Here is a 47263-nt window from a genome sequence, read left to right on the forward strand (position 1 = left end):
GAGGGGAGTAGTTAGATCCGCGTCATCGACAGCGCCTTCTCGCCGTACCGCGGCCCGGCCGTCCCACCCTTCGGCGCCGCCGCATCCAGCTTCCCCAGATCGTCCGCGGTCAGCGCAACGTCCGCCGCCTTCATGCTGTCCTCCAGCGTAACCCGGCGCTTCGACCCCGGGATCGGCACGATATCGTCGCCCTGCGCCAGCAGCCACGCGAGCGCGACCTGCGCCGGGCTCGCGCCGTGCGTATCCGCGATCGCCTTCACCACCGCGACCATTTCCATGTTCTTGGCGAAGTTCTCGTCGGAATAGCGCGGGTCGTTGCGCCGATAGTCGCCCTCGGGCAAATCCGACCGAGCGGTGATCTGCCCCGTCAGGAACCCGCGCCCCAGCGGCGAATAGGGCACGAACCCGATCCCCAGCTCGCGGCACAGCGGCAGGATCTCGTCCTCGACCCCGCGCTCCCACAGCGAATATTCGCTTTGCAGCGCCGCGATCGGATGCGTCGCCGCGGCACGCCGGATCGTATCGAGCCCAGCCTCCGAAAGCCCCAGGTGCCGCACCTTGCCCTCGCGGACGAGCTCGGCCATCGCGCCCACCGTATCCTCGATCGGCACGCCCGGATCGACGCGGTGCTGGTACAGCAGGTCGATCGTCTCGACCCCCAGCCGCTTCAGCGACCCCTCGCACGCGCGCCGCACGTTGGCGGGCGTGCTGTCGACCCCGGTCATGCCCTTGTCGTCATAGCGGAAGCCGAACTTGGTCGCGATCACGACGCCGTCGCGCTTGCCGCGGATCGCCGTGCCGAGCAGTTCCTCGTTGATCAGCGGGCCGTAGATTTCGGCGGTATCGAACAGCGTCACGCCGAGCTCGATCGCGCGGTGGATCGTCGCGATGCTCTCTTGCGGCTCTGCCTCGCCGTACATGCCCTTGCCGATACCGGCCATCGGCATGCAGCCGAGGCCCAGCGCGGAAACCTCGAAATCAGGGCCGAGCGTGCGATACTTCATGGGGACTCTCCTTGGCGTCACTGCGCGCTGAAACGGAGATGGTGACGGCGGTATCCATCGTCACGTTGCCGACGGTGCGAAATAGGTCGGGAACCGTCTCGACCGCGATGAACAGCCCCAAAGCCTCGATCGGCACCCCCATCGCGATCGCCACCGGCGCGACCGAGGCGATGAAGCTGACCGTCCCCGGCAACGACACCGATCCCATCGTCGTGATCGCCGCGGTGGCGATTCCCGCCGCGAGCTGCCCCGGCCCGATCGGCACCCCGACGAGATGCGCGACGTACAGCGCGACCGCGAGGTTCATCGCCGGGCTGGTCGCACGGAACACCGCGACCGCGAGCGGCAGCACGATCCCCGCGGTCGCGGGCGAGGCACCCAGCTCGACCGAACCCTTCAGCATCGCCGGCAGCGAGGCGAGCGACGACTGCGTGCTGATCGCCACAGCCTGCGCCGGCGCGACCGCGCGCGCAAACCGCCCGAACCGCACACGCCCGCCGATCATCCCGACCGGATACGCCGCGATCAGCACGACCACGCCGATCGCCGAGACGCAGACGATATAATGCACCAGCGCGCCGAACGCGGCCGTCCCGGTCCGCGCGCCGACTCCGTAGGCCAGCGCGAAGATCCCGATCGGCGCGAGCTTCAGCACCCAGCCGATCACGATCAGCAGCGCATCGACCACCGCCTGGAAGAACCCCGTCAGGATGCTGCGCTGCGCGTCGGGCAGCTGCGTGACCGCGAACGCGAACGCCAGCGCGAACACCGTCAGCGGCAGGAACGCATCGCCCGCCGCCGCCGCCACGACGTTGGTCGGCACGATCGTATCGAAGAACGCGCCGATCCCCGGCACCGTCCCGATCGGTGCGCTCGTCGTCAGCGCGGTGCGCAGCGCAGTCGCGAGGCCGGCGGGCAGCGGCCACGCCTCGAGCAGCAACGGCGTGACGAGCGCGGACATGATCGTCACCGCCCAGAGGATCGCGACCATCATCGCCAGCGCGCGCACCGTGATCCGCCCGGCGCGCGCGGCTTCCGCGGTCGCACCGATCCCGGTGACCAGCAGCGAGACGATCAGCGGCACGATGACCATCTGCAACCCGTGCAACCACGCCGACCCGATCGGCTGCGTCACCGCGGTCACCGCGATCGCCTGCGTCGGCGCCAGCGCGGCGGCGAGGATGCCGATCGCGATACCACCGACAAGGGCGATCAGAATCCGTGTTGCCTGCGACATGCTCGCCCTTCGTGTTGCATCGCGCTATCAGCGATGGCGAACCCGATACCGGACGGAAAGTGCAAGCGATGGCAAGGAAATATTTCGGCACCGATGGCATTCGTGGCGCCACCAACGTCTCGCCGATGACGGCGCAGATGGCGATGAAGGTCGGGATGGCAGCGGGCGCCTATTTCCAGCGCGGCAACCACCGGCACCGCGTCGTGATCGGCAAGGACACGCGCCTGTCGGGCTATATGCTCGAATCCGCACTCGTCGCGGGCTTTACCAGCGTCGGCATGGACGTGGTCATGGTCGGGCCGATGCCGACGCCTGCGGTGGCGATGCTCACCCAGTCGATGCGCGCGGATATCGGCGTGATGATCTCCGCCAGCCACAATCCCTATGCGGACAACGGCATCAAGCTGTTCGGCCCCGACGGCTACAAGCTGTCCGACGAGGCCGAGGCCGCGATCGAGGCGCTGATCGATGGCGACGTGCCGCTCGTGACCTCCGACCAGATCGGCCGCGCCCGTCGGATCGAGGACGCACAGGGCCGCTACATCCATTTCGCCAAGTCGACCTTCCCCGAGAATCTCCGCCTCGACGGCATGCGGATCGTGATCGATTGCGCGAACGGCGCCGCGTACAAGGTCGCGCCGTCCGCCTTGTGGGAACTCGGCGCAGACGTCGTCGCGATCGGCGTGTCGCCCAACGGCACCAACATCAACGACGGCGTCGGCTCGACCGCACCGCAAACGCTCGCCGAGACGGTGGTCGCGAGCGGCGCGGACATCGGCATCGCGCTCGACGGCGACGCGGACCGGCTGATCGTGGTCGACGAAACCGGCACGATCGTCGACGGCGACCAGCTGATGGCGACGATCGCGGCCAGCTGGGCGCGGCAGGGGCGGCTTGCCGGCGGCGGGCTGGTCGCGACGGTCATGTCGAACCTCGGGCTCGAACGGCATCTGGCGGCACAGGGCCTGGGGCTGGTGCGCACCAAGGTCGGCGACCGCCACGTGCTCGAGAAGATGCGGTCGAGCGGCTATAATGTCGGCGGCGAGCAGTCGGGCCACATCATCCTGTCGGATTATGCGACGACCGGCGACGGCCTCGTCGCCGCGCTCCAGATCCTCGCCGAGGTCAAGCGCTCGGGCGCGCCGGCCGGCGAAGTGCTGCACCGGTTCGAGCCCTTGCCGCAGTTGCTCAAGAACGTCCGGTTCGGCGGCGGCAAGCCGCTCGACGACGAGTCGGTGAAGGCGGTGATCGTGCAGGCCGAGGCCGAACTCGCGGGTAAGGGCCGGCTCGTCATCCGTCCGTCGGGTACCGAACCCGTGATCCGCGTCATGGCCGAGGGCGACGATCCCGGCCAGGTCGAGCGAGTCGTCGACCGGATCTGCGACGCCGTGCGCAAGGCAGCCGCCTGATGCTCGAGATGCGCCCCGTCTGCGAACGCTGCGCCGCGGACCTCCCCGCGGACGCCCCCGGCGCGTTCATCTGCTCGTTCGAATGCACCTTCTGCGCGGAATGCGCCGACGCGCTCGACGAGCGTTGCCCCAACTGCGGCGGCGAACTGCTCGACCGCCCGACGCGGCTCGGCGAAGCGCCCCCGCAGAAGCCCGCCGCGGGCAGGCGGCACTAGGGTCCTCCCGCAACCAGACTCTTCTACCACCCCGGCGAAGGCCGGGGCCCAATTGGAAAGGTCCAGGTAACGGACCGCTACCCTCCGTTAGCAGCGTTTCCCGGTTGGGCCCCGGCCTCCGCCGGGGTGGTGGGGCAGGGCATAGCCCTGTCCTACATCGCCACGATTATGCCATAGCCCAGCAGATGACCTCCACCCTCGCCAAACCCCGTGCAGCGGCCCCAAACCGCCTCACGAGCAAACCGCGCGAGCGTTTATACTTCCTATACTTCACTTTTCCCGCAGCCCGCCGATGACCACCAGAATCCTCATCATAGCCGGCTCCGATTCAGGCGGCGGCGCGGGCATCCAGGCCGACATCAAGACCGTCACGATGCTCGGCGGCCACCCGATGACGGCCATCACCGCGATCACCGCGCAGAACACGCTGGGCGTACAGGCGGTCCACCCGGTGCCCACCGACATCGTCCTCGCGCAGATCGACTCGGTGGCCAGCGACATCGGCATCGACGCGGTAAAGATCGGCATGATCGGCTCGGCAGAAACCGCCAATGCCGTGGCCAACCGCCTAACCCCTCTGTTCTCCCGCGAAGGCGGGGGCCCAGTCTGGACTCCCGCCTTCGCGGGAGAACAAGGAGGGGAAGACCGTCGTCTCGCCAAGCGCATCCCCATCATCTTCGACCCGGTCATGATCGCCACCAGCGGCTCCGTGCTAGCCGACCCGGCGACCATCGCCGCGTTCGCCCGCCTCATGCGGATCGCCACGCTCGTCACCCCCAACCTCCCCGAACTCACCGCACTCGGCGGCGAGGCCGCCGTGCGCGCGCTCGGCCCGGCCGTGCTGATCAAGGGCGGCCACGCAGAGGGCGAGCAGATCACCGACCGCCTCGTCACCGACGCCGGCGAAACGCGCTGGACCAACCCCCGCATCGAAACCCGCCACGCGCACGGCACCGGCTGCACGCTCGCCAGCGGCATCGCCACCGGGCTCGGCCAGGGCATGCCGCTCGACGCAGCCATCGCGCGCGCGATCGCGTTCGTCCGCGCCGCGCTTGCCCACGCGCCGGGGCTGGGTGCAGGGCACGGTCCGATGGGGCACGCACTCGGCGGCAGCCCATTCGACCAGTTGAAAGACCGCAAATGCCCGGCATGAAACACGAAAAACTCTGCGTCGGCCCCGTCGCCGGTGTCGACGAAGCCGGCCGCGGTCCGCTCGCCGGCCCGGTCGTCGCCGCCGCAGTGATCCTGCCCGCCAAAGGCGTCCCCCGCGGCATCGACGATTCGAAGAAGCTCTCCGCCTCCGAACGCGAACGGCTCTGCGCGCGGCTGAAGGGCTGCGCGATCGTCGGCATCGGCATCGTCGAGCCCGACGAGATCGACACGCTCAACATCTACTGGGCGACGATGAAGGCGATGACGCTCGCAGTCGACGCGCTCGCTACCGAGCTCGGCCATGCGCCCGGCCACGTCCTCGTCGACGGCAACCGCCTGCCGCGCTGGACCTACCCCGCCACCCCGCTGGTCGGCGGCGATGCGAAATCGCTGTCGATCGCCGCCGCCTCGATCGTCGCCAAGCACACGCGCGACCTGATCATGATCGCCGCCGCCGACGTCCACCCCGAATATAACTGGCATTCGAACAAGGGTTACGGCTGCGCACATCACATGAAGGCGCTCCGCGACCACGGCCCCACGCCGATTCACCGCCGCAGTTTCGCCCCCGTCGCCGCGGCCTATCTGGCGCGCGAGGGACTTTTCGCAAAGGAAGCGACGAACTGAGTCTTTCGCGCCACACCCCAAGGGCTTGAGCCGCACGTCTCCCACGACTCAATATCTGGACGACGGCGACTCGATTGGTCGCATCGACGGAATCGCGCCGAAACGTCGTTAACGATTGTTTGCTTGACGGAGTCGGACAATTTCGCCGCTATGGGGGTGATAAGGGGCGGAAAACATGGGTTTGATCGACACGATCGCGCGGCCGCGCGCGAAGAAGGCAGCGGAACCGGCGGTTCAGCCAGTCCTCCCGCTCGACCAAATCCTGCGCGGCGACTGTATCGAGCGTATGCAGGCATTGCCCTCGAACTCGATCGACATGATCTTCGCGGACCCCCCCTATAATCTCCAGCTGGGCGGCGAACTCTATCGCCCCGACGGCAGCCATGTCGACGCGGTCACCGACGACTGGGACAAGTTCGACACCTTCGCCGCCTATGACCGCTTCACCCGCGCCTGGCTCAAGGAAGCGCGCCGCATCCTCAAGGACGACGGCTCGCTATGGGTGATCGGCAGCTACCACAACATCTTCCGCGTCGGCGCGGCGGTGCAGGATCTCGGCTACTGGATCCTCAACGACATCGTCTGGCGCAAGACCAACCCGATGCCCAATTTCCGCGGCACGCGCTTCACCAATGCGCATGAGACTTTGATCTGGGCGTCGAAGGGCGAGAAGGCGAAGTATCACTTCAACTACCGCGCGATGAAGACGCTCAACGACGAGCTCCAGATGCGCAGCGACTGGGAATTCCCGACCTGTGGCGGGACCGAGCGGCTGAAGAAGAACGGCACCAAGGTCCATCCGACGCAGAAGCCCGAGGCGCTACTGTACCGCATCCTGCTGGCCTGCACCGAGCCCGGCGACGTGGTGCTCGATCCGTTCTTCGGCACCGGAACGACCGGCGCGGTCGCCAAGCGCCTCGGCCGCAGCTGGATCGGCATCGACCGCGAGGGCGACTATATCGAGGCGGCGCACGAGCGGATCGAGGCCGCGTTGCCGCTCGACGAATCTGCGATCCGCACGATGATGAGCCCGCGCACGCAGCCCAAGGTCGCGTTCGGCGTGCTGGTCGAGAATGCGTATCTGACGCCCGGCACGGTGCTGACCGATTCGAAGCGGCGGTGGCGCGCGACGATCCGCGCGGACGGCTCGCTGCTCAGCGATTGCGGCACGATCGGCTCGATCCACAAGCTCGGCTCGACCTTGCAGAACGCGCCCGCTTGCAACGGCTGGAGCTTCTGGCATTACGAGAGCGACAAGGGGCTGAAGCCGATCGACGATCTCCGCCAGACCTACCTGCTGGCGACGACCGTCTGATCTCCACCTTGCGTTCAATAGCGGACGGTCCTGCTTGAACCTGTTCTCCCGCGGAGGCGGGAGCCCAGTCTGGGGCCCCGCCTTCGCGGGGCAACAAATCGCGCTTGGCCAACGGTGGGAACGGTCATATCCGACACGCCCCGCTGACGGAATAGATCGATGACCCTCCACCTCCGCCCCGTCCAGTTTGTCGACACCCCGATCGGCCATCCCGACGGCAGCGTCGCACGCCTCGCGGGCGGTATGCAGTGGTTCGCCGCCTATGAGGTGATCGAAGGCCGCGCCCGACGCACGATCCCGGTCGCAGACGTCCCGACACTCGGCGATCGCGCCGCTCGCCTCCACGCCGCCATCATTGCCCCCCGCGCCGCCCTCCAGCTCGGCGACCGCACGCTCCGCTTCGACCAGCCCGTCGTCGCCGGCATTCTCAACGTTACCCCGGACAGCTTCTCCGACGGCGGCAAGCATGTCGACGACCCCGCCGCGGCGGCCGCCGCCGGGATCGACATGGCGGCGGCGGGCGCGACGCTGATCGACGTGGGCGGCGAATCGACGCGCCCCGGCGCGGCGGCGGTCTGGGAAGGCGACGAGATCAAACGCCTCGTCCCCGTCGTCGAACGCCTCGCCCGCGCCGGTGCGATCGTCTCGGTCGACACGCGCAAGGCCGCGGTGATGGAGGCCACGCTCGCCGCGGGCGCGCATATCGTCAACGACGTCGCCGCGCTGCTGTGGGACGAGCGCGCGCTCGGTGTGGTCGCGAAGAGCGGCTGCCCGGTCGTGCTGATGCACTCGCCCGATCCAAAAAAGGGCGGTCATGGCGATGGCGGCTATGCCAACGTCCTGACCGACGTCTTCGATTGGCTCGAGGCGCGCATCGCCGCAGTCGTCGCGGGCGGCGTTGATCGCTCGCGGATCATCGTCGATCCCGGCATCGGCTTCGGCAAGACGCTCGCGGAGAATCTCGCGCTGCTCAACGGGCTGGCGATCTTCCACGGGCTGGGCTGCCCGATCATGCTCGGTGCCAGCCGCAAGCGGCTGATCGGCGCGCTCTCGAACGAGGCGCCGGTCGACCGGCGCCTCGGCGGCTCGCTCGCGCTGGCGGTGAAGGGGGCGGAAGCGGGCGTTCAGATCCTGCGCGTCCATGACGTCGCCGAGACGGTGCAGGCGGTCAGGATCTGGCGCGGGCTGCGCGATCAGTCGCTTGTCGGGGGCTGATTGTCGCCGCATTGCAGCGAAACGCGACTTCGCGCATTAAACGCCGCGTGAACAAGGAGCCGCCCGCTTGATCGTTACCGCAACACCCCGCATGAGCCAGATTCTGAGCGAGGTCTGGCGCCCGCTGCTCGGCCTGTTTGTCTGGGACGTGATCGTCACGGTCACCTATTATGTGCTGCCATTCCACGCGCCCGCGCTGCCGCTGACCCTGTTCGGCACCGCACTCGCGCTGTTCCTCGGCTTCCGCGATAACTCTGCCTATCAACGCTGGTGGGAAAGCCGTGGCCTGTGGGGTCTGATGATCAACGCCTCGCGCAACCTCGCGCGTATGGCGCGCAACATGCTGCCCGAGCCCGAAGGGCACGACATGAAGCGGACGATCGTGCTTCGCCAGATCGCCTATGTGAACGCGCTGCGCTGTCAGTTGCGCAAGCAGCCCCCAGCGCCCGAAGTCTTGCGCTTCCTGTCGAAGGAGGAGGCGTCGTTCGCGCTCGAGCGTACCAATATCGCCAATGGCCTGCTCGACGGTACCGGCCGACGGATCGACATTGCACGGCGCAACGGCTGGATCGACACGATCCAGCAGACGCAGTTCGAGGCGATTCTGGTCGACATCGCCAACGCGCAGGGCGGCATGGAGCGGATCAAGAACACGCCGCTCCCCAACCAGTACCGCTTCTTCCCGAGCCTGTTTACCCGACTGTTCTGCGTCCTGCTGCCGATCGGCCTGGTCGAGACGCTGGGTTACGCGACGCCGGTCGGCTCGACGATCGCCGGACTGATGTTCTTGGCGGTGCTGCAGATCGGCGACGACCTGGTCGACCCGTTCGCGGACACGATCCACGACGTGCCGCTCAACGCGATGTGCCGGACGATCGAGATCGACCTGCTCCAGGCGATCGGCGACCCAGCACCCGAGCCGCTGACGCCCGAAAAGGGCGTGCTCTGGTAGGCTGGCCGTCAGACGGCGCGGTTGTGCGAGCATGCTGAACCGTCACGATGCAGTGGGTGGTGAAGAGTCGCTGTTTGCCGAGCGAGTGACGGGTTTCCTTGGCTGACAACAACCGCCCATTGTCGAACGTTACCCACCCCTGGCAGTGCCAAATAACCTTTGTTCGGTCATACCTTGGCTGTGTTCTTGATGGGAAAGCGCGTCAAAAGCGCATCGCATGAATCAATCAGCGCTGGCAGATAGGTTTGATCGGCATCGAGAGTAAAAGAATGCTGCTGAGTCATGTGATCCGGCGTAATGTCTACTGTCGCCTCAACCTGACCTTTGCTCTAGATCCTTAGAACGACTTTGAGGTCGGGCTCGAGCGGCTGTAGAGCCGCTTCTCCTTTGAGCGTCTTGACCATGATAGCGAGTTGATCCCGAAACCTACCAATATCGGCGGTCATCAGGATCGGCCCATTGCACTCGACACGGGCTCCGTTTGTTTCCATGCGGGCCCGAATTAAGAGCCAGTTGGCGTCCCAATAGTCGTCTGCGTCAGGGAACTGGTGCCCATCGATCCAGAGAGACAGGCCAAGGAAGCGGAGGTCCGGATCGTCTGTCATTGCGCCAACATGCCAGTGCTCTGGTCCGCCTTCCTTCCGCCAAGACCACCAGTAGCACGGTCGTTTTCCATCGGGCTCCGACATTCCCTCAAGCCGCGTTGTCGATCCCCAGGTCGCTGAGCTTGCGGTACAGCGTCGAGCGGCCGATACCGAGGCGGCGGGCGACCTCGGTCATGCGCCCGCGATAGTGGCCGATCGCGAGACGGATGACGTCGGCCTCGATCTCTTCGAGCGCGCGGAGGTTGCCGTCGGGGCGGAACAGCGTGACGCCGCCGCCGCCCGCTGCGACCGCCGCAGGGCCGCGCTGGCGATTGCCGAGCGCGGCGATCTGCGGGAAATCCTCCTCGGTCAGCGCGGCGCCTTCGCACAGCACGGCCGCGCGGAAGAGGGCGTTCTGGAGCTGGCGGACGTTGCCGGGCCAATCATACTGGACCAACAGCGCCAGCGCGGCGTCGGTGATCCCGAGCGGTCGCAACCCCGGTTGCTCGGCGATCCGCGCGAGCAGATGGCGGGCGAGCGCGGGGATGTCGCCGGTACGTTCGCGGAGCGGCGGGATCGTCACTTGGACCGCGTTCAGCCGGTAATACAGGTCTTCACGAAACCGCCCCGCCTCGACCTCGTCGAGCAGCCGTTGGTTGGTCGCGGCGATCACCCGGACGTCGACGTCGCGCGCATGCCGCGCGCCGATCGGCAGGACCTCGCCGGTGTGGAGCAGATGGAGCAGCTTGGCCTGCGCCTCCAACGGCATCTCGCCGATCTCGTCGAGGAACAGCGTGCCGCCATCGGCATCGTGGAAACGACCGATCTTGCGCTCGAACGCCCCGGTGAACGCGCCCTTTTCATGCCCGAACAGCTCCGATTCGATCAGATTGGCGGGCATCGCCGCGCAATTGACGGTAATCATCGGCTTCTTGGCGCGCGGCGATGCGGCGTGGATCGCCTCGGCGACGACCGCCTTGCCGACTCCGCTTTCGCCCTCGACCAGCACCGCAACGCGGGCGCGGGCCGCCTTTGCCGCGATTGCGAGTGCGGCGCGGAAATCGGGAGAGGAGCCGACGATCTCGTCGAACGCGAGCAGCGCGGGAATTTTCTCGGTGAGCGGGCGTAGCTCGCCCGCAGCAGTGCCCGCGACTGCGGCTTCCAGCGCGGCGAGGACGCGGTCGGGCGCGAGGGGTTTGACGAGGAAATCGGTCGCGCCGGCACGCATCGCGGATACCGCGTGCGCGACCGAGCCATTGGCGGTGAGCATCAGGATCGGCAGCGCGGGGCGACGCTCGCGCAGTTCGGCGATCAGCGCGGTCGCGTCGCCGTCGGGGGCGGAATGATCGAGCAGGATCGCATCGAGCTGCATCCCGTCCTGCGTGCCGAGCGTGGCGATCGCCATCTCGCCATCGGTCGCGAACACCGCACGCCAGCCGCCACGCGCGGCGAGTGCCGCCACCAGCCGTCGCTGTGCGGGTTCGTCGTCGATCAGCATTAGAAGGCGCTGCCCGTTGCGCATCGTGGCGAATCCTGTCCCGTTCCGGTACGTGCAATAGCCCAGCCGAGTAAAGGGCGCCTTAAATGTCGTGCTTGGCGATCTCGGATGTGCGGGTTAAGGTCGCCGTCATAGAGGATGACGCCCCGAGATCGGGGCCAGAGGACAGGGGCAGGAACCATGGCCGGCAACGGAGACATGAAGGCGCATGTGGCGACCTATTCGAGCGTGACCGGCATGATGAAATGGGGCGCGGTCGGGTGCGCGCTGGTCGTCGCGCTCGTCATCTGGCTGATCGCATAAACCGATGAAGATCGCCGTCCTGAAAGAGCAAGCGGACGGCGAGCGGCGGGTGGCCGCGACGCCGGAAACGGTCAGGAAATTCATCGCGCTCGGCGCGACGCTGGCGGTCGAGACGGGCGCCGGCGAGACCGCGTCGATCGCGGACGCCGCCTATGCCGACGCAGGCGCGTCGGTCGGGGATCGCGCGGCGACGCTGGCGGGGGCCGACATCGTGCTTGGCGTGCAGGGCCCCGACCCGGCGACGCTCGGCGGCGTCGCGCCCGGCGCGTGGATCGTCGCCAGCCTCAACCCGTTCGCCGAGCGCGCCCGCGTCGAGGCCTATGCCGCGGCCGGGTACGAGGCGCTGGCGATGGAATTCATGCCGCGGATCACGCGTGCGCAGTCGATGGACATCCTGTCGTCGCAGTCGAACCTGTCGGGTTACAAGGCGGTGCTCGACGCGGCCGCCGAATATGGCCGCGCCTTCCCGATGATGATGACCGCGGCGGGCACGATCAGTGCGGCCAAAGCGTTCGTGTTGGGCGTCGGCGTCGCCGGGCTCCAGGCGATCGCGACCGCGCGGCGGCTGGGCGCGCAAGTGTCGGCGACCGACGTCCGCGCCGCGACCCGCGAGCAGATCCAGTCGCTCGGCGCCAAGCCGATCTTCGTCGAGAATGTCGCAGGCATCGAAGGCGAGGGGACGGGCGGCTATGCCGGCGAGATGTCGCCCGAATATCAGGCGGCGCAGGCCGAGCTCGTGTCCGGGCACATCGCCAAGCAGGACATCGTCATCACGACCGCGCTGATCCCCGGGCGCCCGGCGCCGCGGCTGATCTCGGCGGCGCAGGTGGCCAGCATGAAGCCGGGCTCGGTGATCGTCGATCTCGCGGTCGAGCAGGGCGGCAATGTCGAGGGTTCGGTCGCGGGCGAGGTGGTCGTCGTGAACGGCGTGACGATCGTCGGCCACCGCAACGTGCCGTCGCGGCTGGCGGCGGACGCGAGCGCGCTGTTCAGCCGCAACCTGTTCAATTTCCTGAGCGCGTTCTGGGACAAGGACGCGGGGCGACCGGTGCTCGACGCCGAGATCGGCGACGCGATCCGCCTGACCCGAGGCGGCAAAATTGTGAACGCGCGGCTCACGTCGTGATATTCCTCCCCGGCACGGGGAGGGGGACCGGCGCAGCCGGTGGAGGGGGCGTCCCGCCTATGCTGCGTCCTGAAGTATCGCTGGCACGCCGACTGCGCCGCAAGATGAGCCTTCCCGAGGTGCTGCTTTGGGAGCATCTGCGAGGACAGAAGACCGGCTTCAAATTCCGGCACCAGCATCCCATCGGTCCCTACGTCTGCGACTTCTACTGCGCCGCTGCCAAGCTGGCGGTCGAGGTCGATGGCGAATTCCACGGCCGCGGCGATCGCCTCCAGCGCGACACCGATCGCGACCGATTTTTAGAGCAGAATGGCCACCGGGTGCTGCGTGTGGCCGCCGGCGACGTGCTGGGGGATATCGAGGCCGTGGTGACGATGATCGTGTCGTCTGCGGCCCGCCCCCTCCACCAGCCTGCGGCCGGTCCCCCTCCCCGTGCCGGGGAGGAATGATGTACGGCAGTGTTGCGTCTATGGCTCTTGTGGAGCGGACGATGAAACCCCGAGATTATGATGTCGTGATCCGAGAGCTTCGGGCCGTCGATGGCGACACGCGCCGCAGCGTGAGAGAATTGGGAACCGAATAATGGACTTTATCGCGATCCTGTCGATCTTCGTGCTGGCGTGTTTCGTCGGGTATTTCGTCGTCTGGGCGGTCACGCCCGCGTTGCACACGCCGCTGATGGCGGTGACCAATGCGATCTCCAGCGTCATCATCGTTGGCGCGCTGATTGCCGCCGCGGCGGCTGGGATCGGTGCCGGTTCGGGCGTCGCCAAGGCGCTCGGGCTGGTCGCGGTGGTGCTGGCGAGCGTCAACATCTTCGGTGGCTTTGCGGTCACCGCGCGGATGCTGGCGATGTACAAGAAGAAGGAACGGCCGGTCGCGCCCGCTTCGAGCAAGTGAGCGGCACGCCAGGCGAGGGGACGCGATATGCATGAACTGACGGTCAGCCCCTGGGCTTCGCTCGCCTATCTGGTCGCGGGGGTGTGTTTCATCCTCGCGCTGCGCGGGCTGTCGAGCCCGGCGTCGAGCCAGCGCGGCAACCGCTTCGGTATCATCGGCATGACGATCGCGGTCGTGACGACGCTGGTGACGCATGTCCCGTTGCGCTCGGTGGCGGTACCGCTGGGGAACCCGCACGATTTGATGATCGACTGGGTCACGGTCGGTGAGATCCTCGCCGCCATCGGCGTCGGCGCGGCGATCGGCCTCGTCACCGCACGCCGGATCGCGATGACCGCGATGCCGCAGCTCGTCGCCGCATTCCATTCGCTCGTTGGGCTCGCCGCGGTGCTGGTCGGCGTCGCGGCCTATCTCAACCCGCAGGCGTTCGGGATTTCCGACCTCGTCGTGCCGATGATCGGCCAGCCCTTCGCGGTGATCCACCCGGTCAGCCGGATCGAGCTGGGGCTGGGCGTCGCGATCGGTGCGATCACGTTTTCGGGCTCGGTGATCGCGTTCCTGAAACTCAACGGGAACATGGGCGGCAAGCCGATCATGCTGCCGGGGCGCCACGTCATCAATCTCGCGCTGCTCGCCGGTATCCTCGGGCTGATCGCGTATTTCGTCACCGACCAGTCGGCGTGGATCTTCTGGACGATCACGCTGCTGAGCTTCGTCATCGGTTTCCTGCTGATCGTCCCGATCGGCGGCGCGGACATGCCGGTGGTCGTCAGCATGCTGAATTCCTATTCGGGCTGGGCGGCCGCCGCGATGGGCTTCACGCTCCACAACAGCGCGATGATCATCACCGGTGCGCTGGTCGGCAGCTCGGGCGCGATCCTGAGCTACATCATGTGCCGCGCGATGAACCGCAGCTTCATCAGCGTGATCGCCGGCGGGTTCGGCGCGGTTGCGGATACCAGCGGCGGCGGCACGGCGATCGATCGCCCGTGGAAGCGCGGATCGGCGGAGGACGCCGCGTTCCTCATGAGCCAAGCCGAGCAGGTCATCATCGTCCCCGGCTACGGCATGGCGGTCGCGCAGGCGCAGCACGTCCTGCGCGAGATGGGCGACAAGCTGAAGGCCGAGGGCGTCCGTGTGAAATACGCGATCCACCCGGTCGCGGGGCGCATGCCGGGGCATATGAACGTGCTGCTGGCGGAGGCGAACGTGCCGTATGACGACGTGTTCGAGCTCGAGGACATCAACAGCGAGTTCGCGCAGACCGACGTCGCGTTCGTGATCGGCGCCAACGACGTGACCAACCCCGCCGCCAAGACCGACAAGGCCTCGCCGATCTACGGCATGCCCGTGCTCGATGTGGAAAAGGCCAAGACTGTGCTGTTCATCAAGCGATCAATGGGTGGCGTCGGCTATGCAGGGGTAGATAACGACCTGTTCTACCGCGACAATACGATGATGCTGCTCGCCGATGCCAAGAAGATGGTCGAGGATATCGTCAAGGCGCTCGACTAGGCGATCGGCCTCGTCTCGCGAAGGTTCCCCAACTTCAACGAAACTCGATCCAGTTCGGGTGTAATTCTCGCGATCGCCGAGGCTAGTCTTCGCAACCCAGCGGAGATAGCCATGACCCCACTCGACGACGCCCCTTCCGATACGCGGTACGACACCGGGATCGATGCGATCCTGATCACGGCAGAGGGCGCACCCGACCGTTTCGCCGCCGCGCTGGCGGCGGTCGACGGGCGGATCGTCGCCCGGATCGGGTGGCAGGCGCCGTTCGCCCTTCACGCCACGCCGCAGGTGGTGGTGGTCGAGGCGGCGGGGGTGGACGCCGCCTTCCTTGCCGACCATCTGCCGCGGATCGTCGCGCGCGCGGCCGTTCTGGAGGCCGCGCTGGTGGTCGCGTTGGATGCCGACCAGATCGATGCGGTCTCGGCGGCGACCCTGGGCGGCGGCACGACGCTGCTGGTCGATCCCGGCGTCGCGGACTGCGTGGCGGCCATCGTGGTCGCCGTCGAGCGCACGCGCAGTCCTGCGGGCGTGTTCGATACCGGGCGCGAGACCGATGGCATGCGACTGGAGCGGCTGAACACCGAGGTCGCGCGGATCGCCGAGGCGCTCGCGCGGCTGACCCGTGCGGAGCTTGCGGGGGATGCACCCGCCGCGCCGATCGTCGGCGACCGGACGACCCGCTACGGCGCGCCGCCGTCGCTCGCCACGCCGAGTGCTGCAGACGTCCGGCGGGCGATCCGCGCGCGGCGGTTGCGCGACCAGTTTTTCGGCACCGCGCTGTTCGAGGATCCGGGCTGGGACATGCTGCTCGACCTCTACGCCGCCGAACTCGAACAGGCGCGGGTCTCGGTGTCGAGCCTGTGCATCGCCGCCGCGGTCGCGCCGACGACGGCGCTGCGCTGGATCGCGCGGATGACCGACACGGGGCTGTTCGAACGCCGCCCCGACATGCGCGACCGGCGGCGTGCGTTCATGGCGCTTTCCGAGCGCGCAAGCGAGGCGATGCGGGGGTATATCCTGGCCACGACAGGGGCGAATCTGCGGATTCCATGACGGTGCCCGCCCTTTTAGCTTGCCCCGGCCGCCGGGCTTTGGCATCGCACGTCGACCCGAGAGGGGGCGATTAGCTCAGTTGGTAGAGCGTCTCGTTTACACCGAGAATGTCGGCGGTTCGAGCCCGTCATCGCCCACCATCCCTGCATTCGATCGTCACAGGTCGCGGACGAGCCGGATCGCGACCGCGATCCAGGCGGGGTCCTCGATCGTCTGCGGCTGCGTGCCCGCGCCCGGCGGCAACAGGGTGACGCCGTCGCCGCATCCGATCAGCCGTCCGAAGACGAACCGGCCTACGGGGTGCGGGACGAGCACGTCGCGGTTGAACGCGGTCGCAAACTCCTCTGGCGCGACCATCGCACACCAGATCACGTCGCCCGCGCGATAGTCGCCGATGCCACACGATACCGTCAGAGCGATCTGGCCCGATGCGACCTGCGGGGGCGCGACCGTCGCGGTGCGCCGGGGGGCGTGTGCGCCGCGCGCATCGAGGATCGCGGTGACGGGCAGGTCAGCGCGGTCGGGCAGCGTGACGAGATCGGCGGCGTCGACGCCCAGCGCGGCGGCGATGCGGTTGAGCCAGCCGACCGAGACGGTGCGCGTGCCCGTTTCGAGCCGGCCGATCGTCTGCGCCGTCGTCGGCGGGACACAGCGCCGCGCGACATCCTCGAGCGTCAGGCCCTTGGCACGGCGAACTTCGCGGATGGCGGTGATCATCGACAGGCTCCAAACCAGATGGGTTATTCTTCTGTCCTACAACCGTGCCGATATGGCAATCGCTATGAGTAAGGGAGACGGTGGATGCGCGAATTGGTAGAACGGTCGATCGATTCGGAGGGCGTGCCGTTGCCGTCGGGGGCTCGGCGCGGGCGGACGGTGACGGTAAATCTGGCCGAATCGCCGCTCGGGTGGCTGCGCGCGCGCGGGCTGGTCGACGCGCGACAGTTCGCGGCTGGGGAGCGTCTGCGCGCGGATTACGAGCGCGCGTCGATCGCGCCGAGCGTGACGATGCGCTGGGCGGAGCGGGTCGATGGCGCCCGGTATGACGGCGGCCATAACGGGCTCGATCCGACATCGGCGCAGATCGCGGCAAAGGCGCGGTTCGACGCGGCGCTGGCGGCGGCGGGGCCGGGGCTCGCGGATATCCTGTGGCGCGTGGTCTGCGCGGGCGAGGGTCTGCCCGTCGCGGAGAAGGCGTTGCAATGGCCGGCGCGGGCGGGGCGGCTGGTGCTGACGCTCGCGCTCGATCGGGTGGCGACGCAGTATGCGATCGGTTAGGCGCTCGCTTTGACGCGGTCGCGTGACTAGATGGCAGGCATGCGCTTCGATCTCGTCAAATGTCATGGTTCCGGTAATGATTTCCCGCTGATCGACGCGCGCGCGTCGACGCTCGGCGATGCGGCGTGGGCGGCGGTCGCGCGTGCGCTCGCGGATCGCGACGGCCCGGTTGGCGGCGACGGGCTGTTGCTGCTCACCGATGGCGATGCGGATCACGCGTTCGGGATGCGGATGTTCAATTCCGACGGCAGCGAATCCGAGACGTGCCTGAACGGGCTACGGTGCGTGGCGCGCGCGGGGTTCGCCGCGACGGGCACAAAGACCGCGACCGCGCTGCTCAAGACGAGCGATGCGGTAGTGGTGCGCGATGCCGATATCGCGGCCGGCGTCTATACCGTCCGCGAGATTGCGGGGCCGGCCTCGCTCGACGTCGCCGCATGGCCGATGGCGGTGGGGGTGGACCGGGTCGTCGACGCGCCGATCGCCGGCTTGCCGACGCCGCGCGCGTTCACTGCAGTGGCGATGCCGAATCCACATCTCGTGACGTTCGTCGACGCGATCGACGAGGCCGAACTCGTCTGCGTCGGCGGAGCGTGCGAGGCCGCGCCCGACTGGCTGCCCAATCGCGCGAATGTCAGCTTCGTCGAGCTGCGGGGGCGCGACCTTTTCGTGCGCACCTTCGAGCGCGGGGTTGGGCTCACCGACAGTTGCGGCAGCGCGATGGCGGCGTCGACCTATGCCGCGTGCCTGACCGGGCGGATTGCGTACGACACGCAGACGACCGTGTTCAACAAGGGCGGGCTCGTCCGCGCGCAGGCGAATGCGGCGGCGATGGTGACGCTGTCGGGCAATGCGACGTTCGAGTGGAGCGGCTCGGTCGAGGTCGATCTGGAGACCGCGATCGCGACCGACCTAGCGGTCATGCGGCGGTACGAGGACGAGAGCGCCGCTTGGTCCAAACTCGTTGCAACTATCTGATGGCGCCTGCATCCTTCCATCAGACGGCGCGTATCTCCGGCAGTGGCGCCGCACACAGGCTCCGCGCAGGAGAGATGCCATGAATCATGTTTTCCGTACGGCAATCGTCGCCGTTGCCGTCGTCGCCAGCGGTAGCACGCTCGTTGCTGCCAAGACCAACCCGATGGTCGGTGGTGCCGCGATGTACCCGACCAAGAATATCGTCGAGAACGCGGTCAATTCGAAGGATCACACGACGCTCGTCGCCGCGGTGAAGGCTGCAGGCCTCGTCGAGACGCTGTCGGGTCCGGGTCCGTTCACGGTGTTCGCGCCGACCAACGCCGCGTTCAAGAAACTGCCCGCCGGCACCGTCGACACGCTGCTCAAGCCCGAGAACAAGGCGCAACTCGCTGGGGTCCTGACCTATCACGTCGTCCCCGGCACGATCACCGCGGCCGACATCGCCGCCAAGGCGAAGGCGAACGGCGGCACCGCGACCTACACCACCGTGCAGGGCGAGCCGCTGATGTTCAAGAAGGTCGGCATGGGATGGGGCATCATGGACGGCAAGGGCCACCAGGGTAAGATCACGATCGCCAACGTAATGCAGTCGAACGGCGTTATTCACGTCATCGACACGGTGATGCTGCCGTAATCGACTATAATAAAAGAGAGCTGCCTCCTCTCCCCCGAAAGGCAGTGTCGTTGGGCTCGTCGCCGAAAGGCGGCGGGTCCGATTGCGTTTTACGCGCCGTGTCGTCCCGGCCCTATCGTCTCAACCTCTGTCATCCTGACGAAAGTCAGGATGACAGAGGAGGGCGACTCAGCTGATCAGCAGCCCCGCGAGCGCGGCGGACATCAGGTTGGCGAGGCTGCCCGCGGCCAGCGCGCGCAGGCCGAGCTTGGCGATCATCGGCCGCTGGTTGGGGGCGAGGCTGCCCGTCACCGCCATCTGGATCGCGATCGACGAGAAGTTGGCAAAGCCGCAGAGCGAGAAGGTGATCACCGCGATCGTGCGTGCGCTCAGCCCCTGCTGCGTGCCGAGCGAGATGTAGGCGACGAATTCGTTCAGCACGATCTTCTGCCCGAACAGCCCGCCCGCGATGCCCGCCTCGTTCCAGGGCACGTTGAGCAGGAACATGATCGGCGCGAAGAGATAGCCGAGCAGGCCCTGGAAGCTGAGCCCGGGCAGGTCGATCATGTTGCCGAGCCCGCCGAGCAGGCCGTTGGCGAGCGCCACCAGAGCGACGAACGCCAGCACCATCGCGCCGACCGCGACCGCGAGGCGGACGCCGGTCTGCGCACCCTGCGCCGCGGCCATGATCAGGTTGGCGGGCTTTTCCTCGTCGTGCGTGGCCTGCGGCATGGGTTCGCCCGCAGACGTTTCGCCGGGCAGGTCGCCGAGCGCGAGTTCGCCCTCGGGCGGCGTCACGCGGTCGGGCATGATGATCTTGGCCATCAGGATGCCGCCGGGCGCCGCCATGAAGCTGGCGGCGAGCAGATAATCGATGCGGATCCCCATCGACGCATAGGCGGCGAGGATGGTGCCCGCGACGCCGGCCATCCCGCTGGTCATCACCGTGAACAGCTGCGCCGGCGTGAGGCCTGCGAGATAGGGGCGGATGACGAGCGGCGATTCGCTCTGGCCGACGAAGATGTTCGCCGCGGCGCACAGCGATTCGACCTTCGAGACGCCGATGACCTTCTCGATCCCGCCGCCGACCCAGCGCACGACGAACTGCATGATGCCGAGATAATAGAGGATCGAGACGAGGCTGGCGAAGAAGATGATGACCGGCAGCGCAGCGATCGCGAAGCTCTGGCCGCCGATTTCGGGGGTCGCCATCTTGCCGAACAGGAACTCGGTGCCCTTTTGCGAATAGCCGAGCAGGTTGGCGACGCCGCCCGACATCTCGCCGAGCACGACCTTGCCGAAGCTGGAATAGAGCACGAGGACGGCGATGCCCGCCTGCAGCGCGAAGGCGGCGCCGACGATGCGCAGGCGGATCGCCCGGCGATCGCTCGACAACAGTACGGCGATGCCGAGGATGACGGCGATACCGCCCAGGCCGATGACTAGTCTTTCCATGGACGCCCTGCGTTCTCGTACGATGACACACGCGGCCCCCCGGCTGCGCAAGCGGCCGACATGACACGGGCGGGCGCTAGTCGCCAGTCATTTGAGGACAGGCCGGTTTTCGCCCCCGCTTGTCATTTGACGGCGCGCGCGTTTTCGCTAGCGTCCGCGGCGATGAATACAGACCTTCCCGCGTTCCCGCGTTCGCTCTTCATATTCTCCGTGCTGTATGGCGGCATGGTGTGCATCGCCGGCGTGCTGGGGGTCAAACAGGTCGCGCTCGGCCCGCTCGCGGTCGAGGCGGGGATCTTCGCATTCCTGCTGCTGGTCGTGCTCAGCAGCGCGATCGCCGAGCTGCACGGGCAGAAGACCGCGACGCTGCTGGTCCGCCTCGGGTTCATACCCTTGCTGGTGTCCGCCGCGCTGATCCAGCTGGTGCTCGCGCTGCCGCACGATCCCGGCATGTACCCGCCCGCGGTCGACGCGTTTCCGATCGTCGTCGGGCAGGGCGCGCGGATGATGATGGCGGGGCTGATCTCCTACGGCATCTCGCAGACGCTCAACGTGCTGATCTTCGCCAAGCTTGCGGGGCAGGTCGGCGGCGGCGAGGGCAAGCTGGTGTGGCTGCGCGGGATGATCGCCAGCATCGTCTCGCAGGTGATCGACACGGTGTTGTTCATCACCATCTCGTTCCTCGGCGCGCGGCCGATCGTCGAGCTGATGGCGGGGCAGATGCTGACCAAGGTCGTGCTGTCGATCGTGCTGGTGCCGTTCATGATCACGTTCTTCGTGAAGCTCGGGCGGTGGCTGGACCGGGGCTAATCGTTTCACCAAGCCCGGCATCCTGACTTCCGTGCCTGCGTCATCCTGACGAAAGTCAGGATCCAGAGCCACGAGGGACGCCGCCCGTTACCCTGGATCCTGACTTTCGTCAGGATGACGGAATTGGTGATATGCGGTCCGGCTTTCGCTAATCCCCCGCACTGGCTAAGGGACGCGGATGACCGATCACACGCCCGATCCCGCCCTGCTCGCCAAGGCCGAAACGCTCACCGAGGCGCTGCCCTATCTGCAGCGCTATGCGGGCAAGACGTTCGTCGTGAAATATGGCGGCCATGCGATGGGCGACCCCGAGCTGCAGCGCGATTTCGCCGAGGACATGGTGCTGCTGAAGGCGGTCGGCATCAACCCGGTCGTGGTGCATGGCGGCGGGCCGCAGATCGGCGCGATGCTCAAGCGGCTCGGCGTCGAATCGCGTTTCGTCGACGGCCTGCGCGTGACCGATGCGGAGACCGCGCAGATCGCCGAAATGGTCCTCGCGGGTTCGATCAACAAGGAAATCGTCGGCTGGATCGGCCAGGCGGGGGGCCGCGCGGTCGGCATCTCGGGCAAGGACGCCGGCCTCGTCCTCGCGCAGAAGGTCGGCCATGGTCGCGAGCCCGACAAGCTCCAGGGGATCGAACGCCATGTCGACCTGGGCTTCGTCGGCGAGCCGATCGCGGTCGACCGGACGATCCTCGATACGCTGATCGCCGCCGACATCATCCCGGTGATCGCCCCGATCGGCATCGGCGCCGATGGTCACACCTACAACATCAATGCGGATACGATGGCGGGCGCGATCGCGGCGGCAATGGGCGCCGCGCGCTTCTTCCTGCTGACCGATATCGTCGGCGTGCTCGACAAGGAGGGCGAATTGCTGACCGACCTCGATCCGGCGCGGATCGCCGAACTGCGCGCCGACGGCACGGTGACGGGCGGGATGATCCCCAAGCTGGAAACCTGCGTCGCCGCAGTCCAGTCGGGCGTCGACGCCGCGGTGATCATCGACGGCCGCGTGCCGCATGCGATGCTGCTCGAGATCTTCACCAAGCAGGGCGCGGGCACGCTGGTGAGCGCGACGGGCGCGGCGCGGTAGGGGACGAGCCGCCTTTCACCCCCGTCATCCTGACGAAAGTCAGGATCCAGAGCCACAAAAGGTAGCCTTCGTGGCTCTGGATCCTGGGTCGAGCCCAGGATGACGGGGCTTGGGGCGGCAGGTGCGGCTGAAATCGTTACGCGCAGTCCAGCGACATCACAGCCCTTCTCGTTCTCCCTCCGCCCCCTTATATCAGCAATACACCAGCGGAGACCCACGCCTTGATCGCCCTTCTTCAGATCGTCCAATTGCTGCTCAATCTCGTCTGGTGGGTCATCGTGATCCAGGCGGTGCTGTCATGGCTGATCGCGTTCAACGTCATCAACACGCAGAGCGATTTCGTCCGCACGGTGTGGAACGCGCTGCAGAAGATCACCGAGCCGCTTTATCGCCCGATCCGTCGGATCCTGCCCGATTTCGGCGCGCTCGATCTGTCGCCGCTGGTCGTGCTGCTGATCCTCTACATCTTGACCAACATCGTCATCCCGAACATCGCGCAGAACTATCTCGTCGCGGCTTATTGAACGGACCGGCTGCCTGGCGCGCGGTCGGTGACGGCTTGGCGATTGCCGTCCGGGTAACCCCGCGCGGTGGCCGCGATATGCTCGCCGCCGGCACCCCCGAGCATCTTGCCGCGCGCCTGGCGGCGGCGCCCGTCGATGGTGCCGCGAACGCCGGACTGGTTGCGCTCGTTGCCAAGAGCTTCGGTGTGCCCAAGCGCGCGGTGACGATCGTCTCGGGCGAAACCGCGCGGCTGAAGCGCCTTCATATCGCCGGCGATGTCGCTACGCTGGCGGAAATCGCGTCCGCGCTCTATGGGCCGCGGGCATGAGCGCGACCATCATCGACGGCAAGGCCTTCGCCGCCGGCCTCCGGGCCCGTATCGCAGAGGGCGTCACCGCCTTTCGGACACAGGCGGGCCGCGCGCCCGGCCTTGCCGTGGTGCTGGTCGGCGAGGATCCCGCCTCCAGCGTCTATGTCCGCTCGAAGGGCAAGGCGACGCGCGAGGCGGGGATGGAGAGCATCGAGCACCGGCTCCCCGCCGACGTATCGGCCGACGACCTGCTCGCGCTGGTCGCGACGCTCAACGCCGATCCGGCGATCGACGGCATCCTGGTCCAGCTGCCCTTGCCCAAGCATATCGACGAGCAGGCGGTGATAGCGGCGATCGATCCCGACAAGGACGTCGATGGCTTCCACCCGATCAACGCGGGCCGGCTCGCGACCGGGCTGCCGGGGTTCGTGCCGTGCACGCCGTTCGGCTGCGTGCTGCTGCTCAAGAGCGTGTTGCCGAACCTGAGTGGGCTTGAAGCGGTCGTCGTCGGGCGCTCGAACATCGTCGGCAAGCCGATGGCGCAGCTGCTGCTCCGCGAAAGCTGCACCGTCACCGTCGTCCATAGCCGGACGAAGGACGTGCCCGCGCATATCCGCCGCGCCGACATCGTCGTAGCCGCGGTCGGGATCCCGCAGATGATCAAGGGCGACTGGCTCAAGCCCGGCGGGACCGTGATCGACGTCGGCATCAACCGGACCGAGACGGGGCTGGTCGGCGACGTCGACTTTGCGAGCGCGGTCGCGGTCGCGGGCGCGATCACGCCGGTGCCGGGCGGCGTCGGGCCGATGACGATCGCGTGCCTGCTGCGCAACACCTTGGTCTCGGCGGGGCGCCGCGAAGGCGTCGCGATCGAGGGGTCGAGCCTGTGATCGAACTCTATATTTCGTCGCTGATCACGTTCTTCGTGGTCATCGATCCGCCCGGCTGCGCGCCGATCTATGCCGGGCTGTCGGCGAGCGCGTCGGCGGCGCAGAAGCGGGCGATGGCGATCCGCGCGGTCGGCGTGTCGGCGGCGATCCTGTTCGTGTTCGCGCTGTTCGGCGAGGCGTTGCTCAAAGGGCTGGGCATCAGCCTGGCGAGCTTCCGTATCGCCGGCGGCATCATGCTGTTCCTGATCGCGCTCGAGATGGTGTTCGAAAAGCGTACCGAGCGCCGCGAGGATCGCGCCGCCAAGGTGGCGAGCGATCCCGAGGCGGACGACGTGTCGATCTTCCCGATGGCGATGCCGATGATCGCCGGGCCCGGCTCGATCGCGTCGGTGATGCTGTTGATGAGCCGCAACAGCGGGCTCGAGCGCTCGGCGATCGTGCTCGCCGCGATGGTGACGATCCTGCTGCTGACGCTGGTCGCGCTGCTGGCCGCCGGGCCGATCATGCGGATCCTGGGTGCCAAGATCGAGGCGGTGATCACCCGCCTGCTCGGCGTGCTGCTGGCGGCGCTGGCGGTGCAGTTCGTGCTGGATGGCCTGTCGGTGGTGCTGCACTAGGCCGTCATCCTGACTTTCGTCGGGATGACGGCGGTGGGCATCAGTCCACCTTGAACAGCCGCAGCGGGGAATTGCGCGGCAGCGGGAGCGGCGTCAGCCACGCCGGCACCTCGTTCTTGGCGAGCTCCGCGTAGAACCCCTTCGGGCTGCGCGCCTTGTAGTTGGTCGATTCCGCCGCGTTGGGGCAGAGCAGCATCATCGTCGCGCCGTGGCGCTTGACGATCGCATGTGCCTGGTCCGCGGTTCCCCCGAACGCATGCTGGACGTCGAGGATCGCGTCGCCGTTGCGGTGATACGGCCCTGCGATCGCATCGTGATGCGTGATCGTGATCAGTCGCGGGCCCATGTCGACGAAGGTGAAGATCGTCTGCGCGGGGTATTTGTTGAGCGCGAGCAGCACCGTCGTCCGCAGGCAGTTGCCCGTCGCCATGTTGACGCGCTTTTCATAGGGCTTTGGCCGGTCGATCGGGAAATACTGGATCACCATCCCGGCGAACAGCCCGGAAACGATCAGGAACGCGCCGACCGTGCCAAGCACGCGCACCGCCAGCGATCGGTTGCCGAGCAGCCTCGGCAGGATCAGCCAGCCGAGCGCGGTCGCCCCCGGGATCGCCAGCAGCTGCGCGGCGGGGCCGGCGCGGACCTGCCACAGCAGCATCGCGCAGGCGAACGCGGTGAACAGCGCGACCGCCGCCCAGCCGACCGCGCGCGGATCGCGCCGCGCGCGCCAGGCGGCGACGATCGCGCCGATCAGGCCGATGATCGGCAGCGTCGCCAGCGCGAAGCCGACGCGGAAGCTGTGCTTGTAGATCGGCTTGGCCTCGCGGACATTGTTCAGCCAGTTGCGCTGCAGCTCGGGCGAAATGCCCTCCGGCCGGCCCAGGCACTGCGGGAAGACGAGCGCGAACCCGGCGACGATCGCCGCGCCCGCCACCACCGCCAGCGCCAGCCGCGCGCCGCGCGACGCGGGGCCGAACCGCGCGAGCAGGAACAGCAGCATCCCCGCCGCGATCATCACGCTGAGCCACACCGGGGTCAGCGCGTCGCAGCGCATCGCGCGGTTGGCGTTCGACGCGAACAACGCGAAGCCGAGCGTGCTGCCGCCGCCTAGCGTCAGCGCATAGATCGACAGCCGCTCCGCCTCCGACCGGTCCCATACCCAGCGCAGCGCGATGATCGCGCCCGCCATCGCCGCATAGGGCAATAGCTCGAGCCCGATCGACAGCGATACCGCGCTGGCGATGCCGACCATCGCGCCACCGCGGCGGCCGTTGGTGTCGCACAGGCCCGCGACCGTGAGGCTCAGCATCGCCAGCTGCCAGCCGTGATGATCGATCCGCTCGGGCATGAACATCAGCATCGTGCCGGTCGCGCCGACCATGAACACGATAGCGAGCGGCCACGCATAGGGGCTGATCAGCCGGCGCACGGTCGCGCCGATGCCGAGCATCGCGATCGACAGCGGCAGCAGCGGCGCGATCCCGCACGCCAGCCGCTCCGCCCAGCTGTTGCTCGTGAACAAACGGAAGACCAGGATCAGCCCGGCGATCGGCAGGTCGACGATCCGGCTCCAGTGGATATCGAACCCGACCGGCGGGTTCAGCCGGTAGTTGCGCAGATCATACCAGCCCTGGCCGTCGAGCAGCGCGCGGACCTGCATCAGCCGCATGTTGTCGTCGGTATCGCCGAGCGACAGCCAGCGGACCTGCCCCCAGCGATCGACCATCGACCATGCCGCCACCGCCACCCAGGCCAGCAGCGACAAGGCGATCCAATGCCGATCGAGTGCGTCGAGCAGCGTATGCCGCCGCGGTGGTGCCTGATCCAAAACGCTTTCCTCCGGCCCGCACGCACTCTAGATGCGCGGGCATATCTCAAGCGTCGCTCTATCGCGGTGTTGGTAAAGAACAAGGCGGGCATGCAGGCGATTTGGCGACAGGTGGAGCAGATGCGGGCGAGCGGCGTGCTCGGCCAGCTCGTGCGCTTCGGGATTGCCGGCGGCTTCACGAGCATGGTCTATTCGCTCGTCTACCTGCCGCTGACGGCGTATGTCTTTCCACCACGCCAGGCGGTGGCGGCGGTGCCGTTCGCGTTTGCCGTCGCGGTGGTCGTCGGGTTCTTCCTGCACAGCCGCTGGAGCTTCAGGGGGCATGCGAAGGAGCCCGGGGCGGGGCGGCATATCAAGTTCGTGATCGTCCAGGGCGCGGGGCTTGCGCTCAACGCGCTGGTCACCTGGATCGGCACCGCGCTGTTTCACCTGCACCCGTGGGTCCCGTTGGTCCCCGCGGTGCTTCTTGCCGCGATCCTGAGCTTCGTGCTCAACCGCCTTTGGGTTTTCAACTGATGCTTCCAACGAACTGGGCGAATTACTGATGGATCGCATCGTCTACGACCGGATGGCCGCGCATGATTCCACGCATTGGTGGTACCGCGCGCGCCGCGACATCCTCGCCGATTACCTGACCCGCTACGGCGCTTTGCCGAAGGACGCCAAGATCCTCGAGATCGGCTGCGGCACCGGCCACAACCTGCCGATGCTGGCCGCGTTCGGCAGCATCGACGCGATCGAGATCGATCCCGCCGCGCGCGAGATTGCGAGCGAGCGGCTTGGCAAGCCGGTCGGTGCGGCGCCCTTGCCCGAACTGCCGGGCGTGCCGCGGGGCCATTACGACCTGATCGCGGTGCTTGATGTCGTCGAGCATATCGAGGACGACGTCGCGGCCCTGAAGGCGATGGCCGATTGCCTCGCGCCCGGCGGCAAGATCCTGATCGCGGTACCGGCGCACCAGTGGATGTGGAGCGCGCACGACACCGTGAACCACCACCACCGCCGCTATTCGAAGGCGACGCTGAAGGCGGCGATCGAGACTGCGGGGCTCACGCCCGAAAAGCTCGGCTATTTCAATTCGCTGCTGTTCCCGCTGGCGGCGGCGGCCCGGATCGCCGGACGGATGACGGGGCGCGACGACAGCGACGATTCCCCGCCGCCCAAGCCGGTCAACGCGCTGTTCGAGACAATCTTCCGGCTGGAACGCCATCTGGTCGGCCGCGTGCCGATGACGCCGGGGGTGTCGATCGTGACGCTGGCGGTCCCGCGGTAAGCTTCCTCGATCCTCCCCCGCAAGGGGGAGGTGGCTGGCGTTTGCCTGACGGAGGGGGCGGTACGCGCCAACCTCTGCTGTGTGTCCTCCCCCTCCGTCGCTTCGCGCCACCCCCCCTTGCGGGGGAGGATTGGCGGTGGGTCGGGATGACGGGGCAGGAATCTTGGATCTTAAGCAAGCACCACCCCGGCGAAGGCCGGGGCCCAATTAAGGGACGGTGCTGACTGCGGGTGCACTTCGTTACTGCGACCTTTCCAATTGGGCCCCGGCCTTCGCCGGGGTGGTGCAGCGACTAGGTAGCGTTCGTTTAGTCGAGGCGAACGGGCGGGGGGCCATCAGGCGCCTGCACCGCGTCGACCGGCTCCGCGCGGAACCCCAGCGTCGCCTTGCCCTGGATCGGGCCAGCGATATCCGCCACGATATAGAGCGGCCGGCGCTTCGACTCGACATAAAGCCGGCCGAGATATTCGCCGATCATCCCCAGCACGAACATCTGCACCGCGCCCAGGAACACGGTGACCAGCATCGTCGAGGTCCAGCCCTGCACCGCGCTGCCCGACAGCCAGCCGATCGCGATATAGACGAACAGCAGCAGCGACACGCCGGTCAGCGCAAGCCCCGCATGGCTGGCAAACCGCAACGGCGCGGTCGAAAAGCCGGTGACCGCGTCGAACGCGAGCCGGATCATCTTGGCGAGCGGGTAGTTCGTCTCGCCCGCGAGCCGCTCGGCGCGGTCATAGGGGAACGGGACCTGGCGGAAGCCGATCCAGGCGACCATGCCGCGGATGAAGCGCGCCTGTTCGGGCAAGCTCAGGAACGCATCCAGCGCCCGCCTGCTCATCAGGCGGAAATCGCCGGTATCGAGCGGGATCGGCGTTTCGGTCATCCGCGTCAGCAGGCGATAAAAGGCGGCGGCGGTGGCCTTCTTGAACACCGTCTCGCCCGCGCGCTGGCGGCGCACAGCATAGACCACGTCGGCCTGGCTCGCCGCCATCGCCGCGCGCATGTCGGACAGCAGCTCGGGTGGATCCTGCAGATCCGCGTCGATGATCAGGATCTGCTCGCCCGCGCACAGATCGAGCCCCGCGGTGAGCGCCAGCTGGTGGCCATGGTTGCGCGACAGGTTGATCGCGACCAGCCGCGGGTCGGCGCTGGCGAGGCGTTGCATCACGTCCCAGCTGTCGTCGCGGGAGCCGTCGTTGATCAGCACGATCTCGTAATCGTTGCCGACCGCGACCTTGGCCGCGCCGGAAATACGGGCGTGCAGGATGTCGAGGCACGCGGCCTCGTTATAGCAGGGCACGACGATTGAAAGGGACGGGGCCGAGAGAGAGGGACGGTTCATCGCCCCCGTCTAGCGTCCGCTGCGCCCGCCGTCATCGTCGGATGTTTCTACACGCGCTCCACGGTGTGCACCGCGTCCGCCGCGCGCAGCCCCGCCATCAACCGCATCAGCTGCTGCACGTCGTGCACCTCGACATCGATCTCGTTGGTGTGGAAGCTCTTGTCGCGCGTATCGAGCCGCAGGTTGATGATGTTCGCCTTGTGCCCGCCGATGATCGTCGAGACGATGCCGAGCGAGCCCGGCTCGTTCTTCACCATCACCGATATCCGCGCGACCGCACCCTCGGTCTCGTCGCCCCAGGCCACGTCGACCCAGTCGGTCTCGTTCTCCGATCGCTCGGCGAGTTCGCCGAGCACGCGGCAGTCGATCGCATGCACCTCGATCCCCGCATCGGGGCGGCGCAGGCCGACGATCCGGTCGCCCGGGACTGGATGGCAGCAGGTCGCAAGGTCATAGGCCACGCCGGGGGTCAGCCCCTTGATCGAGATCGCGCTCGATTGCGGCGCCAGCGCATGCGTGACGTCGGCGCCCGCCGACCCCGGCATCAGCGCTTCCATGACTGCAGCGTCGGACAGCGTGCGCCGCGCGATCGCGACCATCAGCGACGACTCGTCGGGCAGCTTCAGCCGCTTGAGCGCGTGGCTCAGCGCATCGTTGCCGATCTGCGCGGGCAACCGCGTGACGATGTCCTCGTAAAGGCTCTGGCCCAGCGCGATCTGTTCGACTCGCTCCTTCTGGCGCAGATGCCGGCGGATCGCGGCGAGCGCCTTGCCGGTGGTCGCGACGTTCAGCCATTGCGGCTGCGGCGACTGGCCCTTCGAGCGCAGGATCTGCACCTGGTCGCCATTCTCGATCACCGTCGACAGCGGCACGACGCGGCCGTTGACCTTTGCACCCACCGCCTGGTCGCCGAGATCGGTATGCACCGCATAGGCGAAATCGATCGAGGTCGCGCCCTTGGGCAGCTGGATCAGCTCGCCCTTGGGCGTGAACGCGAAGATGCGATCGGTGTACATCGCCATGCGCGTATGTTCGAGCAGCTCCTCGGGGCTTTCGGCCGTATCGAGGATCTCGACGAGGTCGCGGATCCAGCTCACCTGCCGGTCGCTGCCGTTGATCTGCTGTTTGTACGCCCAATGCGCCGCCAGCCCGAATTCGGCCTGCGCGTGCATGTCGGCGGTGCGGATTTGGATCTCGATGCGCGCGCTGTCGGCATGGATCACCGAGGTGTGCAGCGAGCGATAGCCGTTGCGCTTGGGCGTCGAGATGTAATCCTTGAACCGGCCCGGCACCATCGGCCAGCGCTGGTGGATGATGCCGAGCGTGCGGTAGCAATCCTCCTCGGTCGGGACGATCGCGCGGAACGCCATCACGTCGGACAGCTGTTCGAAGCTGATGTGCCGCTCCGACATCTTGCGGAAGATCGAATAGGGATGCTTCTCGCGCCCCGAAATCTCGGCCTCGACGCCGGCGCGCGCGAGCACGAGCTTCAGGCCGGACGCGATTTTCGCAATGCGGTCGCCATCGCCCTTTTTGAGCTGTTCGAGGCGGCGGTTGATCGATTCGGAGGCTTCAGGCTCGAGCTGTTCGAACGCCAGCGACTGCATCTCGCGCATGAACTCGTACATGCCGATCCGCTCGGCGAGCGGCGCGTAGATGTCCATCGTCTCCTTGGCGATGCGACGGCGCTTCTCGGGTTTTGCGATGTGGTGCAGCGTCCGCATGTTGTGCAGGCGGTCGGCGAGCTTGACCAGCAGCACGCGGATGTCGTCCGACATCGCGAGCAGGAACTTGCGCAGGTTTTCGGCGGCACGTTCGTTCTCGGTCTGCGCCTCGATCTTGCTGAGCTTGGTGACGCCGTCGACGAGCCGCGCGACCGAGGGCCCGAACAGCCGCTCGATCTCCTCGGGCGTCGCGACCGTGTCCTCGATCGTGTCGTGCAGGATCGCGGTGGCGATCGTCTCGGCATCGAGATGCAGGTCGGTGAGGATGCCCGCCACCTCGATCGGGTGGCTGAAATACGGATCGCCGGACGCGCGCTTCTGGCTCCCGTGCGCCTGCATCGAGAAGACATAGGCGCGGTTCAGCAGGGCCTCGTCGGCGTCGGGATCGTAGTCGAGGACGCGATCGACCAGTTCATATTGGCGCAACACGGATCGTAGATGGGGCCGGGCACGGACTTTTGGCAACAAAAAGCGTCGGATCACTGTGATCTAATCGCTGCATGAGTGGCGAATGCGTGGGGCGTTTCGCTTCTGCGGCATATGCGGTACGCTTGCCCCCGGACGAGGATGACGTGATGGGCAAATTGCGCGAACCCCTGCTGGAATGCAGCCTGCCCGCCGCGCTGGAGGCGATGGGCGAGCGCTGGTCGTTCCTGATCCTGCGCGCCGCGTTCAACGGCCTGCACCATTTCGAGGAGTTTCAGTCGGAGCTCGGCATCGCGCGCAATATCCTGGCGAACCGGCTGGCGCGGCTGGTCGAGCACGGCATCCTGGAGCGGCAGCCGATCCCAGAGGACCGGCGCAAGATCGCCTATGGCCTGACCGACAAGGGCTTCGCGCTGCTGCCGACGATGATCGCGCTCCGGCAATGGGGCGAGCGGTGGGAGACGTGCGTGCCGGCGTTCCCGATCCTGGTCGACGCGCGCGATCGCCGGCCGCTGCAGCCGGTCTCGGTCCGCGCGCATGACGGGCGCGTCCTGGGGAAGGGGGACCTGATCTGGGCGCTGCCGGGCGAGGTTGCGGGGGAAGAGGCCGAGGCGGCTGAGTAAGCTGCCTTCGCTCTTTCTTCCTTGTTCTCCCGCGAAGGCGGGAGCCCAGTCTGGACCCCCGCCTTCGCGGGGGAACATGCTGTCTTCGGATTGCTAGGCGAGCAACGCCACCAACACCGTGCGGATCGAGTCCGGCAGCGGCACCGGCCGCCCCGTTTCCAGATCGACGTGTACGCTGACCATGGTGATCACCGTATGCAGCTCGCCCGTCTCGGCATGCGCGAGCTCGAAACGTTTCGTCAGGCTCGACGTGCCCAGCTTCTCGATCCGCACGAACGCCTCCACCGTATCGCCCAGGCGGAACGGCTTCAGATAATCGATCTCGGTGCGGCGCACGTTGAACTCGGTGCTGGGCCACACCTCCGGCAAGGCCGTAGCGATCCCGGTCCACTCCCAGAACTCGGTGACCGCGACATCGGCATATTCGAGATAGCGCGAGTTGAAGACGATGCGCTGGCCGTCGATCTCGGCATAGCGCACGCGGAACCGCGTCGAGAAGGCGAAACCCGGGCGCATGTCAGACGATCAGGCGGATACCGACGATCGCCAGCACGGTCGCCAGCACCGGCACCAGCACGCGGTCCGACACGCGCGTCGCGATCAGGCTGCCGATGACGATCCCCGGGACAGATCCGATCAGCAGCGATACGAGCAGGTCGACGTCGACCGAGCCGAGGATCCAGTGGCCGATCCCGCCGAGCAGCGTCAGCGGCACGGCATGTGCGATGTCCGATCCGACCAGCCGGTTGATCGGCAGCTTCGGGTAGAGGATGAGGAGGGCCGTCATCCCCAGCGCGCCCGCACCGACCGAGGTCAGCGAGACGAGCACGCCGAGGACGGCGCCGAGCAGGATCGTCAGCATTGCCTGACGCTCGCCGCCGACGGTGCCGATCCGCGGGGTGAGCCACGCGACGATCCTCCCGCGAAAGAAGGTCGCAACCGCCGACAGGACCAGCGTCACGCCCAATACGACGGTGATCGCATGGCCGGTGTCCGACGATTTCTCGCCGAGATAGTTGAGCACGAGCAACGTCGCGATCGCCGCGGGAACGCTGCCGGTCGCGAGCCGCCGCACGACTCGCCAGTCGACGGTGCCGCGCCAGCCATGCACGGTCGTGCCCACCGTCTTGGTCGCCGAGGCGTAGAGCAGGTCGGTGCCGACCGCGGTGGCCGGGTGGAAGCCGAAGACGAGCACCAGCAGCGGCGTCATCAGCGATCCGCCACCGACGCCGGTCAGCCCGACGATCAGGCCGACGAGCACGCCGGCCACCGAATACAACAGATTGATATCCACTAAGGGGTTAGCCAGCGCCACGCGCGGGCGTGTTCACGCCCATCGACTGGAGATATTTCTTCACGTTGCGCGCCGCCTGGCGGAGCCGCTGTTCGTTCTCGACCATCGCGATCCTCACATAGCCTTCGCCGTTTTCGCCGTAGCCCACCCCTGGGGCCACCGCGACGTGCGCGTGAGTCAGCAATTGTTTGGTGAACTCAAGGCTACCTAAATGCGCGAGGGCGGGCGGCAAAGGCGCCCAGGCGAACATGCTCGCACGGGGGCTTGGAATATCCCACCCGGCGCGGCCGAAGCTTTCCACCAGCACGTCGCGGCGCTTGTGATAAAGTTCGCGGTTGCGCGCGACGATATCCTGCGGGCCGTTGAGCGCAGCGCAGGCCGCCGCCTGGATCGGCGTGAACGCGCCGTAATCGAGATAGGATTTCACGCGGGTCATTGCCGCGATCAGCGTCTTGTTGCCGACCCCGAAGCCCATCCGCCACCCGGCCATCGAATAGGTCTTGCTGAGCGAGGTGAACTCGATCGCGACATCCTTCGCGCCCGGCACCTGCAGGATCGAGGGGGTCGGCTTGCCGTCGTAATACAGCTCCGAATAGGCTAGGTCGGAGATCACCCAGAGCTTATGCTTCTTCGCGAACTCGACGACGCGTTCGTAGAAGGCCAGGTCGACGACTTCGGCGGTCGGGTTCGACGGATAGCCCATCACCAGCACCGACGGACGCGGCACGGTGAACGCCATCGCGCGCTCCAGGCTCTCGAAATACGCCTCGTCGGGCGTGGTCGGCACCGCGCGGATCGTCGCGCCGGCGATGATGAAGCCGAAGGTGTGGATGGGGTAGGACGGGTTCGGCGCGAGCACGACGTCGCCGGGCGCGGTGATCGCGGTGGCGAGGCTGGCGAGCCCTTCCTTCGAGCCCATCGTCACGACGACCTCGGTCTCAGGATCGACGTCGACGCCGAAGCGGCGGCCGTAATAGTTGGCCTGTGCCTTGCGCAGGCCGGGAATGCCCTTCGACTGCGAATAGCCGTGCGCGCTGGGTTTGCGCGCGACTTCGACGAGCTTTTCGATGACGTGCTCAGGCGGCGGCAGATCGGGATTGCCCATGCCGAGATCGATGATGTCCTCCCCGCCCGCGCGCGCCGCCGCCCGCATCGCGTTCACTTCGGCGATGACATAGGGGGGCAAGCGTTTGATGCGGTAGAAATCTTCGGACATGGAACCCTCGTGTGATGGCGCACGATCCTTACGTCATTCGGAAGAATGCGGAAACCTTTGGATTGTCCGGATCGCAAAGAGGGATGGAATGACCCGGCACTCTTGGGCTAGGCTACGGAAAAATAAGAGGACGTCATGGCCGAAACTCCTCCCGCTCCAAGCCTGCCCGATCTCCAGCACTGGACCTGGGTGATGGGCCGGGCGCAGCAGATGATGATGGAGCAGGGGCTCGCCGCGATGCAGGCGCCGCCGGAGGGCATCCCCGCGATCCCGGGCTTCACCGATCCCGCCACGCTGGCGCGCGCGCGCGATTTCTGGAGCGAGAGCCTCACGCTGTGGCAGCGGTTCCTCGATCCCGCCAAGGCGGCCGAGCCCGCGCCGGTTACCGACAAGCGTTTCAAGGCGCCGCAGTGGCGCGCGCCGGTGTTCGACCTGATCCGCCAGAGCTACGAACTGATCGGCGATCACATGCTGCGCAGCGTCGAGGCGGTCGACGGGCTCGACGCCAAGCAGAAGGAGCAGTTGCGGTTCGCGACCAAGGGGTTCGTCGATGCGATGAGCCCGACCAACTTCGCGCTGACCAACCCGCAGGTGATCGAGAAGACGATCGAGACGCGCGGCGAGAATCTGCTGAAAGGGCTGCAGAACATGATGGCCGATCTTGCCCGCGGGCAGGTGACGCACACCCCCGACGGCGCGTTCGAGCTCGGTCGCAACCTTGCGATGACGCCGGGCAAGGTGGTCAAGCGCACGCCACTCTACGAACTGATCCAGTATACGCCGACCACCCCCAAGGTGCTGGCGACGCCGCTCGTCATCTTCCCGCCATGGATCAACCGGTTCTACATCCTCGACCTGACGCCCGAGAAGAGCTTCATCCGCTGGGCGGTCGAGCAGGGCATCACGGTGTTCATGGTGTCGTGGAAATCCGCCGATGCGAGCATGAAGGACGTGGTCTGGGACGATTATGTCGCCGCGCAGGTCGATGCGATCGACACGGTGCGGGCCGCGCTGAAGGTGCCCGCGGTGCACACGATCGGCTATTGCGTCGCGGGGACGACGCTGGCGGCGACGCTCGCGCTGCTGGCCGCGCGCGGCGAAGCGGCGAAGGTCGCGAGCGCGACGTTCTTTACAGCGCAGGTCGATTTCGCGCAGGCTGGCGAATTGCAGCATTTCATCGACGACGAGCAATTGAAGATGGTCGCGTCGCTCTCGCCCGAGGGGTTTCTCGACGGACGCTACATGGCGACGACGTTCAACCTGTTGCGCGGGCGCGACCTGATCTGGAACTACGTCACGCAGAATTACCTGCTCGGCCAGGATTACGTGCCGTTCGACCTGCTCCACTGGAATGGCGACACGACCAACCTGCCCGCGAAATGGCATCTGAGTTATCTGACCGATCTCTACCGCGACAATCTGCTGGTGAAGCCCGGGGCGATCAGCGTCGCCGGCACGCCGCTCGACCTGACCAAGGTGACGACGCCGAGCTATGTCCAGGCGGGGCGCGAGGATCATATCGCGCCTGCCGAGAGCGTCTGGAAGCTGACTGAGCTCTTTGCCGGACCGCTAAAATTCGTGCTCGCGGGGTCGGGGCACATTGCCGGAGTCGTGAACCCGCCGGCGGCCGGAAAGTATCAGTATTGGACCAATCCCTCGCCGCATACGACGCTCGCGGACTTCGTCGCGGGGGCGACCGAGACCAAGGGAAGCTGGTGGCCGGACTGGGTCGAATGGGTCCGCGCGATCGATGCCAAAACCGTGTCGGCAAAAGGGGTTAGGCTACCCGGCGCGGGATCGCTCGCGGCGCTCGGAGACGCGCCCGGCACGTACGTTAAAAGCTGATAACGCGACCTTCCGTTAACGTCATGGTGCGGTGCACAATTTATTTGTGCGGCGCCGTAATTCGTGTATAAGGATTGCGACATAACTCCGAAGAGAGGTGCGTGGATGGTGGATATCGTGAAACGGACGGCCAAGCCCGGTTCGAAGCCTGTCGCCACCGCGAAGGCTCCTCGGATTGTCGCCCAGCCGGCACCCCCGGAACGCAAGCCGGTACCACCGGCCGTGAAACCGGCAGAACCCGCACACAAGCTGGCCCAACCGGCCCCCACGCCGGCGCAAGCAGAACCCAAGCCGGCACAACCGGCACCCATGCCGGTCGCCATGACGCCGGCGATCGACTCACCTCCCGCGGCCGCTTTTGTATCGCCGCAGCCAGACTCGCCCCCCCCGATCTTGGCCGCCGCGCCGTCGGGGATTCCAGTCGGCGAAGCTCCAGTTACCGAAGCTCCAGTTACCGAAGCTCCAGTTACCGAAGCCGCAGCTACCGAAACCGCAGTTACCGAAACCGCAGCCAGCGAAACAAAGGACGCCATCATGGAAACGATCCAGAGCATCACCGACAAGACCAAGTCCCTGTTCACCAACGGGTTCAGCGGCACGACCACCACCGATTTCACCGAGCAGGCCAAGGGCGCGATGGAAAAGTCGGCGAAGATGGCCGAAGATTTCGTCGCCTTCGGCAAGGGCAATATCGAGGCGCTCGTCGAGTCGTCGAAGATCGCCGCGAAGAACGTCGAAGCGCTGGGCCAGGAGGCTGCCGATTACGCCAAGACCTCGTTCGAACACGCGACCGAAGCCGCCAAGACGCTCGCCGCCGCCAAGTCGCCGACCGAGTTCATGAAGTTGCAGAGCGATTATGCGCGTACCGCGTTCGACACGATGATCGCCGAGGGCTCGCGCTCGACCGAGCGGATGCTCAAGATGTTCGGCGAGGTCGCACAGCCGATCTCGAACCGCGTCGCGGTTGCGACCGACAAGATGAAGATTTCGGCCTGAGCCTGCGCCGCGTCGCCGTCGGGTGACGCGTCGGAGCACGGTGAGACAGATGGGGGCGGCCGTCACGCGACGGTCGCCTCTTCTGCTGCCGCCTCTTTTGCAGTCGTCGTTTGCGGACGCCCCCTTGCTCTTGCCGGGCGGGATGCCATATTTCGACGGCATGGTGGTAAACTCTCAAATGATGGCCGTAAAATCGATGGCCGAGCGCCGTGACGATGGCGAGGATGGTACCGGCGGCACGGGCGCGGGAATCGCGACCAAGACACGTGCGAAGACCAAGCAGCCGACACCATATCGCGTGCTGATGCTCAACGACGATTACACGCCGATGGAATTCGTCGTCCTCTGCCTTCAGCGGTTCTTCCGCATGGATATGGAGGCTGCAACGCGCGTGATGCTCCACGTCCACCAGAAGGGCGTCGGCGTATGCGGCACGTTCAGCTACGAAGTGGCCGAAACCAAGGTGAGCCAAGTCATGGATTTCGCCCGGCAGAACCAGCACCCGCTACAGTGCACGCTCGAAAAGGCGTGATGCCCTAAGTCACCGGTACCGGCTCTGCCAATCCTCGCCCGCAAGGGGGGAGTGGCGCCGAAGGTGACGGACGGGGGAGGCAAGCGCCCACCCCCGTTTCGTGTTCCCCCCTCCATCAGGCAAGAGCCAGCCACCTCTCCGCGGCGAGGGAGGAGAGGGGACGACCCCTAGCGGGCCGGGGGTAACCAGCGCAGGTCGAGCCCGTCGAAGCGATCGATGTAATTCGCCGCCTGTGCCAGCAGCGTCTCCTTCAGCAGCGTCACCCGGCTGCCTTCGCGCCGGATCAGCCCGTCTTCCTCGAGCTGGCGCAGCATACGGTTGACGTGCACCGCGGTAAGCCCGGTGGCGTCGCCGATCTCCTCCTGCGTGACACCGAGCGTGAAACTGTTGCCGATCGCCTGGTCCCGCCGGCGCAGACGGTTGTGCATCTCGATCAGCAACGCGGCGATCCGCGCCTTGGCCGAGGTGCGACCGAGCGCCGCGAGCCGGTCGGTCAGCGCGACCTTCTCCATCTGGTTCATCACCATGATGATTGCCGACAGTCGCGGATGATCGGTCACCATCGCAGTCATTGCCGAGCGATCGAACGGGCAAACCGTGCAATCGGTCAGCGCGACCACCGTTTCCGGCGAATCGCGATACACCAGCGCCGACACGCCGAGCATGTCGCCGGCGTGGAGGAAGCGAAGGATCTGGCGGCTGCCGTCGTCGAGCAGCACATAGCTCATCGCCATGCCGCGCTGAAGGATGAAGAGCTCGGGCTGCGGATCGTTCTCGCGCAGCAGGATCGCGCCGCGACGCAGGTCGCGCGGGCGTTCCTCCAACCGCGCTAACGCAGCCCTTTCGTTCATCGACAAGTCGATGAGATCGCCGACGCGTTCGGCGAAGCAGCTGTCCGGCACTCTGTGATGGTCCCCCATGTTCGAGGGCACAAAGAGCAAAGCTATGTTTCCCGCGCATTAAAGTCGATCAAGCGCGCGCATTCGGGTGTCCCGAGCCCGTGTTTCCTCGTCGGGTTCTTGCGTGCGTGGCCTTGCGCAGAACGCCAGCCGCGATAGACACCCGGGATGGACCGTATTCTCATTCGTGGCGGCAATCGCCTGTCCGGGCGCCTGCCCATTTCCGGTGCGAAGAACGCCGCGCTCACGCTGATGCCGTGCGCGCTGCTGACCGAAGAACCGCTGACGCTGCGCAATCTGCCGCGGCTGGCGGATGTCGATGGCTTCGGCCACTTGCTTAACCAGCTCGGCGCGTCGACCGCGATCCAGGGGACGCGGCCCGAGGATTTCGGCCGGGTGATGACGATCCGCGCGGGCAACCTGACCTCGACCGAGGCGCCGTACGACATCGTGCGGAAAATGCGCGCATCGATCCTCGTGCTCGGGCCGCTGCTCGGGCGCGGCGGCGAGGCGACGGTGTCGCTGCCGGGCGGCTGCGCGATCGGCAACCGCCCGATCGACCTGCATCTGCGCGCGCTCGAGGCGATCGGCGCCGAGCTCGAGATGGCGGCAGGCTATGTGAAGGCGACCGCGCCGGGCGGCCGCCTGCCGGGTGGACGCTATCGTTTCCCGATCGTGTCGGTCGGCGCGACCGAGAACGTGATCATGGCGGCGGTGCTCGCCAAGGGGACGAGCGTGATCGAGAACGCCGCGCGCGAGCCCGAGATCGTCGATCTGTGCAACTGCCTCGTCGCGATGGGCGCGTCGATTGACGGGATCGGCACCGAGACGCTGACGATCGAGGGGCGCGACCGGTTGCACGGCGCGACCTATGCGGTGATGCCCGACCGGATCGAGGCGGGCAGCTATGCCTGCGCCGCGGCGATCACCGGCGGCGACCTGGAACTGGTCGGCGTGGCGATCCCCGACATGGGCGCGACGTTCGACGCGCTGGTCGAGGCGGGCGTGTCGGTGACGCCGACCAAGGACGGCGTGCGCGTCGCCGCGGACGGCGGACTGAAGCCGCTGACGCTGTCCACCGCGCCCTATCCCGGCTTCGCGACCGACATGCAGGCGCAGTTCATGGCGATGCTCTGCAAGGCGGACGGCGCCAGCGTCCTGACCGAGACGATCTTCGAGAACCGCTACATGCACGTGCCCGAGCTGGCGCGGATGGGCGCCGACATCCAGGTGCGCGGGCGGACCGCGGTGGTGCGCGGCGTCGACAAGCTCGTGGGGGCGCCGGTGATGGCGACCGACCTGCGCGCGTCGATGAGCCTGATCCTGGCGGGTCTCGCAGCGGACGGCGAGACGTCGGTCGGCCGGGTCTATCATCTCGACCGCGGCTATGAGCGGTTGGAGGAGAAACTGAGTGCGGTCGGCGCGGATATCGAGCGCGCCAGCGACGGGTGAGGGCTAATTTGCGCCGCTAGCCCTGTCGCCTCCGGGGAGGGGGTTGGGTTAGGGGTAGTTGGGAAGGGTAGCGTTCGCGGCGCCCCTCTTCCCGACCCTCTCCCCGGAGGGGAGAGGGAGCAGGTTGCTGGGCGTTTTGCGGTGGCATTCTCGTGCTCACGGACGCTGTGGGGCGGTCCAAGTAGCGCTACGCGGCTAGTTCCCCCGCGAAGGCGGGGGGCCCAGGATCAAACAAAGCTGTCATTGGTGGCCCGGTAGACATCGACGCAGCGCCGCCGGCAAAGCCGCCGTCGGACGGGTTCGGTGAACCGACCCGCCGGCCGTGCCGGGCGCTGCCCGCTTGCTTCGCTTGCGGGCAGCGGCACGGTTTCCCGCGCCTGCGCCCGTCAGTACATGTGCTGCCCGCCATTGATGCTCAGCGTCGACCCGGTCACGAACCCGCCCTCCTCCGAGCACAGGAACGCCACGCCGCGCGCGATCTCGGTCGCCTGACCCAATCGCCCGACGGGGATCTTCGCGACGATCTTCTCCAGCACGTCCGCCGGCACCGCCGCCACCATGTCCGTGTCGATATAGCCCGGCGCGATCGCGTTGACCGTGACGCCGGCCCGCGCGCCCTCCTGCGCCAGCGCCTTGGTGAAGCCGTGGATGCCCGATTTCGCGGCGGCATAGTTCACCTGGCCGTACTGCCCGGCCTGTCCATTGATCGAGCCGATGTTGACGATCCGCCCCCATTTGCGCGTCCGCATGCCCGGGAACACCGCCTTGGCCATGTTGAAGCAACCGCCGAGGTTGGTGTCCATTACCTCTTTCCAGTCCTGATACGTCATCTTCAGGATGGTGCCGTCGCGCGTGATGCCCGCATTGTTCACGACGATATCGACATCGCCCAGATCGGCGGCGACCTGCGCACAGCCCGCCTGACACGCATCGTAATCGGCGACGTCCCATTTATACGCCTTGATGCCGGTGCGCTCGGTAAATTCCCGGGCGCGGTCGTCGTTGCCGGCGTAGGTTGCCGCCACGGTCAGGCCCATGTCCTGAAGCGCGAGACTGATCGCCTCGCCGATGCCGCGCGTACCACCGGTTACAATTGCAACGCGTGCCATCAGTCTCTCCTAGGTTCGTCCTTTTGCGGAAGGCTAGCCAGCCCGCACCCATCCTTCAAGCTCGCGTGCCAAAATGCTGCGCAGCATTTCGACGCCGACCGGGCTGTCGTTGAGGCACGGCAGATAGGCGAAATGCGTGCCGCCCGCCTCCTCGAAGCTCTCGCGTCCGCGGATCGACAGCTCCTCGAGCGTCTCTAGGCAATCGGCGGAGAAGCCCGGCGCGAAGATCGCGACCTTCGTCTTGCCGGCCTTGGCGAGCGCGACGAGCGTCTCGTCGGTCGCTGGGCCCAGCCACTTTTGCGGCCCGAAGCGCGACTGGAAGGCGATCGTCAGCTCGCGTCCCATCCGCTCGCCGAGCAGCCGCGCGGTCTTCTGGCAGTGGCAGTGATAGGGATCGCCCTGCTGCAACGTCCGCTTCGGCATCCCGTGGAAGCTCGCGACGATCGCGTCCGGCGTGAAGTCGAGCGCGGCGAGCCCCGCCTCGAGCGAGTCCTTCAGCGCGTCGATATACAGCGTGTCGTCGTAATAGGGCGGCAGCGTCCGGATCGCCGGCTGCCAGCGCAGGCCGGCCAGATGCTTGAACGCCTTGTCGTTCGCGGTCGCGGTCGTTGCTGCGCAATATTGCGGGTAGAGCGGCGCGAGCAGGATGCGCTCGCAGCCCGCCGCCTTCATCGCGACAAGCCGGTCCGAAATCGATGGATTGCCATAGCGCATCGCCCAGTCGACCAGGACCGTGGGGCCGAACGCGTCCTTGAGCGCGTCCGCCTGCAACCGGGTGATCGCGGCGAGCGGCGATCCGTCGTCGCGCCAGACCTGCGCATAGGCATGCGCGGACTTTTTCGGGCGCGTGTTCAGGATGATCCCGCGCAGGATCGGCTGCCACGCGATCTGCGGGATCTCGACGACGCGCGAATCGGACAGGAATTCGCCGAGATAGCGCTTCACCGATTTCGCATCGGGGCCATCGGGCGTGCCGAGGTTCATCAGCAGCACGCCGATCTTGGGGGCAGGAATCGGCGGATGATCGGGGGGCAGGGTCATGCCGTCGGTCTTAAGGGCAAATTGCGGATGCGAAAGCCCGTTGACGCATGGAGCGCGTTGGCGATCGCCGGCGCGACCGCGGGGACGCCGAGGTCGCCGACGCCGCCGGGGGCCTCCTCGCTGCGGATCAGCTCGACGGTTATGTCGGGCGTGTCGGCGAGCCGGGGCAGCGCGATCGTGTCGAACCCGCGCGCGTCGGCGAGCCCGCGGGTAATCCCGGTCGAGGTGCCGAGCGCGCCGGCCAGCCCGAAGATCAGCCCGCCCTCGATCTGCTGGCGGACGATGTCGGGATTGATCTGCGCGCCGCAATCGACCGCGGCGACGAGGCGGTCGACGACCGGGCGCTGGTCCGCCCCCAGATGCGCCTCCGCCATGACCGCGATGTAGCTGCCGCGAAAGGCATGCGCCGCGATTCCCTGGCCGCTGCCCGCGACACCCCCGTTCCAGCCGCCGAGCGCCGCCGCGGTCGACAGGCAGCGCGCGAGGCGCGGCGCGCTGCCGAGCATGCCGATCCGGAACGACATCGGCTCGGACTGTGCGACATGCGCGAGTTCGTCGAGGAAGCATTCGGTGAAGAACGCGGTGTAGCCATGAGCGCCGCCGCGCAGGTGGCCGGTTGGGATGCCGATCTCGGCGGCATGGTGATCGATCGCATAGGCCGGGATGCGATAGGCGGGCGTCGCGCCGGCCACGGCATAGCGGTCGCCGCGCACCCCGATCAGCGCGGCCTCGGTCGCGAGCCCGGGCATCATCCGGCGTGCCATCTCCGCCCCGGTCGATGGCGCTGCGATTTTTGCGCTCCAGCCCAGAACCGCGCCATTGGGGGCGAGCCGCGCCGCCATCTTCGCCACCGCCGGCGCGCGATAGGGACCGTGGATCGTCTCTTCGCCGCGCGACCAGACGAGGCTGAGGGGGCGCCTGAGCTTTAGTGCGAGGATCGCGGCCTGTTCGGCAATGTCGGGTTCGAGCGCCGCGCCGAACGATCCGCCGATCAGCATCGGGTGGACGACGACCGAGTCCTCGCCGAGACCTGCTGCGCGCGCCGCTGCGGTTCGCGCGAGGCCGGGGGCCTGGGTCGCGAGCCAGAGTTCGAGCCGGCCGTTCGAGAAGGACGCGGTGGCGCTGCGCGTCTCGATGCCCGCGTGCAGGCCGAGCCCCGCGCGGTAGGTCGCGGTGACGAGCTTGGCGCCCTGGAAGGTCGCCGCGACATCGCCGACCGACGCCACCTGTGTGCCCGGACGCGCGAGCGCGGCGTCCAGCGCCGCATCGATCGAGCGCGTATCGGGGAGGGGAGCGGCATTTTCGAACCGCGGCGCGAGCGCGTCGAGCGCCTTGTGCGCCGCCCACCATGTCGTCGCCACCGCCGCGACCCAGTTCGGGTTTTCGACCACCGACAGCACGCCGCGGATCCGATCGGCGGCGGCGCGATCGACCCGTGTCAGGCGTCCGCCGACCGGGCCCTGCCGGATCGCGGCATGCACCATGTCGGCGAGCCGGACGTCGCCCGCGAAATTCGCCGAGCCATTTACCTTCGCGGCGGCGTCGATCCGCGGCACCGACGTGCCGGCGAGCTTGCCCGCGCCCTGGATCCCGAGCGGGAGCGGATCGGGCAGCGTGAAGGTCGCTGCCGCCTCGGCGAGTTCGGCGAAGCGGATGCGCTTGCCCGCGTGGGTGCAGAAGCCTGCATCGACGGCCACCTCGGTCCAGTCGGCATCCCAGCGCTTTGCCGCGGCCATGCACAGCAGCGCGCGTGCGCTCGCGCCTGCCGCGCGACAGGCCTGCTCGAACATCCGGATCGAACTCGATCCGCCGGTCAGCATCGGCGGCTGTGCGACGCGACCGGGAAGGCGGTCGAACAGCCCTTCGAACAGGTCGTGCAGGCCGACCGGGTTGGCGTAGAGCGGGTTGAGCGGGGCGGGTTCGACGCCGACGGTGCGCCAGTCCGCGCCGAGCTCGTCCGCGACGATTTGGGGGAGGGTGGTGTAGACGCCCTGGCCGTGCTCGACCTGCGGCACGGCGACGGTGACATGGCCGTCGGTGCCGATCTTGAGCCACGCGCCGAACGGGGTTTCGCCGGGGTTGGTGACGAGGGTGGGCGCGTAGCGGCGCGGCCAGAGGCCCCAGGCGACGACGAGGCCGATTCCTGCGCCGCCGCCTATCAAAAATCCACGTCGGTTGAACGTCATGCTGACCGCCCTAATCCTTCTCCCCCATGGGGAGAAGGTGGCGCGGCAGCGTCGGATGCGGGGGCGTGGGTCTCCGGGACCGTGCCGGGAGACTCACTGCCCCTCTCCCTTCCGTCGCCTACGGCTCCTCCCTCCCTCTCCCCGGAGGGGCGAGGGACGTCTACGCCAGCGCGCGGTACGTGGCCTTGAGCGAGACCTTGTCGATCTTTTCCGTCCCCAGTCTGGGCAACGGCTGTTCGGAAATCCAGATCCGCTGCGGGACCTTGAACGCGGCGATATGCTGGTAGAGGAACGCGCAGAGATCGTCGGGCGTCAGCGTCTCGCCGTCGCGCACCACGACCACCGCGCCGGGGACCTCGCCGAACCGCTCGTCCGCCAGCCCGAACACCGCGGCTTCCGCCACCGCCGGATGCTCGTACAGCGCCGCCTCGACCTCCTGGCACGAGATATTCTCGCCGCCGCGGATGATGATGTCCTTCTTGCGGTCGACGATGAACAGATAGTCGTCTTCATCGAGATAGCCGATGTCGCCCGTGCGGAAATAGCCGTCCGCGGTGAACGCCGCCGCGGTCGCTTCGGGGCGGTTCCAATATTCCTTGAAGTTGCAGATCGAGCGGATGCACACCTCGCCGCGCTGACCCTGGTCGACCGGGTGGCCGGCATCGTCGAGGATCGCGAGATCGACCAGTGGCGCGCCCGCGCGGCCGGCGGAGTTGGGCTTGGCGAGATAGTTGCTGCGCCAGTTGCCCGTGCCGACCGCGTTGGTCTCGGTCAGGCCGTAGCCGATCAGCGGGGCACCGCCCCCCATCTCCGCGTCGATCCGGCGAACGTGATCGACCGGGCGCGGCGCTCCGCCCGCGGCAAAATCGGTGACGGTCGACAGGTCGTACTTCGCACGATCGGGGTGGTTGAGGATCTCGAAGCTCATCAGCGGCACGCCGACGAAATAGGTGACGCCCTCCGCCTCGATCAGCCGCATCGCCTCGCCCGCATCCCATTTCGGCATCAGCACGAGCTTGCGCCCCATCGCGAAGCTCTGGAGGAACACCGGCACTTCGCCGGTGATGTGGAACAGCGGGATTGTCAGCAACGTGACCGGCTGGCCGACCGGCGGATTGCCCTGAGCGGTGGCGATGCCCATCATCATCATCGCCTGGCCGAGATAGTTGAAGATGCCCTGCACGATCGCGCGATGCTCGGACAGCGCGCCCTTCGACTGGCCGGTCGACCCGCTCGTGAACAGGATCGTCGCATGATCCTCGGGCCCCAGCGGCGGCAGGTCGGCGGTATGATCGTCCCTGGCGAGCACGGTTGCCAGCGCTTCAGTGATCGGCCGCGTATCGTCGATCTCGATCACCGGCGCGGCAAGGCCCGCGATCTGCGCAAGCCGCTTCACGCGCGGCGGGTCGGCGAAGACGAGCGCGCAATCGACGTCGCGGATCGCCGCTTCCAGTTCCTCCGCCTGCCACCAGCCGTTGAGCAACGTCGCGACGCCGCCGGCCATGACGATGCCCATGTAGAGCACGATCCACGACGGCGAATTGCGCATCGCGATCCCGACCCGGTCGCCCTTCGCCACGCCGTGCCCGCCGACCAGCGCGCGCGCGACATGCTCCGCCGCGGCATGGACCTCGCCGAACGTCAGCCGCTCGGGGCCCGAGACGAGGAAGACGGCGTCGCGATGCTCGTTGGCATAATGCGCGAAATAGTAACTCAGCGCAGGCGGCGCGGCAGCGATCGTCGGGAGCGTGACCCCGAACCGCTCGGCCGAACCGAGTGCCAGCATGCCGTCGGGCGCCGTCAGCGCGGCCATCGTGGAATCCATAGCCGCATCGAGCTCGGTCCGCATATCGCTCTCCTACTTGGTCTTATCGTTACTCGTCTTTATGCAGGGGCGAACGCGTGGGGAAAAGCCTTTGATCCTGTCGACCATTTCTGCTGCCGTCGGCAGTCACATCCGCTTCGAGGATCTGGGTTTGCACCCCGACGTCTTCTCGATCGGATTCTTCACGCTGCGCTGGTATAGCCTGGCCTATATCGGCGGGATCCTGCTCGGCTGGTGGTATCTGCTGAGGCTGCTCGCGCAGCCCGGTGCACCGATGGCGCGGCGCCATGCCGACGACCTGGTGTTCTACGCGACGCTCGGCATCATCCTGGGCGGGCGACTCGGCTATGTGATCTTCTATGCGCCCGAGATGTTCCTGCATCCGCTGCGGATCTTCCGGCTGTGGGACGGCGGGATGTCGTTCCACGGCGGGGTCATCGGCACCTCGATCGGGCTGATCCTGTTCGCGCGCAAGCACCAGCTCAACTGGTTGCGCGTGCACGATTATATCGCCTGCGCCGTCCCGTTCGGGCTGTTCTTCGGGCGGCTCGCCAACTTCGTCAACGGCGAGCTCTGGGGCAAGCCGACCGACGTCGCCTGGGGCATCGTCTTCGAGCGCACCGTGCCGTTCGGCATGATCGAGCCGGCGCGCCACCCGAGCCAGCTGTACGAGGCGGGGCTGGAGGGAATCCTCCTGTTCGCGCTGCTGTGGTTCGCGTTCTGGAAGACCAAGGCGCGGTATGATCCGGGCAAGCTCGTCGGGCTGTTCGTGCTGGGCTACGGGCTCGCGCGCTTCACCGTCGAGTTCTTCCGCGAACCCGATTCGCAGCTGCGGGCCTTTGCCGAACATACCGGGCTGCACATGGGCCAGTGGCTGTGCGTGCCGATGATCGTCGGCGGCGCGTACCTGGTCGCGACCTCGGCCAAGCGTCGGGTGCGGGTCGAGTCGATCGCGGGGACGCAGAGCGTCGCCTGACTCCCCTCCCCCCCCCC

At 67.2% G+C, this 47263-nt stretch carries 47 protein-coding genes and 1 tRNA gene; 31 read left to right on the forward strand and 17 right to left on the reverse strand.

Annotation, left to right across the window (positions count from 1 at the left end; genetic code table 11):
- Window positions 1-11: 11 nt before the first annotated feature.
- Complete coding sequence (locus ASE88_RS08920) at window positions 12-1004, reverse strand: aldo/keto reductase (protein ID WP_056477609.1); 993 nt, start codon at window positions 1002-1004, stop codon at window positions 12-14.
- Window positions 979-2241, reverse strand: coding sequence for a dicarboxylate/amino acid:cation symporter (locus tag ASE88_RS08925; protein WP_056477611.1), 1263 nt, complete (start codon window positions 2239-2241; stop codon window positions 979-981). The genes ASE88_RS08920 and ASE88_RS08925 overlap by 26 nt, the downstream gene beginning before the upstream one ends.
- Window positions 2242-2309: 68 nt before the next feature.
- On the opposite strand from ASE88_RS08925, the gene glmM reads away from it, so the two are divergent.
- From glmM to ASE88_RS08960, 7 genes are all read left to right on the forward strand, one after another.
- A complete protein-coding gene (glmM, locus tag ASE88_RS08930; RefSeq protein WP_056479282.1) occupies window positions 2310-3650 on the forward strand; it encodes a phosphoglucosamine mutase in 1341 nt (446 codons plus the stop codon).
- Complete coding sequence (locus ASE88_RS08935; protein WP_056477613.1) at window positions 3650-3865, forward strand: DUF1272 domain-containing protein; 216 nt, start codon at window positions 3650-3652, stop codon at window positions 3863-3865. Before glmM ends, ASE88_RS08935 begins: the two co-directional genes overlap by 1 nt.
- A 292-nt stretch (window positions 3866-4157) precedes the next feature.
- Window positions 4158-5018, forward strand: coding sequence for a bifunctional hydroxymethylpyrimidine kinase/phosphomethylpyrimidine kinase (thiD, locus tag ASE88_RS08940; protein ID WP_056477615.1), 861 nt, complete (start codon window positions 4158-4160; stop codon window positions 5016-5018).
- Window positions 5006-5644 carry a ribonuclease HII gene (locus tag ASE88_RS08945; protein WP_055874258.1) on the forward strand — a complete coding sequence of 213 codons (639 nt, stop codon included), beginning with the start codon at window positions 5006-5008 and terminating at the stop codon, window positions 5642-5644. Before thiD ends, ASE88_RS08945 begins: the two co-directional genes overlap by 13 nt.
- A 175-nt stretch (window positions 5645-5819) precedes the next feature.
- The gene (locus ASE88_RS08950) at window positions 5820-6959 is read left to right on the forward strand and encodes a site-specific DNA-methyltransferase (protein ID WP_056477617.1); all 1140 of its coding nucleotides are present in this window, start codon (window positions 5820-5822) and stop codon (window positions 6957-6959) included.
- Between the two features lie 159 nt (window positions 6960-7118).
- On the forward strand, window positions 7119-8174 hold the full coding sequence (gene folP / locus ASE88_RS08955; RefSeq protein ID WP_056477619.1) for a dihydropteroate synthase: 1056 nt from the start codon (window positions 7119-7121) through the stop codon (window positions 8172-8174).
- A 67-nt stretch (window positions 8175-8241) separates the two neighbouring features.
- Entirely contained in the window at window positions 8242-9126 is an 885-nt protein-coding gene (locus tag ASE88_RS08960; protein WP_055874248.1) for a bestrophin family protein, read from the forward strand.
- 329 nt (window positions 9127-9455) lie between these two features.
- Here ASE88_RS08960 and ASE88_RS08965 read toward each other — a convergent pair whose 3' ends face one another.
- On the reverse strand, window positions 9456-9731 hold the full coding sequence (locus ASE88_RS08965) for a hypothetical protein (protein ID WP_056477621.1): 276 nt from the start codon (window positions 9729-9731) through the stop codon (window positions 9456-9458).
- An 88-nt stretch (window positions 9732-9819) separates the two neighbouring features.
- The gene (locus ASE88_RS08970) at window positions 9820-11232 is read right to left on the reverse strand and encodes a sigma-54-dependent transcriptional regulator (RefSeq protein ID WP_055874242.1); all 1413 of its coding nucleotides are present in this window, start codon (window positions 11230-11232) and stop codon (window positions 9820-9822) included.
- Between the two features lie 114 nt (window positions 11233-11346).
- On the opposite strand from ASE88_RS08970, the gene ASE88_RS18345 reads away from it, so the two are divergent.
- From ASE88_RS18345 to ASE88_RS09000, 7 genes are all read left to right on the forward strand, one after another.
- The gene (locus ASE88_RS18345; RefSeq protein ID WP_268795213.1) at window positions 11347-11511 is read left to right on the forward strand and encodes an aa3-type cytochrome c oxidase subunit IV; all 165 of its coding nucleotides are present in this window, start codon (window positions 11347-11349) and stop codon (window positions 11509-11511) included.
- Window positions 11512-11515: 4 nt separating this feature from the next.
- Entirely contained in the window at window positions 11516-12637 is a 1122-nt protein-coding gene (locus ASE88_RS08975) for an NAD(P) transhydrogenase subunit alpha (RefSeq protein ID WP_056477623.1), read from the forward strand.
- Between the two features lie 59 nt (window positions 12638-12696).
- Window positions 12697-13086 carry an endonuclease domain-containing protein gene (locus tag ASE88_RS08980; RefSeq protein WP_055875370.1) on the forward strand — a complete coding sequence of 130 codons (390 nt, stop codon included), beginning with the start codon at window positions 12697-12699 and terminating at the stop codon, window positions 13084-13086.
- Window positions 13087-13219: 133 nt separating this feature from the next.
- Window positions 13220-13537, forward strand: a complete 318-nt coding sequence (locus tag ASE88_RS08985) for an NAD(P) transhydrogenase subunit alpha (RefSeq protein ID WP_055874236.1) — start codon at window positions 13220-13222, stop codon at window positions 13535-13537.
- 27 nt (window positions 13538-13564) lie between these two features.
- A complete protein-coding gene (locus tag ASE88_RS08990; protein ID WP_056477625.1) occupies window positions 13565-15052 on the forward strand; it encodes an NAD(P)(+) transhydrogenase (Re/Si-specific) subunit beta in 1488 nt (495 codons plus the stop codon).
- Window positions 15053-15163: 111 nt separating this feature from the next.
- Window positions 15164-16105 (forward strand): hypothetical protein, encoded by a 942-nt coding sequence (locus tag ASE88_RS08995; protein WP_056477627.1) that lies wholly within the window; start codon window positions 15164-15166, stop codon window positions 16103-16105.
- A gap of 64 nt (window positions 16106-16169) precedes the next feature.
- Window positions 16170-16245 (forward strand) — tRNA-Val (locus ASE88_RS09000).
- Window positions 16246-16261: 16 nt separating this feature from the next.
- Here ASE88_RS09000 and ASE88_RS09005 read toward each other — a convergent pair.
- On the reverse strand, window positions 16262-16822 hold the full coding sequence (locus ASE88_RS09005; protein WP_056477629.1) for a helix-turn-helix domain-containing protein: 561 nt from the start codon (window positions 16820-16822) through the stop codon (window positions 16262-16264).
- Window positions 16823-16906: 84 nt separating this feature from the next.
- Between ASE88_RS09005 and ASE88_RS09010 the strand changes: the two genes are divergently transcribed.
- The 3 genes from ASE88_RS09010 to ASE88_RS09020 all read left to right on the forward strand — a co-directional run bounded on the left by ASE88_RS09010 (window position 16907) and on the right by ASE88_RS09020 (window position 18995).
- Window positions 16907-17383, forward strand: a complete 477-nt coding sequence (locus ASE88_RS09010) for a DUF6456 domain-containing protein (protein WP_056477631.1) — start codon at window positions 16907-16909, stop codon at window positions 17381-17383.
- Window positions 17384-17422: 39 nt separating this feature from the next.
- The gene (dapF, locus tag ASE88_RS09015; protein ID WP_055875366.1) at window positions 17423-18361 is read left to right on the forward strand and encodes a diaminopimelate epimerase; all 939 of its coding nucleotides are present in this window, start codon (window positions 17423-17425) and stop codon (window positions 18359-18361) included.
- Between the two features lie 79 nt (window positions 18362-18440).
- Window positions 18441-18995, forward strand: coding sequence for a fasciclin domain-containing protein (locus ASE88_RS09020; protein WP_055874220.1), 555 nt, complete (start codon window positions 18441-18443; stop codon window positions 18993-18995).
- A gap of 168 nt (window positions 18996-19163) precedes the next feature.
- Here ASE88_RS09020 and ASE88_RS09025 read toward each other — a convergent pair whose 3' ends face one another.
- Window positions 19164-20429 carry a NupC/NupG family nucleoside CNT transporter gene (locus ASE88_RS09025; protein WP_056477633.1) on the reverse strand — a complete coding sequence of 422 codons (1266 nt, stop codon included), beginning with the start codon at window positions 20427-20429 and terminating at the stop codon, window positions 19164-19166.
- Window positions 20430-20591: 162 nt separating this feature from the next.
- Between ASE88_RS09025 and ASE88_RS09030 the strand changes: the two genes are divergently transcribed.
- The 6 genes from ASE88_RS09030 (at window position 20592) to ASE88_RS09055 (ending at window position 24656) form a co-directional block, all read left to right on the forward strand.
- Window positions 20592-21239 carry a queuosine precursor transporter gene (locus ASE88_RS09030; protein ID WP_055875362.1) on the forward strand — a complete coding sequence of 216 codons (648 nt, stop codon included), beginning with the start codon at window positions 20592-20594 and terminating at the stop codon, window positions 21237-21239.
- Window positions 21240-21417: 178 nt separating this feature from the next.
- Complete coding sequence (gene argB, locus ASE88_RS09035) at window positions 21418-22335, forward strand: acetylglutamate kinase (RefSeq protein ID WP_055874213.1); 918 nt, start codon at window positions 21418-21420, stop codon at window positions 22333-22335.
- 221 nt (window positions 22336-22556) lie between these two features.
- Complete coding sequence (locus tag ASE88_RS09040) at window positions 22557-22859, forward strand: YggT family protein (protein ID WP_055874210.1); 303 nt, start codon at window positions 22557-22559, stop codon at window positions 22857-22859.
- Complete coding sequence (locus ASE88_RS09045) at window positions 22856-23167, forward strand: DUF167 domain-containing protein (RefSeq protein ID WP_055874207.1); 312 nt, start codon at window positions 22856-22858, stop codon at window positions 23165-23167. The genes ASE88_RS09040 and ASE88_RS09045 overlap by 4 nt, the downstream gene beginning before the upstream one ends.
- The gene (gene folD, locus ASE88_RS09050) at window positions 23164-24039 is read left to right on the forward strand and encodes a bifunctional methylenetetrahydrofolate dehydrogenase/methenyltetrahydrofolate cyclohydrolase FolD (RefSeq protein ID WP_056477635.1); all 876 of its coding nucleotides are present in this window, start codon (window positions 23164-23166) and stop codon (window positions 24037-24039) included. The genes ASE88_RS09045 and folD overlap by 4 nt, the downstream gene beginning before the upstream one ends.
- The gene (locus tag ASE88_RS09055; RefSeq protein ID WP_056477638.1) at window positions 24036-24656 is read left to right on the forward strand and encodes a MarC family protein; all 621 of its coding nucleotides are present in this window, start codon (window positions 24036-24038) and stop codon (window positions 24654-24656) included. Before folD ends, ASE88_RS09055 begins: the two co-directional genes overlap by 4 nt.
- A 40-nt stretch (window positions 24657-24696) precedes the next feature.
- Here the strand turns inward: ASE88_RS09055 and ASE88_RS09060 are convergent, their stop codons facing one another.
- A complete protein-coding gene (locus ASE88_RS09060) occupies window positions 24697-26484 on the reverse strand; it encodes a hypothetical protein (protein WP_056477640.1) in 1788 nt (595 codons plus the stop codon).
- A gap of 69 nt (window positions 26485-26553) precedes the next feature.
- On the opposite strand from ASE88_RS09060, the gene ASE88_RS09065 reads away from it, so the two are divergent.
- Together ASE88_RS09065 and ASE88_RS09070 are read left to right on the forward strand one after the other, a co-directional pair.
- Window positions 26554-27000 (forward strand): GtrA family protein, encoded by a 447-nt coding sequence (locus ASE88_RS09065; protein WP_321163410.1) that lies wholly within the window; start codon window positions 26554-26556, stop codon window positions 26998-27000.
- 28 nt (window positions 27001-27028) lie between these two features.
- Window positions 27029-27757: a class I SAM-dependent methyltransferase gene (locus tag ASE88_RS09070; RefSeq protein WP_056477642.1), complete on the forward strand. Its 729-nt coding sequence runs from the start codon at window positions 27029-27031 to the stop codon at window positions 27755-27757.
- A 307-nt stretch (window positions 27758-28064) separates the two neighbouring features.
- Here ASE88_RS09070 and ASE88_RS09075 read toward each other — a convergent pair whose 3' ends face one another.
- Window positions 28065-29102 (reverse strand): glycosyltransferase family 2 protein, encoded by a 1038-nt coding sequence (locus tag ASE88_RS09075; RefSeq protein WP_056477644.1) that lies wholly within the window; start codon window positions 29100-29102, stop codon window positions 28065-28067.
- 47 nt (window positions 29103-29149) lie between these two features.
- Entirely contained in the window at window positions 29150-31255 is a 2106-nt protein-coding gene (locus tag ASE88_RS09080) for a RelA/SpoT family protein (RefSeq protein WP_056477646.1), read from the reverse strand.
- Between the two features lie 146 nt (window positions 31256-31401).
- Between ASE88_RS09080 and ASE88_RS09085 the strand changes: the two genes are divergently transcribed.
- The gene (locus ASE88_RS09085; protein WP_055874186.1) at window positions 31402-31875 is read left to right on the forward strand and encodes a winged helix-turn-helix transcriptional regulator; all 474 of its coding nucleotides are present in this window, start codon (window positions 31402-31404) and stop codon (window positions 31873-31875) included.
- A gap of 93 nt (window positions 31876-31968) precedes the next feature.
- Here the strand turns inward: ASE88_RS09085 and ASE88_RS09090 are convergent, their stop codons facing one another.
- From ASE88_RS09090 to ASE88_RS09100, 3 genes are read right to left on the reverse strand one after another with little or no spacing between them, the layout of a single operon-like run.
- Window positions 31969-32391 (reverse strand): acyl-CoA thioesterase, encoded by a 423-nt coding sequence (locus tag ASE88_RS09090; protein ID WP_056477648.1) that lies wholly within the window; start codon window positions 32389-32391, stop codon window positions 31969-31971.
- A 1-nt stretch (window position 32392) separates the two neighbouring features.
- Window positions 32393-33169 (reverse strand): sulfite exporter TauE/SafE family protein, encoded by a 777-nt coding sequence (locus ASE88_RS09095; protein WP_056477650.1) that lies wholly within the window; start codon window positions 33167-33169, stop codon window positions 32393-32395.
- 7 nt (window positions 33170-33176) lie between these two features.
- Window positions 33177-34385: an LL-diaminopimelate aminotransferase gene (locus ASE88_RS09100; RefSeq protein WP_056416040.1), complete on the reverse strand. Its 1209-nt coding sequence runs from the start codon at window positions 34383-34385 to the stop codon at window positions 33177-33179.
- A 135-nt stretch (window positions 34386-34520) separates the two neighbouring features.
- Here ASE88_RS09100 and ASE88_RS09105 point away from each other — a divergent pair, with 135 nt between their 5' ends.
- The 3 genes from ASE88_RS09105 (at window position 34521) to clpS (ending at window position 37758) form a co-directional block, all read left to right on the forward strand.
- Entirely contained in the window at window positions 34521-36230 is a 1710-nt protein-coding gene (locus tag ASE88_RS09105) for a PHA/PHB synthase family protein (protein WP_056477652.1), read from the forward strand.
- 534 nt (window positions 36231-36764) lie between these two features.
- Entirely contained in the window at window positions 36765-37226 is a 462-nt protein-coding gene (locus tag ASE88_RS19480; RefSeq protein ID WP_055874170.1) for a phasin family protein, read from the forward strand.
- A gap of 196 nt (window positions 37227-37422) precedes the next feature.
- Window positions 37423-37758, forward strand: a complete 336-nt coding sequence (clpS, locus tag ASE88_RS09115; RefSeq protein ID WP_055875355.1) for an ATP-dependent Clp protease adapter ClpS — start codon at window positions 37423-37425, stop codon at window positions 37756-37758.
- Between the two features lie 167 nt (window positions 37759-37925).
- Here the strand turns inward: clpS and ASE88_RS09120 are convergent, their stop codons facing one another.
- Window positions 37926-38609 carry a Crp/Fnr family transcriptional regulator gene (locus tag ASE88_RS09120; protein ID WP_235525593.1) on the reverse strand — a complete coding sequence of 228 codons (684 nt, stop codon included), beginning with the start codon at window positions 38607-38609 and terminating at the stop codon, window positions 37926-37928.
- 216 nt (window positions 38610-38825) lie between these two features.
- Here ASE88_RS09120 and murA point away from each other — a divergent pair, with 216 nt between their 5' ends.
- On the forward strand, window positions 38826-40109 hold the full coding sequence (gene murA / locus ASE88_RS09125; RefSeq protein ID WP_055874164.1) for a UDP-N-acetylglucosamine 1-carboxyvinyltransferase: 1284 nt from the start codon (window positions 38826-38828) through the stop codon (window positions 40107-40109).
- A gap of 386 nt (window positions 40110-40495) precedes the next feature.
- On the opposite strand, the gene phbB is transcribed toward murA, so the two are convergent.
- The 4 genes from phbB to ASE88_RS09145 form a co-directional block, all read right to left on the reverse strand.
- Window positions 40496-41218, reverse strand: coding sequence for an acetoacetyl-CoA reductase (phbB, locus tag ASE88_RS09130; RefSeq protein ID WP_056066403.1), 723 nt, complete (start codon window positions 41216-41218; stop codon window positions 40496-40498).
- A gap of 33 nt (window positions 41219-41251) precedes the next feature.
- Window positions 41252-42259, reverse strand: coding sequence for a ferrochelatase (gene hemH / locus ASE88_RS09135; protein WP_056477654.1), 1008 nt, complete (start codon window positions 42257-42259; stop codon window positions 41252-41254).
- Entirely contained in the window at window positions 42256-44445 is a 2190-nt protein-coding gene (locus ASE88_RS09140; protein ID WP_056477656.1) for a xanthine dehydrogenase family protein molybdopterin-binding subunit, read from the reverse strand. Before ASE88_RS09140 ends, hemH begins: the two co-directional genes overlap by 4 nt.
- A gap of 160 nt (window positions 44446-44605) precedes the next feature.
- The gene (locus tag ASE88_RS09145; protein ID WP_200910195.1) at window positions 44606-46294 is read right to left on the reverse strand and encodes a class I adenylate-forming enzyme family protein; all 1689 of its coding nucleotides are present in this window, start codon (window positions 46292-46294) and stop codon (window positions 44606-44608) included.
- Between the two features lie 70 nt (window positions 46295-46364).
- On the opposite strand from ASE88_RS09145, the gene lgt reads away from it, so the two are divergent.
- Window positions 46365-47246 carry a prolipoprotein diacylglyceryl transferase gene (lgt, locus tag ASE88_RS09150; RefSeq protein WP_414893881.1) on the forward strand — a complete coding sequence of 294 codons (882 nt, stop codon included), beginning with the start codon at window positions 46365-46367 and terminating at the stop codon, window positions 47244-47246.
- Window positions 47247-47263 lie beyond the last annotated feature (17 nt).

The sequence above is a fragment of the Sphingomonas sp. Leaf38 genome, from assembly GCF_001421825.1.
Classification (GTDB): Bacteria; Pseudomonadota; Alphaproteobacteria; order Sphingomonadales; family Sphingomonadaceae; genus Sphingomonas.

Coding starts and splice junctions, on each gene's coding strand:
- ASE88_RS18345 (WP_268795213.1), top strand. CDS start 11,347: ATGACGCCCCGAGATCGGGGCCAGAGGACAGGGGCAGGAACCATGGCC.
- glmM (WP_056479282.1), top strand. CDS start 2,310: ATGGCAAGGAAATATTTCGGCACCGATGGCATTCGTGGCGCCACCAAC.
- ASE88_RS09020 (WP_055874220.1), top strand. CDS start 18,441: ATGAATCATGTTTTCCGTACGGCAATCGTCGCCGTTGCCGTCGTCGCC.
- ASE88_RS08985 (WP_055874236.1), top strand. CDS start 13,220: ATGGACTTTATCGCGATCCTGTCGATCTTCGTGCTGGCGTGTTTCGTC.
- ASE88_RS19480 (WP_055874170.1), top strand. CDS start 36,765: ATGGAAACGATCCAGAGCATCACCGACAAGACCAAGTCCCTGTTCACC.
- ASE88_RS09105 (WP_056477652.1), top strand. CDS start 34,521: ATGGCCGAAACTCCTCCCGCTCCAAGCCTGCCCGATCTCCAGCACTGG.
- ASE88_RS09075 (WP_056477644.1), bottom strand. CDS start 29,102: ATGAACCGTCCCTCTCTCTCGGCCCCGTCCCTTTCAATCGTCGTGCCC.
- thiD (WP_056477615.1), top strand. CDS start 4,158: ATGACCACCAGAATCCTCATCATAGCCGGCTCCGATTCAGGCGGCGGC.
- ASE88_RS09100 (WP_056416040.1), bottom strand. CDS start 34,385: ATGTCCGAAGATTTCTACCGCATCAAACGCTTGCCCCCCTATGTCATC.
- ASE88_RS08920 (WP_056477609.1), bottom strand. CDS start 1,004: ATGAAGTATCGCACGCTCGGCCCTGATTTCGAGGTTTCCGCGCTGGGC.
- folP (WP_056477619.1), top strand. CDS start 7,119: ATGACCCTCCACCTCCGCCCCGTCCAGTTTGTCGACACCCCGATCGGC.
- phbB (WP_056066403.1), bottom strand. CDS start 41,218: ATGGCACGCGTTGCAATTGTAACCGGTGGTACGCGCGGCATCGGCGAG.
- ASE88_RS08970 (WP_055874242.1), bottom strand. CDS start 11,232: ATGCGCAACGGGCAGCGCCTTCTAATGCTGATCGACGACGAACCCGCA.
- ASE88_RS09085 (WP_055874186.1), top strand. CDS start 31,402: ATGGGCAAATTGCGCGAACCCCTGCTGGAATGCAGCCTGCCCGCCGCG.
- ASE88_RS08975 (WP_056477623.1), top strand. CDS start 11,516: ATGAAGATCGCCGTCCTGAAAGAGCAAGCGGACGGCGAGCGGCGGGTG.
- ASE88_RS08980 (WP_055875370.1), top strand. CDS start 12,697: ATGCTGCGTCCTGAAGTATCGCTGGCACGCCGACTGCGCCGCAAGATG.
- folD (WP_056477635.1), top strand. CDS start 23,164: ATGAGCGCGACCATCATCGACGGCAAGGCCTTCGCCGCCGGCCTCCGG.
- murA (WP_055874164.1), top strand. CDS start 38,826: ATGGACCGTATTCTCATTCGTGGCGGCAATCGCCTGTCCGGGCGCCTG.
- dapF (WP_055875366.1), top strand. CDS start 17,423: ATGCGCTTCGATCTCGTCAAATGTCATGGTTCCGGTAATGATTTCCCG.
- ASE88_RS09025 (WP_056477633.1), bottom strand. CDS start 20,429: ATGGAAAGACTAGTCATCGGCCTGGGCGGTATCGCCGTCATCCTCGGC.
- ASE88_RS08950 (WP_056477617.1), top strand. CDS start 5,820: ATGGGTTTGATCGACACGATCGCGCGGCCGCGCGCGAAGAAGGCAGCG.
- ASE88_RS08990 (WP_056477625.1), top strand. CDS start 13,565: ATGCATGAACTGACGGTCAGCCCCTGGGCTTCGCTCGCCTATCTGGTC.
- ASE88_RS09005 (WP_056477629.1), bottom strand. CDS start 16,822: ATGATCACCGCCATCCGCGAAGTTCGCCGTGCCAAGGGCCTGACGCTC.
- ASE88_RS09140 (WP_056477656.1), bottom strand. CDS start 44,445: ATGACGTTCAACCGACGTGGATTTTTGATAGGCGGCGGCGCAGGAATC.
- ASE88_RS08945 (WP_055874258.1), top strand. CDS start 5,006: ATGCCCGGCATGAAACACGAAAAACTCTGCGTCGGCCCCGTCGCCGGT.
- ASE88_RS08995 (WP_056477627.1), top strand. CDS start 15,164: ATGACCCCACTCGACGACGCCCCTTCCGATACGCGGTACGACACCGGG.
- hemH (WP_056477654.1), bottom strand. CDS start 42,259: ATGACCCTGCCCCCCGATCATCCGCCGATTCCTGCCCCCAAGATCGGC.
- ASE88_RS08935 (WP_056477613.1), top strand. CDS start 3,650: ATGCTCGAGATGCGCCCCGTCTGCGAACGCTGCGCCGCGGACCTCCCC.
- ASE88_RS09010 (WP_056477631.1), top strand. CDS start 16,907: ATGCGCGAATTGGTAGAACGGTCGATCGATTCGGAGGGCGTGCCGTTG.
- ASE88_RS09090 (WP_056477648.1), bottom strand. CDS start 32,391: ATGCGCCCGGGTTTCGCCTTCTCGACGCGGTTCCGCGTGCGCTATGCC.
- ASE88_RS08925 (WP_056477611.1), bottom strand. CDS start 2,241: ATGTCGCAGGCAACACGGATTCTGATCGCCCTTGTCGGTGGTATCGCG.
- argB (WP_055874213.1), top strand. CDS start 21,418: ATGACCGATCACACGCCCGATCCCGCCCTGCTCGCCAAGGCCGAAACG.
- clpS (WP_055875355.1), top strand. CDS start 37,423: ATGGCCGAGCGCCGTGACGATGGCGAGGATGGTACCGGCGGCACGGGC.
- ASE88_RS09145 (WP_200910195.1), bottom strand. CDS start 46,294: ATGCGGACCGAGCTCGATGCGGCTATGGATTCCACGATGGCCGCGCTG.
- ASE88_RS09070 (WP_056477642.1), top strand. CDS start 27,029: ATGGATCGCATCGTCTACGACCGGATGGCCGCGCATGATTCCACGCAT.
- ASE88_RS09030 (WP_055875362.1), top strand. CDS start 20,592: ATGAATACAGACCTTCCCGCGTTCCCGCGTTCGCTCTTCATATTCTCC.
- ASE88_RS08965 (WP_056477621.1), bottom strand. CDS start 9,731: ATGACAGACGATCCGGACCTCCGCTTCCTTGGCCTGTCTCTCTGGATC.
- ASE88_RS09120 (WP_235525593.1), bottom strand. CDS start 38,609: ATGAACGAAAGGGCTGCGTTAGCGCGGTTGGAGGAACGCCCGCGCGAC.